52 protein-coding genes, 2 tRNA genes and 1 pseudogene (1 of these 55 running past the window's edge) are annotated in these 57,671 nt (G+C 66.8%); 15 read left to right on the top strand and 40 right to left on the bottom strand.

Features of this window, described 5'->3' with window-relative positions:
• The 7 genes from A5745_RS01190 to A5745_RS01160 form a co-directional block, all read left to right on the top strand.
• Positions 1 to 9, top strand: the 3' portion of a protein-coding gene (locus A5745_RS01190) for an acyl-CoA dehydrogenase family protein (RefSeq protein WP_076064405.1). Its footprint begins 1,149 nt before the window's first position; 9 of the gene's 1,158 nt are visible here — the last part of the coding sequence; its start codon lies off the left edge, out of view; its stop codon occupies positions 7 to 9.
• 7 nt (positions 10 to 16) lie between these two features.
• The gene (locus A5745_RS01185; RefSeq protein ID WP_076114821.1) at positions 17 to 1,123 is read left to right on the top strand and encodes an acyl-CoA dehydrogenase family protein; all 1,107 of its coding nucleotides are present in this window, start codon (positions 17 to 19) and stop codon (positions 1,121 to 1,123) included.
• Positions 1,124 to 1,127: 4 nt separating this feature from the next.
• Complete coding sequence (locus tag A5745_RS01180; RefSeq protein ID WP_076064418.1) at positions 1,128 to 1,559, top strand: PPOX class F420-dependent oxidoreductase; 432 nt, start codon at positions 1,128 to 1,130, stop codon at positions 1,557 to 1,559.
• Positions 1,560 to 1,600: 41 nt separating this feature from the next.
• Entirely contained in the window at positions 1,601 to 2,659 is a 1,059-nt protein-coding gene (locus tag A5745_RS01175) for a dihydrodipicolinate reductase (protein ID WP_076114828.1), read from the top strand.
• A gap of 204 nt (positions 2,660 to 2,863) precedes the next feature.
• Positions 2,864 to 3,283 carry an MmpS family transport accessory protein gene (locus tag A5745_RS01170; RefSeq protein WP_076064403.1) on the top strand — a complete coding sequence of 140 codons (420 nt, stop codon included), beginning with the start codon at positions 2,864 to 2,866 and terminating at the stop codon, positions 3,281 to 3,283.
• Positions 3,280 to 6,177 carry an RND family transporter gene (locus A5745_RS01165; protein ID WP_076114820.1) on the top strand — a complete coding sequence of 966 codons (2,898 nt, stop codon included), beginning with the start codon at positions 3,280 to 3,282 and terminating at the stop codon, positions 6,175 to 6,177. Before A5745_RS01170 ends, A5745_RS01165 begins: the two co-directional genes overlap by 4 nt.
• Positions 6,178 to 6,213: 36 nt before the next feature.
• Positions 6,214 to 7,101, top strand: a complete 888-nt coding sequence (locus tag A5745_RS01160) for a hypothetical protein (RefSeq protein ID WP_076114819.1) — start codon at positions 6,214 to 6,216, stop codon at positions 7,099 to 7,101.
• Here the strand turns inward: A5745_RS01160 and A5745_RS01155 are convergent.
• From A5745_RS01155 to A5745_RS01110, 10 genes are all read right to left on the bottom strand, one after another.
• Complete coding sequence (locus tag A5745_RS01155; protein WP_076114818.1) at positions 7,098 to 7,931, bottom strand: DegV family protein; 834 nt, start codon at positions 7,929 to 7,931, stop codon at positions 7,098 to 7,100. The two genes, A5745_RS01160 and A5745_RS01155, sit on opposite strands and share 4 nt — an antisense overlap.
• Before the next feature lie 4 nt (positions 7,932 to 7,935).
• Positions 7,936 to 8,754 (bottom strand): diglucosylglycerate octanoyltransferase, encoded by an 819-nt coding sequence (gene octT / locus A5745_RS01150; protein WP_076114817.1) that lies wholly within the window; start codon positions 8,752 to 8,754, stop codon positions 7,936 to 7,938.
• Positions 8,744 to 9,421, bottom strand: a complete 678-nt coding sequence (gene gpgP / locus A5745_RS01145; protein ID WP_076114816.1) for a glucosyl-3-phosphoglycerate phosphatase — start codon at positions 9,419 to 9,421, stop codon at positions 8,744 to 8,746. The genes octT and gpgP overlap by 11 nt, the downstream gene beginning before the upstream one ends.
• Positions 9,418 to 9,804 (bottom strand): ribosome silencing factor, encoded by a 387-nt coding sequence (gene rsfS / locus A5745_RS01140; RefSeq protein ID WP_076064397.1) that lies wholly within the window; start codon positions 9,802 to 9,804, stop codon positions 9,418 to 9,420. The genes gpgP and rsfS overlap by 4 nt, the downstream gene beginning before the upstream one ends.
• A complete protein-coding gene (gene nadD / locus A5745_RS01135) occupies positions 9,801 to 10,421 on the bottom strand; it encodes a nicotinate-nucleotide adenylyltransferase (RefSeq protein WP_371336766.1) in 621 nt (206 codons plus the stop codon). Before nadD ends, rsfS begins: the two co-directional genes overlap by 4 nt.
• 82 nt (positions 10,422 to 10,503) lie before the next feature.
• Entirely contained in the window at positions 10,504 to 11,952 is a 1,449-nt protein-coding gene (locus A5745_RS01130) for a VWA domain-containing protein (protein WP_076114815.1), read from the bottom strand.
• A 9-nt stretch (positions 11,953 to 11,961) separates the two neighbouring features.
• A complete protein-coding gene (locus tag A5745_RS01125) occupies positions 11,962 to 12,837 on the bottom strand; it encodes a MoxR family ATPase (RefSeq protein ID WP_076064394.1) in 876 nt (291 codons plus the stop codon).
• Positions 12,838 to 12,870: 33 nt separating this feature from the next.
• Positions 12,871 to 14,118, bottom strand: a complete 1,248-nt coding sequence (locus A5745_RS01120; RefSeq protein ID WP_076114814.1) for a glutamate-5-semialdehyde dehydrogenase — start codon at positions 14,116 to 14,118, stop codon at positions 12,871 to 12,873.
• Between the two features lie 68 nt (positions 14,119 to 14,186).
• Positions 14,187 to 15,590, bottom strand: a complete 1,404-nt coding sequence (locus tag A5745_RS01115; protein ID WP_076064392.1) for a mechanosensitive ion channel family protein — start codon at positions 15,588 to 15,590, stop codon at positions 14,187 to 14,189.
• On the bottom strand, positions 15,590 to 17,809 hold the full coding sequence (locus A5745_RS01110) for an adenylate/guanylate cyclase domain-containing protein (protein WP_076114813.1): 2,220 nt from the start codon (positions 17,807 to 17,809) through the stop codon (positions 15,590 to 15,592). The genes A5745_RS01115 and A5745_RS01110 overlap by 1 nt, the downstream gene beginning before the upstream one ends.
• Before the next feature lie 126 nt (positions 17,810 to 17,935).
• On the opposite strand from A5745_RS01110, the gene A5745_RS01105 reads away from it, so the two are divergent.
• Positions 17,936 to 18,802 (top strand): ribokinase, encoded by an 867-nt coding sequence (locus A5745_RS01105; protein WP_076114812.1) that lies wholly within the window; start codon positions 17,936 to 17,938, stop codon positions 18,800 to 18,802.
• Positions 18,803 to 18,812: 10 nt separating this feature from the next.
• Here A5745_RS01105 and A5745_RS01100 read toward each other — a convergent pair whose 3' ends face one another.
• A complete protein-coding gene (locus A5745_RS01100) occupies positions 18,813 to 20,855 on the bottom strand; it encodes an NAD(+) synthase (RefSeq protein ID WP_076114811.1) in 2,043 nt (680 codons plus the stop codon).
• Positions 20,856 to 20,913: 58 nt separating this feature from the next.
• Here A5745_RS01100 and A5745_RS01095 point away from each other — a divergent pair, with 58 nt between their 5' ends.
• Positions 20,914 to 21,453 (top strand): cysteine hydrolase family protein, encoded by a 540-nt coding sequence (locus A5745_RS01095; RefSeq protein WP_076064388.1) that lies wholly within the window; start codon positions 20,914 to 20,916, stop codon positions 21,451 to 21,453.
• Between the two features lie 35 nt (positions 21,454 to 21,488).
• On the opposite strand, the gene A5745_RS01090 is transcribed toward A5745_RS01095, so the two are convergent.
• Positions 21,489 to 22,994 carry an NAD(P)/FAD-dependent oxidoreductase gene (locus A5745_RS01090; RefSeq protein ID WP_076114827.1) on the bottom strand — a complete coding sequence of 502 codons (1,506 nt, stop codon included), beginning with the start codon at positions 22,992 to 22,994 and terminating at the stop codon, positions 21,489 to 21,491.
• A 155-nt stretch (positions 22,995 to 23,149) separates the two neighbouring features.
• On the opposite strand from A5745_RS01090, the gene A5745_RS01085 reads away from it, so the two are divergent.
• Positions 23,150 to 24,004: an NAD-dependent deacetylase gene (locus tag A5745_RS01085; RefSeq protein WP_076114810.1), complete on the top strand. Its 855-nt coding sequence runs from the start codon at positions 23,150 to 23,152 to the stop codon at positions 24,002 to 24,004.
• A gap of 77 nt (positions 24,005 to 24,081) precedes the next feature.
• Here A5745_RS01085 and A5745_RS01080 read toward each other — a convergent pair whose 3' ends face one another.
• Positions 24,082 to 25,341, bottom strand: a complete 1,260-nt coding sequence (locus A5745_RS01080; protein WP_076114809.1) for a cytochrome P450 — start codon at positions 25,339 to 25,341, stop codon at positions 24,082 to 24,084.
• Between the two features lie 92 nt (positions 25,342 to 25,433).
• Between A5745_RS01080 and A5745_RS01075 the strand changes: the two genes are divergently transcribed.
• Entirely contained in the window at positions 25,434 to 26,084 is a 651-nt protein-coding gene (locus A5745_RS01075) for a TetR/AcrR family transcriptional regulator (RefSeq protein WP_076064384.1), read from the top strand.
• Position 26,085: 1 nt separating this feature from the next.
• Here the strand turns inward: A5745_RS01075 and proB are convergent, their stop codons facing one another.
• The 15 genes from proB to clpX form a co-directional block, all read right to left on the bottom strand.
• On the bottom strand, positions 26,086 to 27,189 hold the full coding sequence (proB, locus tag A5745_RS01070) for a glutamate 5-kinase (protein ID WP_076114808.1): 1,104 nt from the start codon (positions 27,187 to 27,189) through the stop codon (positions 26,086 to 26,088).
• Entirely contained in the window at positions 27,186 to 28,640 is a 1,455-nt protein-coding gene (gene obgE, locus A5745_RS01065) for a GTPase ObgE (RefSeq protein ID WP_076114807.1), read from the bottom strand. Before obgE ends, proB begins: the two co-directional genes overlap by 4 nt.
• A 42-nt stretch (positions 28,641 to 28,682) precedes the next feature.
• The gene (gene rpmA, locus A5745_RS01060) at positions 28,683 to 28,949 is read right to left on the bottom strand and encodes a 50S ribosomal protein L27 (protein WP_076064381.1); all 267 of its coding nucleotides are present in this window, start codon (positions 28,947 to 28,949) and stop codon (positions 28,683 to 28,685) included.
• A 14-nt stretch (positions 28,950 to 28,963) separates the two neighbouring features.
• Positions 28,964 to 29,275 carry a 50S ribosomal protein L21 gene (rplU, locus tag A5745_RS01055; protein WP_076064380.1) on the bottom strand — a complete coding sequence of 104 codons (312 nt, stop codon included), beginning with the start codon at positions 29,273 to 29,275 and terminating at the stop codon, positions 28,964 to 28,966.
• 188 nt (positions 29,276 to 29,463) lie between these two features.
• On the bottom strand, positions 29,464 to 32,253 hold the full coding sequence (locus A5745_RS01050; protein ID WP_076114806.1) for an Rne/Rng family ribonuclease: 2,790 nt from the start codon (positions 32,251 to 32,253) through the stop codon (positions 29,464 to 29,466).
• Positions 32,254 to 32,594: 341 nt separating this feature from the next.
• Positions 32,595 to 33,005 carry a nucleoside-diphosphate kinase gene (ndk, locus tag A5745_RS01045; protein WP_076114805.1) on the bottom strand — a complete coding sequence of 137 codons (411 nt, stop codon included), beginning with the start codon at positions 33,003 to 33,005 and terminating at the stop codon, positions 32,595 to 32,597.
• 29 nt (positions 33,006 to 33,034) lie between these two features.
• Positions 33,035 to 33,436, bottom strand: a complete 402-nt coding sequence (locus A5745_RS01040; RefSeq protein WP_076114804.1) for a DUF4233 domain-containing protein — start codon at positions 33,434 to 33,436, stop codon at positions 33,035 to 33,037.
• The gene (locus A5745_RS01035; protein WP_076114803.1) at positions 33,433 to 34,881 is read right to left on the bottom strand and encodes a folylpolyglutamate synthase/dihydrofolate synthase family protein; all 1,449 of its coding nucleotides are present in this window, start codon (positions 34,879 to 34,881) and stop codon (positions 33,433 to 33,435) included. Before A5745_RS01035 ends, A5745_RS01040 begins: the two co-directional genes overlap by 4 nt.
• Positions 34,878 to 37,511 (bottom strand): valine--tRNA ligase, encoded by a 2,634-nt coding sequence (locus tag A5745_RS01030; RefSeq protein WP_076114802.1) that lies wholly within the window; start codon positions 37,509 to 37,511, stop codon positions 34,878 to 34,880. The genes A5745_RS01035 and A5745_RS01030 overlap by 4 nt, the downstream gene beginning before the upstream one ends.
• A gap of 26 nt (positions 37,512 to 37,537) precedes the next feature.
• Positions 37,538 to 38,797 carry a trans-acting enoyl reductase family protein gene (locus A5745_RS01025; protein ID WP_076114801.1) on the bottom strand — a complete coding sequence of 420 codons (1,260 nt, stop codon included), beginning with the start codon at positions 38,795 to 38,797 and terminating at the stop codon, positions 37,538 to 37,540.
• A gap of 92 nt (positions 38,798 to 38,889) precedes the next feature.
• The gene (locus A5745_RS01020; RefSeq protein WP_076057747.1) at positions 38,890 to 39,528 is read right to left on the bottom strand and encodes a transglycosylase family protein; all 639 of its coding nucleotides are present in this window, start codon (positions 39,526 to 39,528) and stop codon (positions 38,890 to 38,892) included.
• 1,093 nt (positions 39,529 to 40,621) lie between these two features.
• Positions 40,622 to 41,239 carry a molybdenum cofactor guanylyltransferase gene (gene mobA, locus A5745_RS01015; protein WP_076057748.1) on the bottom strand — a complete coding sequence of 206 codons (618 nt, stop codon included), beginning with the start codon at positions 41,237 to 41,239 and terminating at the stop codon, positions 40,622 to 40,624.
• A 1-nt stretch (position 41,240) separates the two neighbouring features.
• Entirely contained in the window at positions 41,241 to 42,323 is a 1,083-nt protein-coding gene (locus A5745_RS01010; protein WP_076057749.1) for a 2-oxoacid:ferredoxin oxidoreductase subunit beta, read from the bottom strand.
• Positions 42,320 to 44,281, bottom strand: a complete 1,962-nt coding sequence (locus tag A5745_RS01005) for a 2-oxoacid:acceptor oxidoreductase subunit alpha (RefSeq protein WP_139329384.1) — start codon at positions 44,279 to 44,281, stop codon at positions 42,320 to 42,322. The genes A5745_RS01010 and A5745_RS01005 overlap by 4 nt, the downstream gene beginning before the upstream one ends.
• A gap of 300 nt (positions 44,282 to 44,581) precedes the next feature.
• Complete coding sequence (gene clpX, locus A5745_RS01000) at positions 44,582 to 45,862, bottom strand: ATP-dependent Clp protease ATP-binding subunit ClpX (RefSeq protein ID WP_076057751.1); 1,281 nt, start codon at positions 45,860 to 45,862, stop codon at positions 44,582 to 44,584.
• A 292-nt stretch (positions 45,863 to 46,154) separates the two neighbouring features.
• Between clpX and mmuM the strand changes: the two genes are divergently transcribed.
• On the top strand, positions 46,155 to 47,045 hold the full coding sequence (gene mmuM / locus A5745_RS00995) for a homocysteine S-methyltransferase (RefSeq protein ID WP_076114800.1): 891 nt from the start codon (positions 46,155 to 46,157) through the stop codon (positions 47,043 to 47,045).
• Here mmuM and clpP2 read toward each other — a convergent pair.
• The 4 genes from clpP2 to A5745_RS00975 form a co-directional block, all read right to left on the bottom strand.
• A complete protein-coding gene (gene clpP2 / locus A5745_RS00990; protein WP_076057753.1) occupies positions 47,042 to 47,677 on the bottom strand; it encodes an ATP-dependent CLP protease proteolytic subunit ClpP2 in 636 nt (211 codons plus the stop codon). The two genes, mmuM and clpP2, sit on opposite strands and share 4 nt — an antisense overlap.
• Complete coding sequence (locus A5745_RS00985) at positions 47,674 to 48,264, bottom strand: ATP-dependent Clp protease proteolytic subunit (RefSeq protein WP_076057754.1); 591 nt, start codon at positions 48,262 to 48,264, stop codon at positions 47,674 to 47,676. The genes clpP2 and A5745_RS00985 overlap by 4 nt, the downstream gene beginning before the upstream one ends.
• Positions 48,265 to 48,380: 116 nt before the next feature.
• Positions 48,381 to 49,775: a trigger factor gene (gene tig, locus A5745_RS00980; protein ID WP_076114799.1), complete on the bottom strand. Its 1,395-nt coding sequence runs from the start codon at positions 49,773 to 49,775 to the stop codon at positions 48,381 to 48,383.
• A gap of 31 nt (positions 49,776 to 49,806) precedes the next feature.
• Positions 49,807 to 49,883: transfer RNA gene (locus tag A5745_RS00975), tRNA-Pro, on the bottom strand.
• Positions 49,884 to 50,016: 133 nt separating this feature from the next.
• On the opposite strand from A5745_RS00975, the gene A5745_RS00970 reads away from it, so the two are divergent.
• Positions 50,017 to 50,087, top strand: a tRNA-Gly gene (locus A5745_RS00970).
• A gap of 31 nt (positions 50,088 to 50,118) precedes the next feature.
• Complete coding sequence (locus tag A5745_RS00965; protein ID WP_076114798.1) at positions 50,119 to 51,303, top strand: serine hydrolase domain-containing protein; 1,185 nt, start codon at positions 50,119 to 50,121, stop codon at positions 51,301 to 51,303.
• A gap of 54 nt (positions 51,304 to 51,357) precedes the next feature.
• Here A5745_RS00965 and A5745_RS00960 read toward each other — a convergent pair whose 3' ends face one another.
• From A5745_RS00960 to A5745_RS00945, 4 genes are read right to left on the bottom strand one after another with little or no spacing between them, the layout of a single operon-like run.
• Entirely contained in the window at positions 51,358 to 51,612 is a 255-nt protein-coding gene (locus A5745_RS00960) for a hypothetical protein (protein WP_254848473.1), read from the bottom strand.
• A gap of 52 nt (positions 51,613 to 51,664) precedes the next feature.
• Positions 51,665 to 52,471, bottom strand: a complete 807-nt coding sequence (locus tag A5745_RS00955) for an Fpg/Nei family DNA glycosylase (protein ID WP_076114796.1) — start codon at positions 52,469 to 52,471, stop codon at positions 51,665 to 51,667.
• A 9-nt stretch (positions 52,472 to 52,480) separates the two neighbouring features.
• Positions 52,481 to 52,960 carry a ribose-5-phosphate isomerase gene (locus A5745_RS00950; RefSeq protein ID WP_076114795.1) on the bottom strand — a complete coding sequence of 160 codons (480 nt, stop codon included), beginning with the start codon at positions 52,958 to 52,960 and terminating at the stop codon, positions 52,481 to 52,483.
• Between the two features lie 32 nt (positions 52,961 to 52,992).
• Positions 52,993 to 53,616, bottom strand: a complete 624-nt coding sequence (locus A5745_RS00945; protein ID WP_076057759.1) for an Rv2466c family mycothiol-dependent reductase — start codon at positions 53,614 to 53,616, stop codon at positions 52,993 to 52,995.
• Between the two features lie 107 nt (positions 53,617 to 53,723).
• Between A5745_RS00945 and pepN the strand changes: the two genes are divergently transcribed.
• Entirely contained in the window at positions 53,724 to 56,315 is a 2,592-nt protein-coding gene (pepN, locus tag A5745_RS00940; RefSeq protein ID WP_076114794.1) for an aminopeptidase N, read from the top strand.
• A gap of 6 nt (positions 56,316 to 56,321) precedes the next feature.
• Here pepN and A5745_RS00935 read toward each other — a convergent pair whose 3' ends face one another.
• From A5745_RS00935 to A5745_RS24145, 4 genes and pseudogenes are all read right to left on the bottom strand, one after another.
• Positions 56,322 to 56,789: a DUF5130 domain-containing protein gene (locus A5745_RS00935; protein ID WP_076057761.1), complete on the bottom strand. Its 468-nt coding sequence runs from the start codon at positions 56,787 to 56,789 to the stop codon at positions 56,322 to 56,324.
• Positions 56,776 to 57,003, bottom strand: coding sequence for a hypothetical protein (locus tag A5745_RS00930; RefSeq protein WP_076057762.1), 228 nt, complete (start codon positions 57,001 to 57,003; stop codon positions 56,776 to 56,778). Before A5745_RS00930 ends, A5745_RS00935 begins: the two co-directional genes overlap by 14 nt.
• Positions 57,004 to 57,068: 65 nt before the next feature.
• A complete protein-coding gene (locus A5745_RS00925) occupies positions 57,069 to 57,626 on the bottom strand; it encodes an HNH endonuclease (protein ID WP_139329383.1) in 558 nt (185 codons plus the stop codon).
• Positions 57,604 to 57,671, bottom strand: a pseudogene (locus A5745_RS24145) (globin); the annotation flags it as partial. The pseudogene A5745_RS24145 and the gene A5745_RS00925, both read right to left, overlap by 23 nt.

The raw sequence follows: 57,671 nt of genomic DNA, 5'->3' as shown, positions 1-57,671 counted from the left end.
GGATTGTGAGGCAGCCATGGACTTTCAGCTGAGCGACGAGCAGGCCCTGCTCCGCGACACCACCCGCGACCTCCTGTCGCGCACCTACGATCCCGAGAGCCGCAACAAGATCATCGAGAGCGAGCTCGGCTGGAGCCGCGACGTCTGGAGCCAGCTCGCCGACACCGGAATTCTGGGCCTCGGGTTCGAGCCGGACGAGGCGGGCCAGATCGAGATCATGGTGGTGCTCACCGAGATCGGGCGGCGGCTGGCGCCCGAGCCCGTCGTGCACGCCGCCCTGGCACCCGGCGCACTGATCGCCGAACGCGGCAGCGACGCGCAAAAGCAACTGCTGGACGAGGTTGCGGCGGGCCAAACGTTGCTCGCGTTCGCCCATCTGGAGACGGGCCACCGGAAACCGACCGCGACCGTGTCCACGCAGGCTGCGCGGCAAGGCGATTCGTGGACCCTGACCGGAACGAAGAACCCGGTCCCGGCCGGCGACTGCGCCGACACTCTGGTGGTCAGCGCCGCATTGCCCGACGGCGGAACGGGATTGTTCCTGGTCGACGGCGATGCGGTCACCCGGCACCCCTACCCGACCTTTGACGGCCAGCGCGGCGCCCAGATCGACCTGGAGGCCGCGCCCGCCGAGCCCCTCGGCGACGCAGTGGACGCCTCGCCCGCCATCCTCGACGCGCTTGTCCGCATCCAGTCGGCGTTGTGCTGCGAAGCCGTCGGTGCGATGGAGGAAGCGCTGCGTCTGACCACCGATTACCTCAAGAGCCGCAAGCAATTCGGCGTCACGCTCAATAAATTTCAGGCGCTCACCCAGCGCGCCGCGGACATGTATGTGTCGCTGGAGTTGGCCCGCAGCATGAGCTTCTACGCCGCGATGTCGATCGCCGACGGCAACCTCGACCCCGTGATCGCCTCGCGCGCCAAGCTGCAGATCGGCCGGTCCGCACGGCACATCGCGCAGGAGTCCATCCAGTTGCACGGCGGCATCGGCATGACCGCCGAGTATCCGGTCGCCCACTACGCGGCCCGGCTCACCGCGATCGAGCACACGCTGGGCTCCTCGCAGGACCACCTGCAGGTGCTCATCGACCACATCGCCGACTACGACCTGGCCCGGCTCTAGCGTGATGGCCGAAAAGCCGGAGCTGTCAGACCGGGTCGTCGAGTTCCTGTCGGCCGGCACCCGCACTGGGATGCTGGGTTACGTTGCGGCCGACGGCAGGCCGCTGGTCGCGCCGGTCTGGTTTGTCGTCGACGGCGGCGAATTGGTGTTCACCACCGGCCGTGACACGTCGAAAGGCCGTGCCCTGGCGCGTGATTCGCGAGTCGCCATCTGCGTCGACGACCCCCACCCGCCCTATTCGTTCGTACAGGTGCAGGGTGTGGCGACGACGACCGACGATCCCGGGGACGTGCTGGAGTTCACGACCAGGACCGGCGCGCGGTACATGGGCGCCGACCGCGCCGACGAATTCGGCCGCCGCAACGCCGTTCCCGGCGAACTCGTGGTGCGTGTGCGCCCGACCAAGGTCGTCGCCGGATTCGATATCAGCGACTGAATGCGACTGAGCGCGAAGCGCCTATGGCGAAGGAGCACCCGATGAGCACCACCGGCGAACACCGCCCGTTGCGCGTGATCCAGTGGACGACCGGCAACATCGGGCGGCGATCGCTGCACGCCATCATCGGCAGGCCCGACATGGAGCTGGTCGGCGTCTACGCGCATGGGCCGGACAAGGTCGGTGTCGATGCCGCCAAACTGGCCGGCTGGCCGGAGCCGACCGGGGTGCATGCGACCAACGACGTCGACGCGCTGCTCGCGCTGAAGCCCGACGCGTGTTGCTATAACCCGTTGTGGCCCAACATCGACGAACTGGTCCGCCTACTGGAATCGGGCGTCAATGTGTGCACCAGCGCGGCGTGGATCACCGGCGGCAAGCAGACGCCGCAGGACCGCAAACGCATCGAGGACGCCTGCCGGAAAGGCAACTCGACGATTTTCGGCAGCGGCGCGCACCCCGGGATGACGAACATGGTCGGCATGGTGCTGTCGGCCTCCTGCGAGCGCGTCGACGAGATCCGGATCACCGAATCGGTGGATTGCTCGACCTACGAGTCGGCGGAAACCCAGACGGCGATGGGGTTCTCGCAAGACCCCGACACCCCCGGGCTGGCCGACAGCGTTCGCCGGGAAAGCGAGGTCTTCGCGGAGTCGGCGGCGATGATGGCCGACGCGATCGGCGCGAAGCTGGACAAGATGACCTTCGACGTCACCTTCACCGCGGCCACCGCCGATTCCGATCTGGGCTTCATGAAGATCCCTGCGGGGACGGTCGGCAGCGTGTATGGCTACCACCGCGGCTGGGAAGGCGACCGCAACGTTGTCAGCGTCGGATTCAACTGGGTCATGGGCAGCCATGTGGTGCCGCCCAAGCCGCTCGAACACGGCCACGTCATCCAGGTTTTCGGGCTGCCCAATATGCGCACCGTCCTGCACTGCCTGCCACCGAAGGATTGGACCGAGCCCGGGTTCATGGGTCTGGGAATGATCTACACCGCGATGCCGGTTACCAATGCAGTCCCGGCGGTGGTGGCCGCTAAGCCCGGCATCGCGACGTTGGCGGACTTGCCGCCGGTGACGGGACGGGTTGCGCGCTAGACCGGTATCACACCGGGCACACCCGGAGGAACGCTTCCGTCCTCTAAGGTTTAGCATACTTAGCCGAGCAAAGGTTCCTGGCGACAATGGACGTCGTCGAAGACGGTGGTGAGCTTTCGGGCGGGACGGCAGGCCCGCCAGCGGTGAGCGGAAGGCGGTCAGGTGATGACTAGTCCAGGTTCAACGACCGGTGCGCTGACCCGCATGTTGAAACGAGCCTGGATACCGCTGCTCCTGGTCGCCGTTCTCGCCGTCTCGGGCCTGGTCGTCATGCGCCTGCACAAGATCTTCGGCTCGCAGGACCTCAACGCGAACGCCGGCGCCGGCATCGAGATCGTGCAGTTCAACCCCAAGGTCGTCGTCTACGAGGTGTCGGGCCCCCCGGGCGCCACGGCCAACATCAACTACTGGGACGAGAACGCCAACACGCACCAGGTCAACGCCGCGCCGCTGCCGTGGTCCACCACGATTTCGACGACACTGCCCGCGGTCAGCGCCAACATCATGGCGCAGAGCGACGGCAGCAACATCAGCTGCAAAATCACCGTGGACGGCGTCGTGCGCGAGCAGCAGAACTCCGACGGCCACAACGCCCAGACCTTCTGCCTGGTGAAGTCCGCATGAGCGACCTCAACAACAAGAGCCAGATGACAGCCGCGGACGCGGACACGGGCCCGATCCGCACCCAGAGCCCCGCCGAGCCCGCGCGCGGCCACCGGCCGGCCCTCCCCCACACAATCCGCATCTTCGCGGTGCCCATCATCCTGGGCTGGGTCTTCGTGACGGTGCTGGTGAACGTCATCGTCCCGCGTTTGGAAGTCGTCGGCGAAGCGCACTCGGCGCCGATGACGCCACTGGACGCCCCGTCCATGAAGGCGATGATGCTGCTGGGCCACAACTTCCACGAATTCGATTCCAACAGCACCGTGATGATCGTGCTGGAAGGTCAGAAACCCCTTGGCGACGACGCGCATCGCTACTACGACAACCTGATTCGCCAACTGCGCCAGGATCCCCAACACATCCAGCACATCCAGGACTTCTGGGGAGACCGGCTCACCGCGGCGGGGGCGCAGAGCGCCGACGCCAAGGGCGCCTACGTCATGTTGAACCTCGCCGGCAACCAAGGCACGACGCAGGCGAACGAATCGGTGGACGCCGTCCGCAAGGTGATCGATCGCAATCAGGCGCCGCCCGGGGTGAAGGCCTACGTCACCGGTCCCGCCGCACTGTCCGATGACATGCACCTCATCGGTAACGCGAGCCTGGCCAAGATCACCCTGTTCACCCTGGGCGCGATCGCGATCATGCTGCTGCTGGTCTATCGCTCCATCGTCACCACGCTGGTCCAGCTGTTCATGACGTTCGTTGCGTTGGCGTGTTCGCGGGGAGTCGTCGCGGTTCTGGCCTATCACAACGCATTCGGGCTGACCACGTTCGCCGCCAACATCCTGACCATGTTGGCGATCGCGGCTGGCACGGACTACGGGATCTTCCTCGTCGGCCGCTATCAAGAGGCGCTGCGTGCCGGTGAGGACCGAGAAACCGCGTACTACACCACATTTCGCGGGGTGGCTCCGGTGGTCCTGGGGTCGGGCCTGACGATCGCCGGGGCGACGTACTGCCTGAGTTTTGCCCGCCTGCCCTGGTTCAACACCATGGGCGCACCCGTCGCGATCGGCATGCTCGTCGTGGTGCTGGCCGGCCTCACGCTGGGACCCGCGGTCGTGTTCGTGGGCAGTCGCTTCCATTTCTTCGAGTCCAAGCGGGCGGTCAAGCGGGGTCGGCTGTGGCGGCGAGTGGGCACCGCGGTAGTGCGTTGGCCCGCACCGGTTCTGGCCATCAGCGCCGCGGTCGTGCTGGTCGGCATGGTCGCACTGCCCAGTTACGTCACGAGTTACAACGACCGGTACTACCTGCCGACCTCCGCCCCGTCGAATCTCGGGCAAGCGGCGGCGGACCGGCATTTCTCGCAGGCCCGGATGAACCCCGACATGTTGATGGTCGAGGCCGATCACGACATGCGAAATCCGGCCGACATGCTGGTGTTGGACCGGGTGGCCAAGAACGTCATGCGCACGGTGGGCATCGCCATGGTCCAGGACATCACCAGGCCGCTGGGCATTCCGATCCAGCACAGCTCGATTCCGTTCCAGAACAGCATGCAGAGTCAGACGACGATGCAAAACATGGCGTTCCTCAAGGACCGCATGGCTGACATCCTCAAGATGGCCGACCTGCTGCAGGACCAAATCAACGTCACGCAGCGCCAGTACGAAGTGTCGCAAGATCTTTCCAAGGCCGCCGACGACAGCGCAAGGACCACGGCGGAAACGTCGGAAATCACCGATACGTTGCGCAACCACATCGCGGATTTCGACGACTTCTGGCGGCCGATGCGCAGTTACTTCTACTGGGAGAAGCACTGCTACGACATTCCCCTTTGCTGGTCGACTCGGTCCCTCTTCGACTCGCTGGACGGCTTCGACCAGCTTGCCGAGAAGTTTCACGACCTCACGGCCGACATCCAGCACACCGCCTCGGCGACACACGACTTGATGGCGCTGTTCCCCATGCTGATTGCCACCCTGAAGACGACCCGGGGCATCACGCTGACGCTGTACCAGACGTTCAAGGCGATGATCGATCAGATGGAGGCGATGAGCGATACCGCGATCGTGATGGGGCAAAGCTTCGACGCCTCCAAGAACGACGACTTCTTCTACCTGCCGCCGGAGGCCTTCCAGAACCCGGACTTCCAGACGGGCCTGCGAATGTTCTTGTCGCCAGACGGCAAGTCGGCGCGGTTCTTCATCACCCACCAGGGCGATCCGATGACCCCGGAGGGGATCTCGCGCGTCGCCTCGGAACGCACCGCCGCGCAGGAGGCACTGAAACAATCCTCGCTGTCGGACGCCAAGGTCTATCTCGGCGGCACCGCCGCGACCTTCAAGGACATGCACGACGGCGCGAAATTCGACCTGATGATCGCGGTGGTGTCGGCCCTCACGCTGATCTTCATGATCATGCTGCTGCTCACCAGGAGCGTGGTCGCGGCGCTGGTGATCGTGGGCACCGCGGCCAGCTCCATCGCGGCGTCATTCGGCCTGTCCGTGCTGATTTGGCAGGATTTGTTCGGCATCAAGATCCACTGGATCGTCGCGGCGCTATCGGTCATCATCCTGCTGGCCGTCGGGTCCGACTACAACCTGCTACTGGTCTCCCGGTTCAGGGAGGAGATCCATGGCGGGCTCAAGACCGGAATCATCCGGTCGATGGCCGGGACCGGCGGGGTGGTGACCGCGGCGGGCCTGGTGTTCGCCTTCACCATGGCGTCCATGCTGGGCAGCGACCTGCGGGTGTTGGGCCAGTTCGGATCCACCGTCTGCATCGGTTTGTTGCTCGACACGCTGATCGTGCGCACCCTGTTGATGCCGTCGATCGCAACCCTGCTGGGACGTTGGTTCTGGTGGCCGCAAGTTGTCCATCCGCGCGGTGACAACGCCCGACGAACTTGACGCACTGGGCCGTTCGGTGCGGCTATTATCCCGACAATGGCCACGGTGCACCTCGCTGACTCCTGCTTCCTGTGGACTGGCTTCGACATATCGATCGTGGCCAGGAGCTACGCGCAGTTAACCGGCATCCTCGCCGGTTTTGCCTTTGTCGTCGTGAATCTCGTGATCGACCGCGCCTATCGGCGTCGCTCCGACGCGCGTTCGCTGGAGCCGCGCGAGGTGGAACACGAGACCCAAGTGGGAATCGCGCTGGTGTGTGCGTTTCTCGGCCTGTTGCTGACGACCCTGCGCTATAGCTTGCTTGCCGGTGAGAACGGCTGCGCGCTGATCTCCGGCCGGGCCGCGTCCGCGGAGGTGCTGACCGCCGTTTCGTTCGCGGCGTCCATCTATATGCTGCTTTACGCTGTCGTGCAGTTCTTTTCGGGCACCGCCGGCGTGCTGGCCAAGCACTGCGTGTTCATCCTGGCGATCTTCGTTCCCCCGATTACCGTGTTCTTCGTCGAAGACACGCTCACGCATCTCGCGCTCTCGCTGGGTGATCCGGAAACGCGCCGGCCCCTTCAAACGCTGTGGGACTGGGCCAACCGGCTTGCGATTCCTATCCCGCTGGGGATCCTGGTCGTGTGCGCCGCGGTGTGGGTCGCCGGAATTGGGCGACGGCGTTCGCAGTCGCCCCCCGGACGTGTTGCGCTACTTGTCCGAACGGTCGTCCCGTACATCACCGTCGGCGTCGTCGCCGCCGCTTTGGTGCGCTCCATCGTGGGGCTGCGCTATACGAGTCCGTCCGTGCATATCGCTCCGGCGGAAGCCTGGCTGTGGCTTGCCCTGCTCAGTGCCGCGCTGATCGTCCAAAGCGGGGCGTTGTCATTCCAAAAAGGCGTGGAAGTCCCCTTTGCCGGCGCGCCAGTTTCGACCGGGACCTAGCTCTCCGGAAGTTCCAGACACACCGCGACGGCTCCCGCGCCGACGTGCAGCGCGAGCACCGGCCCGAGCGGTGTGACGATCGCCGGCTCGCACGCCGGCAGCCGCCGCGCCAGTGTCGCCGCCACCTCGCTCGCGCCGTCGGGGTTGGCGACGTGGTGCACCGCCAACGCGGCACGGCCATCGCCGACGATCCCGCAGACCCGATCGATCATCGTCGCGGTCGCGCTGCTGACCGTGCGCACCCGTTGGGCCAGAACGAGTTTGCCGTCGTCGACGCGCAGCAATGGCTTGAGCGACAACGCGGTGCCAAGCCATGCGGTGGCGCCACCGATCCGGCCGCTGCGCCGCAGGTTGTCCAGGCGATGCACCACGATGAACGCGTGGCCGCGGCCCACGGCCGAAGTCGCTGCGGCCGCGACGGTCTCCAGCTCGCCACCGGCTGCCGCGGCCCGTGCGGCGGCCAGCACCGCAAAACCGGTGCCCATCGCGGCTGACCTCGAATCGATCACCCGTATCGCCGGATCAAGATCGGCCGCGGTCCGTTCCGCGTTGCCGTAGGTGCCCGAGAGGGCCGACGAAATGTGCACCGCCACTACGCCGTCGCCGTCGCTGTCGGCAAGCGCCTCCTGGTAGACGTTCGCCAGCTCGGCCGGCGTCGCTGCCGCGGTCGTGGCGTGCAGCTTGTAGATGTCGTCGGGGATCTCGTCGACGCCGTCGCGCAGGTCGTCGCCGTCGAGCAAGACGTGCAGCGGAACCACTCGTATCGACCACTTTTCGAGCAACTCGGCCGGGAGCCGCGACGACGCATCGGTTACCACCACGACGGACATAGCGCTACCCGCGTGGTTTCTCGGTCGATATCCCGGCCTGATTGCGCGGCTCCTCCTCATCGCGCTGCGCGTCCCCCGCAAGCGGGAGGTGCCCCCACTGCATCGTCGCCACGCCGGCTTCGGCCAGCGCCTTGAGCATCAGCTCCGCGACCGCCTGGTGTGCCTCGAAATTCCAGTGAATTCCGTCGGGGTTGCCGCGTCCGCTCATAATGTGCTCGGCCACAGCGGCTTTGAGATCGACCAGGGGAACGTCGTGGCTTTGCGCCCATTCGGTGATCGCCGCGGCGGTGCCCGCTCGACCGTGGTGGGCCTTGCCGTAGGTCTGCGCGATGTGCACCGACGGCAGCGACGCCACGATCGGGATACCGGGCCGGTTGAAATCGATTGCGCCGCGGGTTTGTTCGAGGTATTCGGCGCTCAAGTGCGGCGGCAACGCGGACCTGGCCACCGGCGAAAGCCTGGGCTGCAGCCAGCCATAGCCGTCGCGGACCCAGCGCCGCAGCCACGGCGGCCGCACGTAGCGGATCAGCTCGCGCAGCGCGGTAGGCAGCACCGAGGGTAGTGAATCCATCCCCCCGGTGGCGAATATCACCGCCCCGGCCCTGGGCAGCGCCGCCCAGGCGCGGGGATCCTGGGTCGCCGCCCACCAGATGTCGCGGCATGTCCAGCCGATGCGCCCAATCAGTTCCACATCCCAACTCAGTTGTGAGGCAACGATATTGGGCCAGATGCGGGCATCGTCGGAGGGCAAGCCGCCGGTGGGACCGTAGTAGGCCAGCGAGTCCGCGAAGACCAGCAGCACCGGTCGCGTATTAGAGGACATCGTTGGACACCTGAGCCGAGGCGTTCCACACGTCGAGGCGCCAGCGGATGCTCTCGAGGTCGGTAACGCCGGAGTCGTCGGAATGGCCGGACAGCTGCACCCAACTCGCATTGCCCATGCCGCCCAAAACGGGCCAGTTCGAGACGGGAAGCTTCAGCAGCGCGGCCGACAGCGCGGCGATCAGCCCGCCGTGGGCGACCAGCACCACCGGCCGGCCCGGCTCGCCGGCCCCACCCCATTCCGGTTCTCCGGCTACCAGTTCGGCGATCAATGGCACACTGCGCGCGGCGACGTCGACCCTGCTTTCCCCGCCGTGCGGCGCCCACGACGCGTCCTCGCGCCACGCCAGGCGGGCTCCCGGGGCGTCGGCATCGATCTGGGCGTGAGTCAGGCCCTGCCAGTCGCCGAGGTGGGTCTCCCGTAGCCGCCGATCCACGCGGACCTGCTGCCCGGTCCGTTCGCCCAGCTTGACCGCCGTGTCGAAGGCGCGATGGAGGTCCGACGACACGATCAGCAGCGGCTGCAGCTTGCCCAGCACCTCGGCGGCGGCAACCGCCTGCGCGCGGCCCAGGTCCGTCAGCGCGGAGTCCAGTTGCCCCTGCATGCGGCTACCGGCGTTGAAGTCGGTTTGCCCGTGCCGCAACATCACCAGGCGACGCATCCTCATCGCGCGCTCGCCGAGTCGTCGTTCTCACCCAAATCCACCGGCACCACGGGGCAGTCGCTCCAGAGGCGGTCCAGCGCATAGAAGTTGCGGTCATCCTGATGCTGGATGTGCACGACGATGTCGCGGTAATCCAGCAGCGTCCAACGGCCTTCGCGGGCACCCTCGCGGCGCGCTGGACGGTAGCCCGCCTTGCGCATTTTCTCCTCGACCTCGTCGACGATCGCGTTGACCTGCCGCTCGTTGGACGCCGAGGCGATGACGAAGCAATCCGTGATCACCAATTGGCCGGAGACGTCGATGACCACGACATCCTCGGCGAGCTTGGCCGCGGCCGCGCCGGCCGCCACCGTCGCCATGTCGATGGCTTCCGGGGTCGCGCTCATGCCGACCCCTCGGCGCCAGGCTTGCTGTAAAGCCCGCGCTTCGAGACGTACTGCACGACACCGTCGGGCATCAGATACCACAGCGGGCGGTGCTGTTCGGCGCGCTGACGACAGTCGGTCGACGAAATCGCCAGTGCCGGAATCTCGACCAGGGTCAGTGCGTCCTCGGCCAGTTCGCCCACGACACCGGTGATGTGATCACGGCGCAGCTCGTACCCGGGCCGGCTGACCCCGACGAAGCGCGCCAGCTCGAAGAGCTCGTCCCAGCCCTGCCACGACAGAATGGAGGCCAGCGCGTCGGCGCCGGTGATGAAGTACAGCTCGGAATCCGGGTTCAGGGCGTGCAGATCGCGCAACGTGTCGCGGGTGTAGGTGGGCCCGGCGCGGTCGATGTCGACCCGGCTCACGGAGAATCGCGGATTGGAGGCGGTGGCGATCACCGTCATCAGGTAGCGGTCCTCGGCGGCCGACACCTGCCGGTCCTTCTGCCACGGCTGGCCACTGGGCACGAACACCACTTCGTCGAGATCGAACAGGTCGGCGACCTCGCTTGCAGCAACCAGGTGACCGTAATGGATGGGATCGAACGTCCCGCCCATCACGCCGAGCCTGCGCAGCTGCTTTTGCACGGTTTGCCAGCTTACTTGAGCGCGCGACCAGGGCCGATTCCGCAGCTCGCGGCCACGCTCCCCCACCAAGTCAGACGGGAAGCAGCTGGTCGATCACCGCGGCCAGCTGCTTGGCTGACCGGCACTCGTGCATCGTGATCACCTCTTGGTAGCGCGGCACCGCCGAGTCGCCGCTACCCCACAGGTGTTTGGGCTCGGGGTTGAGCCAGTGCGCGTGCCGGCTGGCGGTCACCATGTCGGTCAGCACGTCGATGGCCGGGTCGCGGTAGTTGGTGCGGCCGTCCCCGAGCACCAGCAGGGAACTGCGCGGCGAGAGCACATTCGGATGCGCCTGCAGAAAAGAAACGAAAGCGTTGCCGTAGTCGGAATGACCGTCGCGGCTGTAGACGCCCGCCTCCCGGGTGATCCGCTGGATCGCGACAGCCAGGTCGGCTTCCGGCCCGAACATGTGGGTCACCTCGTCGGTGGTGTCGATGAAGGCAAATACCCGGACGCGCGAAAACTGTTGGCGCAACGCGTGTACCAGCAACAGGGTGAAGTGGCTGAACCCGGCGACCGAACCCGACACGTCGCACAGCACGACCAATTCCGGGCGGGCCGGTCGCGGTTTGGCCAACACCACGTCGATCGGCACGCCGCCTGTGGACATCGACTTGCGCAGCGTTTTACGCAGATCGATCGACCCGGCGCGGGCGCGGCGCCTGCGGGCCGCGAGCCGGGTCGCGAGGGTGCGGGCGAGCGGAGCCACCACCCGCTGCATCTGGCGTAGCTGATCGCCGGAGGCGCGCAGGAACTCGACGTTCTCGGAAAGCTGTGGAATGCCGTACATCTGGACGTGGTCGCGGCCGAGTTGCTCGGCGGTGCGCCGCTTGGTCTCGGCGTCGACCAGCTTGCGCAGCTGGGTGATCCGCTGCGCGGCAAGCGCTTTGGCGATCTGCTCCTGGGTGGGCGTGGGCTCGTCGCCGTAGGGGGCGAGAAGTCCGGCCAGCAGCCTGCCTTCCAGCTCGTCCAGCGCCATCGCCTTGAGCGCCTGGTACGACGAGAACGACGGGCCGCGGCTGGAACTGTATTTGCCGTAGGCCTCGACGATCCGCGCGATCATCGCGACCAGGCGCTCGTCCATGTCGCCGAGCTCGGGATTCTCGGTGAGCAGGTCCAGCAGCATCTGGCGCATCGCCTCAACATCGTCGGGCGGCAGGGAGTCGTCGGCCGTTGCGTCGCCGGCCTCGTCCTCGGTGACCACCGCGCGCGCCCCCAACGCCGGGGGAAACCACAGGTCGAACATGGCATCATAGGTTTCGCGGTGATCGGGGCGGCGCAACACCGCGCAGGCGATACCTTCGCGCAGCACCTCGCGATCACCCAGCCCAAGGGTGGCCATCACCCGGCCCGCGTCCACCGTCTCCGACGGGCCCACCGAAATTCCCTGTCCGCGAAGCGCTTCCACGAAGCCGACCAGATGGCCGGGTAGCCCGTGCGGGGCGAGCGGTCTGGTAGGGCGGATGCGGCGGACGGCCATCGGTGTTTCCTAGTTCAGCCGCAACTCGCCACTGGCGCGTTGTTGGTCGGATTGGTGCTTGAGGACCACGCCGAGCGTTTGGGCGACTACCGCGTCGTCGATGGTGTCCAGGCCCAGCGCGAGCAGCGTGCGGCCCCAGTCGATGGTTTCGGCGATGGACGGCACTTTCTTGAGCTGCATCCCGCGCAGCACACCGATGATGCGCACCAATTCCTCGGCGAGGTGCGCGGGCAACTCGGGGACTCGGGACAACAAGATGCGCCGTTCCAGGTCGGGGCTGGGAAAGTCGATGTGCAAGAACAGGCAGCGGCGCTTGAGCGCTTCCGACAGTTCGCGCGTGGCGTTGGAGGTGAGCAACACGAACGGCGCCCGCTCGGCCGTCAGTGTGCCCAGTTCCGGCACGGTCACCGCGAAGTCGGATAGCACCTCCAACAGCAGGCCCTCGATCTCGATGTCGGCCTTGTCGGTCTCGTCGATCAGCAACACAGTCGGTTCGGTGCGCCGAATGGCGGTCAGCAGCGGCCGGGACAGCAGGAACTCCTCGCTGAACACGTCGCTCTTGGTCGCATCCCAGTCTCCGGAGCCGGCCTGAATCCGCAGAATCTGCTTGGCGTGGTTCCACTCGTACAGCGCCCGCGCCTCGTCGACGCCCTCGTAGCACTGCAGCCGAACCAAACCCGACCCGGTGGCCTGGGCGACGGCGCGGGCCAGCTCGGTCTTTCCCACTCCGGCTGGGCCTTCCACCAGAAGCGGCTTGCCGAGTCGATCGGCCAGGAACACGGCCGTGGCGGTGGCCGTGTCCGGTAGATAACCGGTTTCGGCCAGCCGTCGCGATACGTCGTTGATGTCCGCGAACAGCGGCACGGGCCGGGCGGGCACACTCACAATGTCAGTTCTCCTAAAAGCATTCGCGGGCCGTCAGGCCGGACGGACGTGGCCGTCTCCCCACGCGATCCATTTGGTCGAGGTCAATTCCGGCAATCCCATCGGCCCGCGGGCATGCAGCTTCTGAGTGGAGATGCCGATTTCGGCGCCGAAACCGAACTGCTCGCCGTCGGTGAACGCCGTCGACGCGTTGACCATCACCGCCGCCGAATCGACGCCATCCGTAAACCGTTGTGCGGCAGCCATATTGCTGGTCACGATGGCCTCGGTGTGTCCGGTTCCGTATTCGTTGATGTGAGCGATCGCGGCGTCGACGCCGTCGACCACTGCAACCGCGATGTCCATCGAGAGGTATTCGCGCCGCAGGTTCTCCTCGTCGGGGTCGAGGTGCACCGTGACCCCGGCGTCTTGCAGCACGGCGACCAGCCTCGGCACGGCCTCCGCGGCGATCGCGGCGTCCACCAGCAGCGTCTCGGCGGCATTGCAGACACTGGGCCGCCGGGTCTTGGAGTTCAGCAAGATCCGTTCCGCCACCTCCAGGTCGGCGCCTTCATGCACGTAGACGTGACAGTTGCCGACACCGGTCTCGATGGTGGGCACCTGTGCGTCGCGGACCACGGCGTCGATCAGGCCGGCTCCCCCGCGCGGAATCACCACGTCGACCAGGCCGCGGGCCTGAATCAGGTGCGTCACGGTGGACCGGTCCGTGGCCGAAAGCAGCTGAACCGAGTCGGCGGGCAGATCCTCGCTGACCAGCGAAGCCCGCAGCACCTCGACAAGGACCTGGTTCGACCTTGCCGCGGACGAGCTTCCGCGCAGCAACACGGCGTTGCCGGACTTGAGCCCCAAACCGAAAGCGTCGACGGTGACGTTAGGCCGGCCCTCGTAGATCATGCCGACGACGCCGAGCGGAACCCGCTGCTGGCGCAGCTGGAGCCCATTGGGCAGGGTGTAGCCGCGCAGCACCTCGCCCACCGGGTCCGGCAGCCCCGCGACCTGGCGCAGGCCCGCGGCAATCCCGTCGACACGCTTGGGGTCCAACGCCAGCCGGTCGAGCATCGCGGACGGTGTGCCCGCGGCCCGGGCGGCCTCGATATCCTCGGCGTTGGCGGCGAGGATCAGATCGACGTGGGAGGTTATCGCGTCGGCGGCGGACTGCAGCGCCTGGTCCTTGGCCACCGTCGGCAACAACGCCAGGACGCGCGAAGCAACCCGGGCGCGGCGGGCGGCATCATGGACTTCTCGGCGCAAGTCGGGAAGCGAGGGTGCTTGCAGACTCATTTAACAAGGGTATCGGTCGTTACCTGGCCAAGTTTGGCTGCCCCACGTCAGCGCCCGGCGGCGCTAGCTCACGCTACGCGCTCACCGCGCCGGGCCTGCCGCACCTTGCTTTGACGTTCTTCGAGGATGTGGCCAAAGTTCTGTAGCAGCAACGGTTCACGCATGACGAGATGCTCGAGGTGTTCCCGATCGATCTCCAATGCGGTCACTTCGTCGAGCGCATACGCGCTCGCGGTGTTCGGTTGCCGAGTCAGCGCCGTCAACCCGAGGAACGAGCCCTCGACCAGCGTGCTGATCGGCACCACCGACCCGTCGTCGGCTGTCGCGATGAGCTGAACGCGCCCCGCGACCACGAACGTCATCCCGTCGGGTACCTGGCCGACGTACTCCACGGTTTCGTCGGCGCCGTATCGGACGAGCCTGGCGGAGGAATACAGCGATCGCTGCTCGTCGGTGTTGAGCCGCAACGCCGGTGCCACCACGGTGCGCACCGCTTTCTCGACACGCTCGATGGTCGAGTAGTCGTCGTCGCAGTTGTCCAGGTGCAGCTCTTCCCGCCGTGCCGCGTACCAGATCCAGCGCAGAAACGTCGTTCGCGCGGCGCCATCGTCGGCCGGTGAGCCCAACCGGATGGTGGTTCGGTATTCGCCGCCGCCGATCGGCACCGAGCGCGGCACGCCGTCGCTCATGAGCTGCGGTAGCCCCAGGGCCACCCGCGACAGCATCGCGCAAACGCGGTCGGGCGGGTCGGCCACCGAAAATGTGGTCGTGATCGCCAATTTGTGCGAGCCCGGCGGGCGGCTGAGGTTGGTGAACGCCGTCGTGGCGAGCACCGAGTTCGGCGTGATCCGCATCCCGCTGCCGGTGTCGATGTGCACGGCCCGCCAGTTCACTTCGATGACACGCCCCCGCACCGTCCCGGTGTCCAGCCAGTCGTTGATCCGGAAGGGCTGCTCGAACAGCATGAACAAGCCCGAGACGATCTGGCCGACGGAGTTCTGCAGCATCAGGCCGATGACGACCGACGTCACGCCGAGCGCGGTGAACAAGCCGCCGACGCGGACGCCCCAGATGTAGGACAGGATCAGAACCAGGCCCACACCGATCAGGGCGAAGCGCGCGACGTCGAGGAAGATCGCGGGCAGCCGTTTGCGCCAGCTCTCTTCGGGCGCGTTCGCAAACACGGTGGCGTTGAACCCGGACAGCAGCAGCACCAGCACCAGGAAGCCGAACAGCGTGGTGAGCATCCGCACGGGGACATCTCGGGCCGGGATCTCCGAGGCCTTGACGAGCAACAGCAGCAGTGCGCCCAGCGGCAGCAGGTAGTTGCGCAGCAGGCTTACCTGCCTGGCCAGGTGGCTATGCCGGCGGGCGAGCGTTTGCTGCAGCTCGGTCAGGATGATCAGCCCGACCGGAAACCCGACCGCGATACCGATCGACCAGTAGAACCACGAGGAGTGAAACGTGTTCATCATCGCTCCGAGAGGCGGTACATCGGTTGGTCGGTTCCGCCGACCGAAATCGTTCCGGCGGGTGTGAACTGGCGCACGTCTCGCATCGCTTCGTAGACCTGGGAGCTGACATAGATGCCGGGTTGCGGTGCGCCCCTGTGCATTTGGTATGCCAGGCTTACTGCGGCCCCCCACATGTCGTAGACCAGGCTCGAGCCTCCGACCAGTCCGCTGATCACGTTGCCGGTGTTGATGCCAACCCGAAGGCCAAGCTCGTGACCGGTCTGGCTGTTGAAGCGATCGATGATGCGACGCATTTCGACCGCGAAGTCCACGCTTCGGTGAATGCTGTCCAGGCGCGGGGTGATCACTCCGCAGGTGGCCAGGTAGCTGTTGTGGAACGTGCGGATCCGTTCCACGCCAAGCGTTTCGGCCGCGGAATCAAACTGGCGGAACAAGTCTTCGACGATGCCGACCAATTCATGGCCCGCAAGATCGTTGGACAGCTCGTCGAGCCCGACAATGTCGGCGAAGATGATGGCGACGTCCTGATGTTTCTGCGCGATGGTCGCCTCACCGTCGCGATAGCGCTGGACAACCGACTCGGGCATCAACGTCAGCAGCAGGCGATTGTTTTCGTTGCGTTGCTCGTTGAGCAGTTCTTCCTTGATCGCGAGATTGCGGCTCATTTCATTGAAAGCCGCAGTGAGCTCGCTGATTTCGTCGTGTCCCCGTGCCGGAATGTTGATGTCGTAGTCGCCGGAGCTGATTTTTCGCGTGCCCTCCTCGAGGCGCCGGACCGGTCGCACCGCCGCCTGGGCGATGAACATCGACGCCACGCAGATGACGAAAACCAGTGTGGTGACCGCAATGACGAGGGTCTTGCTGAAGTGGCCCAGCCGCGCGAAGGCGTCGGAGTCGTCGCGCGTCGCCAGGATCGACCAGTGCAGGTCGGAGTTGGCAATGTTCAGCGGAGCGTAGGCTTCCAATTCCCTGTTACCGGTGTAATCGGTGCCGGTGACGACTCCAGTTTCCCCGCGCTGGGCGGCGCGCAGACCGGCGCTTGCGACCGGCTGCACCAGCGTCGTGCCGCCCAACCGGATCGCCCGGTCCACGACGTCGGGCGGGGTGCCGGCTGCGATGGCCTCGCGCCGGTACTCTTGCGGGTCCTCCAGGAAAAGCCGTGAATCGGAACGCATCAAGTTGTCGGGGCCGGCCAGATACGTCTCCGTCGAGGGGCCCATGCCGGCGGCTTGCCACTGCTTGTTGGCGGTCATGATCCGGTTGATCTTGGAGATCGGCAGCGGCAGCGCCATCACGCCGTCGACCTTGCCGTTCATGCCCACCGGAGACACCACCCACGCCGTCGGCGCGTCGAGCTGCGGCTGATACGGCTGGAAGTCGGTGATCCAGACGAACTCGACGTCGTTGGAGCGCAACGCTTTTTCGTACGCTTCGCGCAGGTTTGATTCGCGATACGGGCCGGTCAGGATATTGGTACCGAGGTCGGGCCCTTTCATGACGCTGTAGACGACGTTGCCCTGCAGGTCGATCAGCAGCGCGTCCTTGTATTCGAAGCGGGTGACGATGTCTCGGAGGTAGAAGTCGAAGCGGGCATTGGCCGCCGTCCATGCGCTGCCGTCACCGGCATCCGCGACGGGCAATGCGTCGGCGGCCGGCCGGGGCGGTGCGGTGTAGTGCGCCTGAAGGTATTTCTGCGAGGGCGAACTCGGCAGCACCGCGTTGACGTCGATCATGTCGCCGGTCGTGCGCTTGATCGGCTGAATCATTTGAGTGTCGTAGTAATTGACGAGTTCCTGCTGCTGCGCGGGTGTGATCGTGGCGTTGGCCAATTGGTTAAAGCCCGCCGTAAGCGCCGCCGTTGCCTCGTTGATGCTGAATCCGCTGCTGTAGACGACCAGCGAATTCGTCACTTCCCGGAACAGCGCCTCCATCTGCCGCCGCTGCGACTCGCGCAATTCGATCAGCCGCTCGGACTCGACCTGCCGCAACGCGCCGCGGCCGGTCAAGGCCCCGATGAGACCGATCACCGCGACGCCGAGGATGCCCGCGAGCAGCATCGCCACCAAGATCTTGGACTGGATGCCGAACCGGAAACGGCGCCACACAAATGGCCGCCGTGCGCCCCAGGGGGTCTTTTGGCCGGGGGCGGATTCCGGCGCGGTTTCCGTCGCCGTATCGGGGGCCGGCTCGGTGTCTTTTAGCTCGCTCGACGTCAATGCCTTCCGCCTTTCTGGATTCGGCATCGCTAACGCAGCAGACTAGCGCGCGGAACTCAAGAAATTGGCGTTTGCACTAAGCGTTCAACGTCGAAACGCGGGACGGACGCGACTAACGTCGGTGGAATGGCACGCGTTTGTGTCGTCGGCAGCGTGAACATGGACCTGACGTTCGACGTCAATGCCCTGCCCCGGCCTGGCGAGACGGTGTTGGCGTCGTCGCTGACCTACGCGCCCGGCGGCAAGGGCGGCAACCAAGCGGTCGCCGCCGCTCGCGCCGGCGCAAGCGTGCAATTCGTCGGCGCCCTCGGCGACGATCCGGCCGCCGAGCAGTTACGGACGCACCTCTCGGTCAACGGGGTTGGGCTCGACGGCACCATCGCGGTACCCGGACCGAGCGGAACGGCGATCATCGTCGTCGACGCCGCCGCGGAGAACACCATCGTGGTGGCACCGGGCGCTAACGGGCGATTGATGTTGGCCGGTGCCGCGCGCTCGGTGATCACCGGTTGCGAGGTGTTGTTGACCCAGTTGGAAATTCCGGTTCCGACGGCGGTGGCCGGCGCTCGTGCGGCGCGATCCGCGGGAGCCGTCGTCATGGTCAATGCCTCACCGGCCGGCCAGGACCAAAGCTCGCTGGCCGAGCTGGCCTCCGTTGCGGACGTGGTGATCGCCAACGAAGCCGAAGCCGACGAATGGCCTTGGCGCCCAACCTACTTGGTGACCACCTTGGGTGCGCGCGGAGCGAGCTGCATCAGCGCCGACGACGAGTTCTGGGTGCCCGCCCCGGCCGTCAAAGCGGTGGACACCACCGGTGCCGGCGACGTCTTCGCCGGAGTGCTGGCCGCGAACTGGCCACGCAATCCGGGGGTGCGAGCCGAGCGGCTGCGGGCGCTGCAGTGCGCCTGCGCCGCGGCGGCGCTGTCGACACTGGTGCCGGGTGCCGGCGACTGCGCACCGGACGCCGCCGCGATCGAGGCCGTGCTGCGCTAGTGAGCGTTCCCTAGTCCTCGGGCACTTCGCGATCGATCTCGTCGAGCCAGATGCGCGCGGACATGTCGGACGGCGCACGCCAATCCCCGCGCGGTGATAGCGCACCGCCGTGAGACACCTTGGGCCCGTTGGGCAATGCCGAGCGCTTGAACTGGCTGAACGCGTAGAACCGCTGCACGAAGATGCCCAGCCAGTGCCGGATCTCCTTGAGCGAATAGGACGGTCGCTTGTCCTCGGGGAATCCGGAAGGCCAGGTGCCACGCTCGGGATCGCTCCACGCATGCCAGGCCAGAAACGCGATCTTCGACGGCCGGAATCCGAAGCGCAGGACGTGGAACAGCGAAAAGTCTTGCAGGGCAAACGGCCCGACCTTCGCCTCGCTGCTCTGCAGCTCCTCCTCTTCACCGCTGGGGACGAGTTCCGGGGTGATCTCGGTGTCGAGCACCGACTGCAGCACCTCGCACACGTCAGATTCGAATTGCCCCGACGAGATGACCCAGCGGATCAGGTGCTGGATGAGGGTCTTGGGGACGCCAGCATTGACGTTGTAGTGCGACATCTGGTCGCCGACACCGTATGTCGACCAGCCCAGCCCGAGCTCGGAGAGATCACCGGTGCCCAGCACGATGCCGCCGCGCTGGTTGGCCAGCCGGAACAGGTAGTCGGTGCGCAATCCGGCCTGGACGTTCTCGAATGTGACGTCGTAGACCTTTTCGCCACGCGAGAACGGGTGACCGATCTCCTTGAGCATCAGTGCCGCGGTGTCGCGGATATCGATCTCGGAGAAGGTGACACCGAGCGCGCGGCACAGCTCGATCGCATTGCGCTTGGTGCGGTCTCCGGTGGCGAAGCCGGGCAGCGTGAAGGCCAGGATGTCGCTGCGCGGCCGTTCTTCGCGGTCCATCGCGCGCGCCGCGACGATCAGCGCGTGCGTCGAATCCAGCCCGCCGGAAATGCCGATGACGACCTTCGGGTAGTCCAGGGCACGCAGCCGCTGTTCCAGCCCGGCGACCTGGATGTTGTACGCCTCGTAGCAATCCTGTTGCAGCCGTTGCGGATCGGCGGGAACGAACGGAAAGCGCTCGACCACGCGCCGCAGCCCGATGTCGCCGGCCGGCGGGTCCAGCCCGAACTCGATGCGGCGGAACGACTCCGCCGACGCGCGATGGTGACGGCGGTTGTCGTCGAACGTCCCCATCCGCAACCGCTCGGAGCGCAACAGTCCGAGGTCGACGTCGGCGACCGACCGCCGCTCCCCTTTGGGGAAGCGCTCGGACGAGGCCAGCTGCACGCCGTTCTCCCAGATCATCGTCTGGCCGTCCCAGGCCAGGTCGGTGGTGGATTCGCCCTCGCCCGCTGCGGCGTAGACGTAGGCGGCCAGGCACCGGGACGATGCCGAGCGGGCCAGCAGGCAGCGGTCCTCGGCGCGACCGATCGTGATCGGGCTGCCGGACAAGTTCGCCAGCACCGTGGCACCCGCCAAGGCCGCCTCCGCGCTGGGCGGGATCGGCACGAACATGTCCTCGCAGATTTCGACGTGCAGCACGAAGTCGGGCAGATCGGCCGCCGCGAACAGCAGATCGGGACCGAACGGAGCCTCGATATCGCCGAACCGGATGACGCCGCGCTCGTCGTCCCCTGGCGAGATCTGTCGGCGCTCGTAGAACTCGCGGTAGGTCGGCAGGTACGACTTGGGCGCCACCCCCAGCACCACACCCCGGTGGATGACGACGGCGGTGTTGTAGATGCGCTGCCCGTAGCGCAGCGGGGCGCCGACCACCAGCACCGGCAACAGATCGGCCGAGGCGGCGACGATGTCGGAAACGGCGGCTTCGACGTCGTCGAGCAACAGGTCTTGCAGCACGATGTCTTCGATCGAGTAACCGGACAGCGTCAGCTCCGGGAAGACGGCCAGGGCTACGCCGTCGTCGTGGCACTCGCGCGCCAACCGCAGGACCGACTCGGCATTGGCCGCCGGATCGCCGATCGTGGTGTGGTGCGTGCACGCGGCGACCCGGACAAAGCCCTGGCTGTAGCAGTTGTAAAAGTCCATCGCCCTTCCATTGTCGCCTGGCCAGTGTCAATAAGCACGCGCCGGGTATCCACAACAGATGAGCGACACCGCCGTCGTCGTGATCGACATGATGAACACCTATCAGCATCCCGATGCTGAAGATCTAATACCCAATGTCGGCAAGATCATCGATCCGCTAGCCGATTTGGTCCGGCGCGCACGCGAATCCGGCGGCGTCGACCTGGTGTACGTCAACGACAACTACGGCGATTTCACCGCCCAGTTCTCCGACATCGTTCGCTCCGCCCTCGACGGCGCGCGGCCCGATCTGGTGAAACCGATCGTGCCGTCCGGGGATTGCCGCGTCATGACCAAGGTCCGGCACAGCGCCTTCTACGCCACGGCGCTGGCTTATCTGCTCGCCCGCCTCGAGACCAAGCGGTTGATCCTGACCGGCCAGGTCACCGAGCAGTGCATCCTGTACACGGCGCTCGATGCCTACGTGCGCCACTTCCAGGTGGTGATTCCCACCGACGGAGTCGCCCACATCGACGCCGACCTGGGCGCGGCGGCGCTGAAGATGATGGAGCAGAACATGTCCGCCGAACTCACCACCGCGGCCGACTGCCTCGGCTGAGCGCGACGCCGGAACGGTCTATCACCCGTCGAGACTCATCCACTGGCCGAGCGTGGCGCGCCGAGCGGCTCCCGGCGTTCAGCCGGGGCACGGCCGAAGACCATTGAGTCCTCGATGCGCTCGAAGCGCCTGCTGAGCACGTCACTCAAAAAGTTGTGGCTCACCTTCCACGGCCGACGCGTGCCGGATTTCGGGTGCACATGTCGACCACGCTTCACGTAACCCGATTCCAGATGGAACGTCGGCTGCTCAGGCATCTCCGTTTCGCCCAGATGCGGATATGCGTGGGTGTAGCCGCGAGAGTTCATGTACTCCAATAGTTTTGCGACGGACCGTGCAGTCAGGTCGGCGCCCAATGTCCAGGACGCGTTGATGTAGCCGAAGCTCCAGGCCATGTTCGGAACATCTTCGAGCATGTGTCGCCTGTACAGGAAGTGCTCGTGGGGATCGATCTTCTCGCCGTCGATGCTGACGGTGACGCCGCCCAGCGCCTGCAACCGCAGCCCGGTCGCCGTGATAACGATGTCGGCTTCGATGCGCCGCCCCGACTTCAGCGCGATGCCGGTGGCGTCGAAGTGATCGATGTGGTCGGTCACCACCTCGACCTTGCCGTCACTGATCGCCTTGTACAGGTCACCCTCCACGATGAAGCACAAGCGCTGATCCCACGGGTCGTACGGCGGCGTGAAGTGGGTGTCGATCGGATAGTCTTCGGGCAGATTGCGTTCCGCGATGCGGCGCAGCGCCCGCTTGCTGAATTCTGGCGTCTTGCGCGCGACAACCCACATCAGCTGAGCGACGAATGCGTTGCGCCACCGAACGATCCAGTGAGCGACCCGCAGCGGCAACGCTTTCCGCAGCGCAATCGCCGTCGGCTCCTTTTTCACCGCAGAGATCATGTAGGACGGCGTGCGTTGCAGCATCGTCACGTGCGCCGCTTTTTCGGCTAACGACGGGATCAGGCTGACCGCCGTGGCGCCGCTGCCGATGACCACGATCCGCTTGCCGGCGTACTCGAATGACTCTGGCCAGTGTTGCGGGTGGACCACCTCTCCGGCGAAATCCGCAATACCTGGGAACGTCGGGTTGTACGGATTGTCATAGTCGTAATAGCCGGTCCCGAAGAACAGGAATCGGCATCGGTACGTCTTTTCGGCGCCGTCCCGCCCGGTCTGCACCGTCCAGGTGTCAGTATCGGAGCTCCAGTCCGCCGAACGCACGTACGTGTCGAATCGGATGTGCTCGTCGATGCGATGCTTGCGCGCCGTCTCGTCCAGATACTCCCAGATATGGTCACCGTCGACGATCATCTCGGGCCGCGTCCAGGGCTCCCACGGAAAGCAGAGCGTGTAGATATCGCTGTCGGAACGCACGCCCGGATAGCGGAACAGGTCCCACGTTCCGCCGACTCGCGCACGCCGTTCGAGTACCGCATAACTCAGCTGCGGATTGCGCTCGTGTATGCGGTGGGCAGCACCGATGCCCGAGAATCCGGCGCCGATGATCAGCACGTCGAAATACTCGGCGACATTCGGAGCCATGTCACCCACCATAAGCCGAGGTCAGTATCGACGCCATCATCCCGTCTCGGCTAACGCACCGGGGCGAGCGTGCGCAGAATGCCGGCACTGGCGGTGTGTCGGTGTGCAGACAAGCGCGCTCGCGCAGGCATCGCAGCAGTGGCTAGCCTTGAGCCGTGGACGCTCCGGAGTTGGTCGCGCTGTTGGCGGGGCGCCGGGTCGCGGTGCTCACGGGCGCGGGGATTTCCACCGACTCGGGCATTCCCGACTATCGTGGCCCCGATTCGCCGCCCAGCAACCCCATGACCATCGGCCAGTTCACGTCGGATCCGGTGTTCCGGCAGCGATACTGGGCCCGCAACCATGTCGGCTGGCGGCACATGGATGACACGCAGCCCAACGCCGGGCACCGCGCGTTGGCCGCGCTGGGGCGCGCCGGCGTGGTGACCGGAATCATCACCCAGAACGTCGACCTGCTGCACACCAAGGCCGGCAGCGCGAACGTGGTCAACTTGCACGGCACCTACGCCCAGGTGATCTGCCTGAGCTGCGGCTACACCATGAGCCGTGCCGCGCTAGCCGAACGACTCGAGGCGCTCAACCCCGGATTCATCGAGCGCGCCGAAGCCATCGGCGGGTTGGCGGTGGCGCCCGACGCCGACGCTGTTGTCGCCGATACCGCGTCGTTTCGCTACCTCGACTGCCCGCGCTGCGCCGGCATGCTCAAGCCCGACATCGTCTACTTTGGCGAGAGCGTGCCCAAAGATACTGTGGCCCACGCTTACTCAGTGGTCGATCATGCCGAGGCGCTGCTGGTCGCGGGCTCGTCGCTGACGGTGTTCTCCGGCTACCGGTTCGTGCGTCACGCCGACACACTGGGCATACCGATCGCGATCGTCAACCGCGGCCCCACCCGCGGCGACGACCTAGCCACCGTCAAGGTCGACGGCGGGTGCTCGGAACTGCTGACGCTGTTGGCCTCCGAACTAGGGCGGGAACTGGGAGGGACGCTGTTAGCGCCGAGCCTGTAAATCTGCAGAAGAAGTTCGAGTGAGGGTCTGCAGATTTACAGGCTCGGCGTGGGGCCTCGACGAACTCTTGCAAACAATCAGAAGGTGCAGGGCATGCTGCGCACGGCGTGGATGAAATTGCCCGCCACGTAGGTCGGATCGCCCGCCTGGATGTCCGGCAGCTGCCGGAGCAGCTCGCCGAAGATGGCGCGCAGCTGCGCGCGGGCCACGTGAGCCCCGAGGCAAAAGTGCAGTCCGCCGCCGCCAAAGCCGACGTGCGGGTTGGGGCTGCGGCTCAAGTCCAACCGCTCCGGATGGTCGAAGACCTCGGTGTCCCAGTTGCCGGACGAATAGAACATGACCACCTTCTCCCCCGCCAGGATGGTCTGGCCGCCCAGCTCGAAATCCGTTGCGGCCGTGCGGCGGAAGGTCATCACCGGCGAGGCCCAGCGGACGAATTCCTCGACCGCGGTGCCGATCCTGTTGTCGAAATCCTCGAGCAGCCATGCCCTTTGGTCTCCGAAGTCGGTGAGCGCCTTCATCGCATGACTCGTGGTCTGGCGGGTGGTGTCGTTGGCCGCCACGGAAAGCAGCACGAAGAATGCGGCCACGTCGGCATCGGACAGCCGGTCGCCGTCCACCTCGGCGTTCACCAGGCCGCTGATCAGATCGTCGCCCGGGTGAGCGCGGCGCTCCGCGGCGAGCGCGCCGGCCACCTGATGCACGTAGATCTGGTTCTCGAACAGCACCTCCATCGGGTTGCGGCCGTCGAGGAAGTCCGGGTCGGCCCACGACACCATGGCATCGGTGGCGCGCGCCATGTGCTCACGCTCGGATTCCGGGATCCCGACCATGTCCGACAGGGTGCGAATGGGCAGTTCCTTGGCGCAGAGGTCGACGAAATCCGCGCCGCTGCCGGCCGCCCGCAGCTCGTCGACGATGGTCTTGGCGTTCGCCTGGATCGAATCCTCGATGCGGCGCACTTGGCGCGGGGTGAACGCGGCGCTGACAAGCTTGCGCAGCTTGGTATGCCGTGGCGGATCCATCGCAAGGAACGACTGCGACGCTTCGAGCAGCTCGACCGGGATGCTCTCGAACATCACGCCCTGGCCGGACAGAAACACCTCATTGTTGCGGCTGACCGCGACGATGTCCGTCCGTCTGGTGACGGCCCAATAGCCGGGATCGTCGGGATCGGGCATCAGGGCGTCCTCTACCGGCGGATGCCAGCTCACCGGGCGCTCGGCCCGCAGCACGGCGAACGCACGCTCCCGGTCCGCCGCGGTGGTGGACCAAAACGCGCGCGAGGACAAATCGATGGTGTCGTAGGCGCGGGCAGTGGCGGGCGTAGCCGTCATGGGATCCTCCAACGAACCGAAAGCCGTTCACCGACGATATGCCTAGACACTCTGTCTAGTCAATATGTTGAACTGTCGGTTATGCTCGGAAAATGCCGTCGGTCACCCGGAAGCCGCAGGCCAGGCGCGAGCAGACGCGCCAGCAGCGGCGCGAACAGATGGAGCGCCGGCTGCTCGACGCCACCGAGCGGCTGATGCGTGACGGCGCCAGCTTCACCGAGCTCAGCGTGGACCGGCTGTCCACCGAGGCCGGCATTTCGCGGGCAAGCTTCTACATCTACTTCGAGGACAAGGGCCACCTGCTGCGCTGCCTCGCGGTCCAGGTATTCGGTGATCTTGTCGCCGGCGCCGAGCGCTGGTGGGGGGTTGCGCGGCGACGCGATCCAGACGCCGTGCGCGCCGCGATGACCGGCATCGTCGAAACCTATCGGCGTCACCAAGCGGTGCTAGTTGCCCTCAACGAGATGGCGGCCTACGACCCGGAAACGGGGCAGACGTACCGCGATCTGCTGACCGCCATCACCGCGCGCATGACTCGTGTCATTGAAGACGGCCAGGCCGACGGCGCAATCCGTCGCGAACTACCTGCCGCCACCACTGCTAGCGCACTGGTGTGGATGGTTGAGCGGGCGTGTCATCAGAACCTTCCGGTCAATCCGCGCGACTACGACGCAGAGCTGGCAGAGACACTGGCCGAGATCGCTTGGGGCGCACTGTATCTCAAGCCCATGCCAGCAAAATGAGCTAGACGGTCACCAAATCGTCGGCGTGCACCGCGGGACGGCGCAGCTCGCCGGGTAGCTCGGACGTGGACCGGCCCATCATGGTGGCGAGCTCGGCCGCGTCGTAGGCAACCACACCGCGTGCCACCACGGTCGTGTCCGGTCCGCGCAATTCGACGACATCTCCGGCGTAGAACCGGCCCGACACTGCGGTGATGCCCGCGGCCAGCAGCGAACGGCGTTGGTGCACCACCGCGCGCACCGCCCCCTCGTCGAGCGAGAGCGTGCCGGTCGATTCCGCGGCATAGCGCACCCAGAATCGGCGGGCCGACATCCGGGCGGGACGCGCGGCGAACACGGTTCCCGTCGCGGCGTCGGTGAGCGCCGTCGCGGCGTCGGTCGCGGCGGCCAGCAGCACCGGAACCCCGGCGTCGGCGGCCAGCAGCGCCGACGACACCTTCGACGCCATCCCCCCGGTGCCCAGGTGGCTGCCCGGGCCGGCAACCACGCCGTCCAGGTCCGCCGCCCCCGCCACCTCGGGAATGAAGCGCGCCGCCGGCACCTTCCGGGGATCGGAGTCGTAGAGGCCGTCGATGTCGGAGAGCAACACCAAGGCCTCGGCGCCGACCAGGTGAGCCACCAGCGCCGAGAGCCGATCGTTGTCGCCGAACCGGATCTCGTTGGTGGCCACCGTGTCGTTTTCGTTGACGATCGCCACCGCATGCAGCGCGCGCAACCGATCCAGGGTGCGCTGCGCGTTGGTGTGTGAGGCCCGCAGCGAAATATCGTGTGCGGTCAGCAGCACCTGCCCGACCGTGCGGCCATAGCGCGCAAACGCCGCGCTCCAAGAATTCACCAGCGCGACCTGGCCGACGCTGGCGGCCGCCTGTTTGGTCGCCAAATCCTTTGGGCGACGGGCCAATCCGAGCGGATCGATGCCGGCGGCGATGGCGCCGGAGGACACGATGACGACGTCGGTGCCCGCTTTCATGCGCGCCTCGATCGCGTCGGCCAGTCCGGCCAACCGCCCGGCGTCGAACACCCCCTCTTGCGTGGTCAGGGCGTTCGTCCCTACCTTGACGACCAGACTGCGCGCGGTCCGGATGGCTTCTCGCTGCACGCTCATGAGGCCCCACCGATTTCGGGACCGTGCTCGCGCCGCTGACGCCGCGCGGCCTTGCGCTCCGCGGCGCCGACCCGCTCGGTGCGTTCCAGCCGCGCGTCGGTGCCGCGGCCCGACAGCGCGACCTGGTGGCCGGCGGGGGTTTGCGGCTCCCAGTCGAACGTCATCTCGCCGATGGTCACCGCGCATCCCGGTTGCGCGCCCAGCCGCAGCAGCTCCTCCTCGACACCGAGGCGCGCCAGCCGGTCCGCGAGATAGCCGACTGCCTCGTCGTTGTCGAAATTCGTTTGGCCCACCCAACGCTCGGGGCGCGCGCCGGTGACGGTGAAACCGCCGTGCCCGTCGGGCTCGACGGTGAAGCCGCTGTCGTCCACCGGCACCGGCCGGATCACCGGGCGCCGCACCACTGGCGCCGGTCGCGATGCGTTGTACTCCGAAATCATCGCCCAGAGCCCAAAGATCAACGGCTGCAACCCTTCCCGGGTTGCCGTTGATACCAGGAAAACCGGCCAGCCACGCTCGGCGATGTCGTCGCGGACGAACTCGGCTAGCTCACGCGCTTCCGGCACGTCAATCTTGTTGAGTACCACCGCTCGCGGCCGCTCGGCCAGGTCGACCAGCGCCGGATCCCCCTGCAGCGTGGGCGTATACGCTGCGAGTTCGGTCTCCAGCGCGTCGATGTCGGAGACGGGGTCGCGGCCGGGTTCCGCGGTCGCGCAGTCGACGACGTGCACCAGCACGGCACAGCGCTCGATGTGCCGGAGGAAATCCAGGCCCAGGCCGCGGCCCTGCGACGCGCCCGGTATCAGGCCGGGAACGTCGGCCACGGTGAATGCGTGCTCGCCGGCGGAGACCACGCCAAGGTTGGGAACCAGCGTGGTGAACGGGTAGTCGGCCACCTTGGGCTTCGCCGCCGAGATCACCGACACCAGCGAGGACTTCCCGGCGGACGGGAATCCGACCAGGCCGACATCCGCGACGGTTTTGAGTTCGAGGGTGAGGTCGCGAGCCTGGCCCGGCTCGCCGAGCAGCGCGAAGCCCGGGGCCTTGCGGGCCCGCGAGGCGAGTGCGGCGTTGCCCAGCCCGCCGCGACCACCGGCGGCAGCCTCGAAGCGGGTGCCCGCCCCCACCAGGTCGGCGAGCAGCCGCCCGTTTTCGTCCAGCACGATGGTGCCGTCGGGCACCTTGACTTCCAGGTCCGCGCCGGCGGCGCCGTCGCGATTGTTGCCCATCCCCTGCTTGCCCGACGGCGCGGTGACGTGCGGATGGAAATGAAAGTCCAACAGCGTATGCACCTGCGGGTCGACGATCAGGATGATGCTGCCGCCGCGGCCGCCGTTGCCGCCGTCCGGTCCGCCCAGCGGCTTGAATTTCTCGCGATGGACCGACGCGCAGCCGTTACCGCCGGAACCCGCCCGCGCGTGGATGACGACTCGATCGACAAACCGAGGCATCGGGGGTCCTCTCAGCTACCCGCATGCACGGGCGCAGCGACCTCAGTCGGTGGTCTGCCCGGCGGCGACGATGTTGACGGTCTTGCGGCCACGCTTGACGCCGAACACGACCGCACCGGCCGCCGTTGCAAACAACGTGTCGTCACCGCCGCGGCCCACGTTGTTGCCGGGGTGAAACTTGGTGCCGCGCTGGCGGACGATGATTTCCCCGGCCTTGACGACCTGGCCACCGAACCGCTTGACGCCCAGCCGCTGCGCGGCCGAATCGCGCCCGTTGCGCGAGCTCGATGCGCCCTTCTTGTGTGCCATATCTGTCGCCTCCGCTACTTGATCCCGGTGACCTTCAGGACCGTCAGCTGCTGACGGTGTCCCTGGCGCTTGTGGTAGCCGGTCTTGTTCTTGAACTTGTGGATGCGGATCTTGGGGCCCTTGGTGTGCTCGAGCACCTCACCGGTCACCGCGACCTTGGCCAGCGCCGCGGCATCCGAGGTGACCTTGGCCCCGTCGACGACGAGCGCGACCGGCAGCGACACCTTGGCGCCCGGCTCGGAGTCGAGCTTCTCGACCTTGACCACGTCTCCGACGGCGACCTTGTACTGCTTGCCGCCGGTCTTGACGATTGCGTAGGTCGCCATCGTGGGTGCACCTCTGTTTACTCGTGGGCACGCGTCACCGGTTGCGTGCGCGTGGTGGGTCTGGGTCACGGGAGTCTAGGGCGCGGGCCTTATCTCTCCCGCTGTCGTCGGCCCGGCAGGCCTGACGACAACTGTCCAAGGGTACGTGACCAGCGGCTACAGGGTCAAACCGGCTCGCCTGACCGCGGTCAGTCCACGTGGATCGGCGGGCCGGCCGGCCTACCCGCCGCGCGGCGCCGGCGCGGACGTCCCGCAACCACCCCGGGTTCCGCCCCGCCCGTCTCGGCGTCGGAGTCGTCGTCGGAATCCTCGACGTCCAGGTCGTCGTCGTCGAGGTCGAGATCCTCGTCATCGTCGTCGAGGTCCTCGTCATCGAGGTCCTCGTCGTCGAGCTCGTCCTCATCGTCTTCGTCGTCGGAGTCCTCGTCGGCCTCGTCAGACTCGTCGACGTCCTCGTCAGTGTCCTCGACGTCCTCGTCGGAGTCCTCGAGGTCGGTCCGGTCGGCGTCCTCGAGGCCGGCGGGAACCTTTTCCTCGGTCCGCTCGTCGATATCGGTGGTGGTGTCCGTGTCCTCATCGGATTCGCCGGTTTCGCCGTCGCCACGACCGGCTGCCATCGCCTTGAACATCGGGTGCTCGCCGGGAGCGTGCGCGGGCACCTTGGCCACCGCGGGCTCATCGGATCGACTCTTCTTCGATCGCTTGCCTCGCCGACCGCCGGATTCGGACTTGCGCCCGGTCGCGGGGGCCGAATCGACCGGGTCGCCGTGCAGCAGGAGCCCGCGCCCAGCGCAGTTCGGACAGGGTGTGGTGAACGCCTCGATCAGTCCGGTTCCCAACCGCTTGCGGGTCAGTTGCACCAGGCCCAGCGAAGTCACCTCCGACACCTGGTGGCGGGTGCGGTCGCGGGCCAGCGACTCGGTGAGCCGGCGCAGCACCAGGTCGCGGTTGGACTCCAGCACCATGTCGATGAAGTCGATGACGACGATACCGCCGATGTCACGCAGCCGCAGCTGGCGGACGATCTCCTCGGCCGCCTCGAGGTTGTTCTTGGTGACCGTCTGCTCGAGGTTGCCGCCGGACCCGGTGAATTTCCCGGTGTTGACGTCGATCACCGTCATCGCCTCGGTCCGGTCGATGACCAGCGTGCCACCCGAGGGCAGCCACACCTTGCGGTCCAGCGCCTTGGCCAGTTGCTCGTCGATGCGGTGCACCGCGAACACATCCGGCCCGGCCGAATCGTCCGGCCCGGCGGCGGGCTCATACTTCGTGAGCTTCGAAACAAGTTCCGGGGCAACGGAATTCACGTACTCGTTGATCGTGTTCCACGCCTCATCACCGGAGACGATGAGGCCGGCGAAGTCCTCGTTGAACAGATCGCGGATGACCTTGACCAAGACATCGGGCTCTTCGTAGAGCGCCACCGCGGCGCCCGCTGCCTTCCCCTTGATCTCGGTCGCCTTGGCCTCGATCTGCTCCCAACGCTCCTGCAGGCGGGTGACGTCCTTGCGGATGTCCTCCTCCTTGACGCCCTCCGACGCGGTGCGGATGATCACGCCGGCGTTCGACGGCACCACCTCCCGCAAGATCTCCTTCAACCGCTGACGTTCGGTGTCGGGCAGCTTGCGGCTGATCCCGGTCGAGGATGCACCCGGCACGTAAACCAGGTAGCGACCCGCCAGCGACACCTGCGTGGTCAGCCGGGCGCCCTTGTGTCCGACGGGGTCCTTGCTGACCTGGACGACGACATAGTCGCCAGGCTTGAGTGCCTGCTCGATCTTGCGGTCGGCGCCACCCAGACCCGCGGCTTCCCAATTGACCTCGCCGGCGTAGAGCACGCCGTTGCGGCCGCGGCCGATGTCGACGAAGGCCGCCTCCATCGAGGGCAGCACGTTCTGCACGATGCCCAGGTAGATGTTGCCCACCAGGGACGCCGACGCGGCCGAGGTGACGAAATGCTCGACGACGATGCCGTCCTCGAGCACCGCGATCTGCGTGTATCGCGCGCCCGGGTGCGGCGGTTCGGTGCGAACCCGGTCGCGCACCACCATCATGCGTTCGACGGCCTCACGTCGCGCCAGGAATTCCGCCTCGGTCAGCACCGGCGGGCGACGGCGCCCGGCATCGCGGCCGTCGCGGCGTCGTTGGCGCTTGGCCTCGAGTCGAGTGGAGCCGTTGATGCCCTTGATCTCGGCGGCGGCCGAGCCGTTGGAGTCGTTGTCGTCGGCCTTGCCGGAGCGCGGGGCCCGCTCGTGCACGACGGTGTTGGGCGGATCGTCGGGTGACGGTCCGTCGTCGTTGTCGTCGCCCGAACCCGACTTGCGGCGTCGGCGGCGCCGCCGGCGCCGGTTGCCCGCCTCGGACGAGCCGTTCTCGTCGTCGCCGACGTTGTCGTCGTCGGAGTCGTCGGAGTCCTGGTCGTCGTCGTCCGAGTCGGCGTCGGCAGAGTCCCTGTCGGACTGGTTGTCGGACCCACCCTGTTCGCCTCGGCCGCGCCCACGGCCCCGGCGGCCGCGGCGGCGGCGCCGGTTGGCGGGCCGGTCGGCCTGATCGTCCTCGTCGTCGTCCGAGTCGGAGTCGTCGGAGTCGGCAGAGTCGTCGGCGCTCCTGTCGTCGTCGCCCCGCTCGATCGGTTGCGGCGCGACGAACAGCGGCATGTAGTGCGGCCGGTCCACGGGGTCTGGGCTCTGCAGCATCAGCCGGGATTCGGGCTCCTCGGCGGGTTCGCCAGCCGCGGCGGACGCCGTGGCCTCCGGTTGGGCGGCGGCGAGTAAATCGCGGACCCGGATCGCGTCGTCACGGTCCACGGTCGAATGTGCGCTGCGGACCCGTCCATCCAGCGCGTTCAGCGCGTCGAGCACCTGCTTGCTGGTGGTTCCGAGCGTTCGTGCCAGCGAATGGACTTTTAAGCTTTCCGGCAGTTCCTCGTGCTGGATCGGCTCGTGTGATGGGTCTGAAGGTGGTGCACCGTTTACCACGTAGTCTCCTCAAGCCCCCGGGCGCGTCCTTTCGACGCGGCCACGCGAGGGCTTCGCTATGGGCCCGGGTCCACTTCCCCCGGACTTGTGATGGTCTCGCCCCGAGCGGCTCAGGTAGAACTCACTCGGCGCCGTGCTGAATGTCGGCCTGACATGCCGCGCAACACCACGGGTTCGCGATGGTCGCGCTTGTCTAAGTCTTCATTCGGGTGTCCGACGCCGGTCCGGCGACGTTCACCCAACTATAAGTATCCCACATCACGGCCCGGGTCCAGCGGCACCCGACTTCGGCGCTCCGCAAACCCGCCCCGATCTCCGCGCGGCCCGCTATCGTCGCCTGGCTAAACGCCGGGAAACCACAGCGCGATCTCGCGCTTGGCCGAATCGGCCGAATCGGAGCCGTGCACCAGGTTGAACTGCGTTTCCAGCCCGAAGTCGCCGCGGATGGTGCCGGGCGTGGCCTGGTCGACCGGGTCGGTCCCCCCGGCAAGCTGGCGAACCGCCGCGATCGCTCGCGGGCCCTCCACGATTGCTGCCACCACCGGGCCCGAGGTGATGAACTGCAACAACGAGTCGAAGAAGGGTTTGCCCTCGTGCTCGGCGTAATGCTGGCCCGCCAGCTCTGCGTCGATGTGGCGGAGTTCCAGCGCGGCGATGGCGAGCCCTTTGCGCTCGATGCGGCCGATGATCTCGCCGACCAGCCGCCGCTCGACGCCATCCGGCTTGATCAGTACCAGAGTCCGTTCCGTCACGGCGGACAGCGTACAGAATGCGGCGGCGATCAGTCGGGTGGCGGCTGGCCCTGCGGCGGTCCATATTGCTGCCGCCGCCTGACCTCGGCACGCAGGTAGGCGATCAGCAGCCACACACCGGCGAACAGCAAACCGATGAAGCCGACGCCGGGGTAGATCAGAAACCCGGCGACAAGCACCGCCTGCACGCCCAGGTTCACCCAAATCGCCCACGGCCTGCGCTGCAGCCCGGTGAGCAGGATCAACAGTGCGGCCAGCCCGATCAGGTAGCCCAGCGACACCGGGTTCAGGCCGCCGCCGACGGCGCCGACCACCGGGATCGCCAGCAGAACCACGATCGCTTCCAGAAGCAGCGTCGCGGCCATCACCGCACCGAAGCTCTTCCACGGATCCGCGGGTGGCACGGGCCCCCGCGGGCTTGGCGCGGTCATTGCGGATCACGACCGAACAACGTGCGCGCGGCGCCGGCCGTGACGACCGATCCGGTGATGACAATCCCGGTGCCGGAGAACGCGCCTCCCTCGGCGTCCCCGAGCGCGGCCGCGTCGTCGACCAGGGCGGTCGCGACGTCGATCGCGTCACGCAGGTCCTCGGCCGTCGTCACGCGCTCCGGGCCGAACCGCGCCCGCGCCGCCACCGCCAGCGATTCGACGTCCAGCGCCCGCGGCGACCCGTTGTGGGTCACCACGACCGAGTCGAACACCGGCTCCAGCGCGGCCAGGATGCCGTCCACGTCCTTGCCCGTCAGCACGCTGAGCACGCCCACGACGAAACGGAATTCGAACTCGTCGGCGAGCGTCCGCGCCAGCGCGGCGGCCCCGGCCGGGTTGTGCGCCGAGTCGATGAATACCGTCGGCGCGCTGCGCATGCGTTCCAGCCGGCCGGGGCTGCTGACCGCGGCGAAGCCGGTCCGGACGGCGTCGATGTCGAGCTGACGCTGCGCGCCGGCGCCGAAGAACGCCTCGACCGCCGCCAGCGCCACCGCCGCATTGTGCGCCTGGTGTTCGCCGTGCAGCGGCAGGAAGACGTCGGAATACACCCCGCCAAGGCCCTGCAGCCGCAACACCTGCCCACCGATCGCCACCTGGCGATCCAACACCGCGAACTCGGAATCCTCCCGGGCGACCGCGGCGTCGGCGCGCACGGATTGGGCCAACAGCACTTCCATCGCCTCGGGCGGCTGCCGGGCGATGACCGCGACGGTGTCGGGCGCGCCGTCGGGCGCCTTGGTGATGATGCCCGCCTTTTCGCCGGCGATCCCGCGGATGTCGTCGCCCAGATAGTCGACGTGGTCGATGTCGATCGGGGTGATGACGGCCACGGGCGCGTCAATCACGTTGGTGGCGTCCCAGCGTCCGCCCATCCCCACCTCGACGACCGCGACCTCGACGGGTGCGTCGGCGAACGCCGCGAATGCCATGCCGGTCAGGACTTCGAACTTGCTCATCGCCGGCCCGCCGGCGGCCCGCGATTGCTCGTCGATCATCTGCACGAACGGCTCGATCTCCCGATACGTCGCCACGTAGCGCGCGGGGCTGATGGGTTCGCCGTCGATCGCGATACGTTCGACCGCCGACTGCAGGTGTGGGCTGGTGGTTCGACCGGTGCGCCGGTGCAGCGCGGTGAGCAGCGCATCGATCATCCGCACCACCGAGGTCTTGCCGTTGGTGCCCCCGACGTGGATCGACGGGTAGCCGCGCTGCGGCGAGCCGAGCAGATCCATCAGCGCGGTGATCCGGGTCAGGCTCGGCTCGATCTTGGTCTCGGGCCAGCGCTGGTCCAGCAGGTGCTCGACCTGCAGCAGTGACGCGATCTCGTCCGGTGTGGGTGCCATGGCGTCGGTTTCGAAGCGCCCTGGTCCCGGCGGCTCGGTCATTGCAGCCCGGCCAGCCTGGCGGTGATCCGTTCGGTTTCCTCTTGGGCTACCCGCTGACGGTCACGGATCTTGCCGACGACCTGTTCGGGGGCCTTGGCCAGAAAGTCGTCGTTGGCCAATTTGGCGGTGGTGGATGCCAGCTCCTTTTGCGCTGCGGCCAAATCCTTTTCGAGACGACGGCGCTCGGCCGCCACGTCGATGGTGCCCGACGTATCGAGTTCGAGCATGTCTGTGCCGGACCCTTGGCGGACCTCCAGCGACGCCGACGGGGTGAAGTCGGGGCCCGGTGCGGTCAGCGAGGTCAGGGCCATCACCTGGGCGCTCAGTTCTCCGCCGCCACTCAAGCGGGCCGACACCTTCTGCCGATCGGCCAGACCTTGATCGCTGCGGAACCGCCGGATCTCGGTGACGAGCTTCTGCATGTCGCTGATCCGTTGCGCGGCAACCGGATCCAGCGCGATACCCGACGGCTGCGGCCATTCGGCGATGACCAGCGACTCCTGATTGGTCAAGGCCTGCCATAGCGCCTCGGTGACGAATGGGATGACCGGGTGCAGCAACCGCAGCAATGTGTCGAGTACCGCGGCCAGCACGGCGGTCGTGTCTGCGAGCCCTTCGGAAAGCTGCGTCTTGGCCAATTCGACATACCAGTCGCAGAATTCGTCCCAGGTGAAGTGATACAGCGACTCGCAGGCCCGGCTGAACTCGTAGCCGTCGAACGCCGAATCGACTTCGGCGCGAACCTCTTCCAGCCTTCCCAGGATCCAGCGGTCGGCGTCGGTCAGGTCGGCGAGATCGGGCAGCGGCGCCGGGCTGGCGCCGTTGAGTAGCGCGAACCGGGTGGCGTTGAACAGTTTGGTGACGAAACTGCGCGAGGCCCGGACGTGATCCTCGCCGACGGCCAGGTCGCTGCCGGGGCTGGAACCGCGCGCGAGCGTAAACCGCAGCGCGTCCGCCCCGAACTTTTCTACCCAATCCAGGGGGTCGACGACGTTGCCGCGCGACTTGCTCATCTTGCGGCCGAACTCGTCACGGATCAGCCCGTGCAGGAACACATCGGTGAACGGCACCTGCGGGCCGCGGCTGCCGTCCACGGTGATCGCGTCGTCACCGCCGACGAATGTGCCGAACATCATCATCCGCGCCACCCAGAAGAACAGGATGTCGTAGCCCGTCACCAGAACGCTTGTCGGATAGAACTTTTCCAGTTCGGCGGTCTTTTCCGGCCACCCCAGCGTCGAGAACGGCCACAGCGCCGACGAAAACCAGGTGTCCAGCACGTCGGGGTCCTGCGCCCAGCCGTCCGGGGGTGTGTCGTCCGGGCCGACGCACACCTGTTCGCCGTTGGGCCCGTACCAGATGGGGATGCGGTGGCCCCACCACAGCTGCCGCGAGATACACCAGTCGTGCATGTCGTCGACCCAGCCGAACCAGCGCGGTTCCATGCTGGCCGGGTGAATCACGGTGTCCCCGTTGCGCACCGCGTCGCCGGCGGCCTTGGCCAACGATTCCACCCTGACCCACCACTGCAGCGACAGCCGCGGTTCGATGATTTCACCGCTGCGCTCCGAATGCCCGACGCTGTGCAGGTACGGCCGCTTCTCTTCGACGATGCGGCCCTGCGCGGCGAGCGCCTCCCGCACCGCGACCCGCGCCTCGAAGCGGTCCATGCCGTCGAACTCGGTTCCGGTGTCGACGATAAAGGCCTTGGTGTCCAAGATGTTTGGCATCGGCAGCTCGTGGCGCAGCCCGATTTCGAAGTCGTTGGGATCGTGCGCGGGCGTGACTTTGACCGCGCCGGTGCCGAATTCGGGATCGACGTGGTCGTCGGCGACGACGATGAGTTGCCGGTCGATGAACGGGTGCGGCAATGTCGTGCCCACCAGATGCCGGTAGCGCTTGTCCTCGGGGTGGACGGCGATCGCGGTGTCGCCGAGCATCGTCTCGACGCGGGTGGTGGCGACCACGATGTGTGGCTCGTCGTCGTCGAGTGACCCGTAACGGAACGAGACCAGCTCGCCCTCGACTTCGTCGTACACGACCTCGATGTCGGAGATCGCCGTCTGCAGGACCGGCGACCAGTTGACCAACCGCTCGGCCCGATAAATCAGCCCGGCGTCGTAGAGCCGCTTGAAGATGGTTCGCACCGCGCGGGACAGGCCGTCGTCCATGGTGAACCGATCGCGACCCCAATCCACCCCGTCACCGATGCGGCGCATCTGGCCGCCGATCGCGCCCCCCGACTCGCGCTTCCAATCCCAGACCTTGTCGATGAACAGCTCTCGACCGAAGTCCTCCTTGGTCTTTCCGTCCACCGCGAGCTGCTTTTCCACCACGCTCTGAGTCGCAATACCCGCGTGATCCATGCCCGGCTGCCACAACACCTCATAGCCCTGCATGCGCTTGCGTCGCGTCAGGGCGTCCATCATGGTGTGTTCCAGCGCGTGACCCATGTGCAGGCTGCCGGTCACGTTCGGCGGCGGCAGCACGATCGAGTACCCGGGTTTGGTGCTGGCCGAGTCCGCCGCGAAGTAGCCCGCGTCCAGCCACTTCTGGTAGATCGCGCTCTCCATTGCGCCCGGCTCCCACGACTTGGGCAGGTCGGCAGGGGAACTAGGACTGGCGGTCACCCGTCAATTCTAGGGATCGGCGCGGGTCACCCAGCCAGCCGGTCGACCCGCAACGACACACCGGCGGCCGGAAACCGCGCCAGCAGGGCATCGCCCATCGCGGCCGCCGGGGTCAGCACGCCCCGCAGGTCGGAGAGCTTGTCGCGATCGAACGCGAGCGCAAGTGCGCTCTCTCCCAATAACACCGAGGTCGCCTTGTAGCCGGGGTCCCCGCGCTGCTCCATTCTGGCCACATAGCGAGCGCCGCCGGTCGTTGTGGTGTACGTCTCAACCTTGTAGTAGCCGCGCTCCCGGGCCTCCGCGCTGGGACCGGTGCCCGGCTCGGGCAGGACCCGCTCCACCAGGCGACGCGGCAGCAGCCGGAAGTAGCGGCTGCCGACCGCGAACATCGCGTTGCCGACGCCGCCGAAGACGGCCGAAGCCACCGGCGCGACAGCCGACGACCCGAGGCTCATGTTCTCGTCATAGCGGAAACGCCGGCCGTAGGCCCAGTCCAGCAATGCGTTGCTGCGCCGCACGATCCGGGTGTTGGTGGGCGCCATCAAGAATCCCGCGGTCCACAGGCCGGCTAGTTCCGGCGCGAGATCCCGGCCGCGACGCGACGGCAGGTCGGGCTGCCGGCCGAGTTCGGGCTCCGCGCCGCGGTCGGTGCTCAACGTGTAGGGGTCGGCGAGCTGGCGGCGCGCGTCGGGGTCGCTGGAGGCGGTGTGCAGGACTTCAAGCAGCGACGCGTAGGTGCCGCCGGAGAATCCGCCCCGTAGGGAGCGCACGACGAAGTGGGTGTCGCCGAGCTCGCCGGTGCCGTCGGCCTGTGCGGCGAGGTGCAGCGCGTAAACGGTCAGATCCGACGGGACGGAATCGAAGCCGCAGGCGTGCACGATGCGGGCGCCGGTGTCGGCGGCCTGCTTGTGGTAGAGGTCGATGCTCTCTCGCATGAACGGCGGCTCGCCGGTCAGGTCCGCGTAATCGGTGCCGGCCGCGGCGCACGCGGCCACCAAGGGCAGCCCGTACCGGGTGTAGGGGCCGACCGTCGTGACGACGACTCGCGTCCGGGCGGCCATCTCCTCCAGCGACGACGGCGACGTGGCGTCGGCGCTCAGGGTCGGCCAGTCCCGCGCGGATGCGCCGAGGGTGTCCCGAACGGCGCGGAGCCGGTCGGGCGACCTGCCGGCCAGCGCGATCCGGGCCTCACCGCCGGCGCGGGCCAGATACTCGGCGGTCAGTTTCCCCACAAAGCCCGTCGCGCCGTACAGGACGATGTCGAATTCGCGCGGCGTTGCGGTCACCGCCCCGACGCTACCCCGACCCGAGATAAGTAATGCCGGGCCTCGGGCCCGGCATTACTTATACGTGTGACGGCGAGGCCGTCGGCCGTTGGTCAGCCGCGGCGGCCGCAGACCGGCCAAGCGCCGATGCCCTGCGAGTGCAGGACGTTCTCGGCCACTCGGATCTGCTCCTCACGGCTGGCGCTGTTCGGGGAGCCCGAGCCACCGTTGGCGTGCCACGTGCTCGACGTGAACTGCAGGCCACCGGAGAAGCCGTTACCGGTGCTGATGCCCCAGTTGCCACCCGACTCGCACTGCGCGATCGCGTCCCAGTTCACGCTGTAAGCCTTGTGAGCCGGAGGCGCGTCCGGAGCCGGAGGCGGGGGCGCGTCCGGAGCCGGAGGCGGCGGTGCGTCCGGTACCGGAGGCATCGGCGGGTTGCCCTCGAAGCCCGCCGGGGCGGGAGGCGGCGGAACCTCAGGTGCCGCAGGCGGCGGCGGAACGTTCGGGTCGAAGCCGGCCGGCGCGTCAACGGGCGCCAAGCCTTCCGGCACCGCGGGCGGCGGCGGAACGTTCGGGTTGAAGCCCACAGGGGCCGCGGCGTCGGGAGCCGGAGGCGGGGGCGCGTCGGGGCCCTGCCCGGCCGGGGGAACGTTCGGGTCAAAGCCCATCGGCTCCGCGTTGGCGGACGGCATCGTCACGAGCGAGCCTGTGATCGCGGCGAGGATGAGCGTCTTACGGACGTTCTTCAATATCGTTCCTTTCGCGGTGCGCGCGCGCCAAAGCAAACCCACAGCCGTGGGTTTGGGGGTGCAGTTGTCCAAGCGGAAAAGTGCTCTGGGACGTGCCGTCTCGTTCGGGCACGACAGCGGGGCTGGTCTGGCCAGCGGGCTAGGGCCCACCGACCGCGGGCCGGCTGTCGCCGCCCGCAGCCCCGCTCACACGCGGGTCCGTGGATTCAATTTTTCGGTACTTCCGTCACCCGTTTCGGGCTACCAGGACCGTACGAGAACCGATTGCATTCGTCATCTTGAGAAAACATGGATCTCAGTTTGGTAACGACGGGATGACGGCGCGATAGCGCAAATAATTTGGCAGGTCAGCAACCATTTATCCCGGCCCACCGGATCGCGATCGCTACCAGGTTTCCGTGAGCCGAATCACGTACATATTGTGAGCTGGAACACGGTTTGCGGCGATGCGCTGGCCCGCGTCGAGGGCACGTGCCGCGCAGGGTACATGGCGCCCGAGTCCAATTGGCGCCCGACACGCGCAACTTGACACAACGTGGACGTATGTAACTTCGAAAGCCGAAGTGTCTCAGCCCAATTGGTGGGCCTATGGTAACGCGGTGGGAGACCACGGGCAAGTGCGCGCACCGACGCCGCCCAATCCGCAGCATCGTCCGTATCGCACGACTTATCCACTGCCCCAACGTTTTTGGTCGCATCCGTCGATCCGGCCCCAGCCACGGCTACGGTCTGACGCCGACCGCCGAGAGTGCGCGTTTCGGGATCGACAATTTTGCGGTACGCGATTTGCCGCTCGAACTCGAGGCGACACACTCCGCGGCGAGCAGGGCCGAACCCGACCTGGTACGATGAACGTCGATGGTCATCCCAAATCGCAACTGCGCCAACGTATTACGGCAGCCTTTAGGAATGGCGCAGGGATATGCTTTTCGAAATGTTTGAGCGCTAACTAGAGGCAATAGTTTCTAACCGGGTCGATATTGCCGATTTCAGAATTCAATGCCATTTGTCAAACCCGAGTAAAGCAATTGTTTCGGCGAAATGAAATAAGCGGACCGATTACGTGGCGCAGTTTTCGAGCTGTCGGCTCGCGTCAGGCTCCGGACCGCGCCAGGGCACGCAGGTCGGCGTCGCTGTTGACATTGGTCAACGGGCGCGAATCCGATGTGACGATTCGCTGCGCGTCCGAAACGTCAACCAGGGCACGCATTTTGCGCTCGCCGGCGGCCACCAGCGCTTCTGCCCGGGCGGCGAGATCGGTCCGGTACACCGCGGCCAGGAAATGATCCCGGCCGTCCCACGGCAACACGACTTCCGCGTTGGTCTCCAGCGCGCGGCGGGCGAGGTCATCGATCAGTTCGGCGTCCAGCAGCGGCATGTCCACGGCGCAGATGAAAGCGAGGCGGGTGCCCGCGTCGGCGGCGGCGCGCAGTGCGCGGGCGGTCGCCGGCAACGGCCCCTGGCCACCCAACTCGTCGCGCATGACGCGGGCCTGCAGCGCGGGCAGCGGTTGTCCCTGCGCGGCCATCACCAAAACCGGCTCGCAGCGCTGCGCGAGGATGCCGACCACGTGCTCAACCATCGTGGTCGCACCGGCGCCCGACGAACCCGGGAAGGGCAGGGTTGCTTTGTCCCGGCCCATCCGCCGCGACTCGCCTCCAGCGAGTACTACCCCGGCCAGTGATACTGCGTCGGGCACGAGCTGGGCCACCTTAGTCGACGGTCCAGGTGTCGCGCCCGCGCAACAGCGACTGCAGCGCGGCGGTGTCGAACGGCTTTGACGACTGAGCGGCACGAACCTGGGAGCGGGCCGCGTCGTCGTACGTGGGCCTGTTGATGTTGCGGAAGATGCCCAGCACCGTGTGCTCGAGGTTCTGGTCCGACAACCGCGACAGCGCGTACCCGTAGGCGGAGTCGTCGGCCTGCGCGTCGTGCACGACGATCTCTTCGACGGCCACGTCGGCGGTCTTGGCCACCTCGAGGCTGAACCCGGACTTCACCACGCAGTATTCGCCGTTGGCGCCGAAGACAATCGGCTCGCCATGGCGCACGTTGATCACCCGCTCCTCGGCGCCCTCCTTGCGCAGCGCGTCGAACGAGCCGTCGTTGAAAATCGGGCAGTCCTGCAGGATTTCAACCACCGCGGCGCCACGATGCTGGGCCGCCGCCCGCAGGACCTCCGTCAGCCCGTTGCGGTCGGAGTCCAGTGCGCGACCGACGAAGGTCGCTTCGGCGCCCAGCGCCAACGACACCGGGTTGAACGGGTGATCCAGGGACCCCATCGGCGTGGACTTGGTGACCTTGCCGACCTCCGACGTCGGCGAGTACTGCCCCTTGGTCAGGCCGTAGATCCGGTTGTTGAACAGCAGAATCGTGATGTTGACGTTGCGGCGCAGCGCGTGGATCAGGTGATTACCACCGATCGACAGGGCGTCGCCGTCGCCGGTGACCACCCATACCGACAGGTCCTCGCGGGCCAGCGCGAGCCCGGTCGCGATGGCCGGGGCCCGGCCGTGGATGGAGTGGAACCCGTAGGTCTCCAGGTAGTACGGGAACCGGCTGGAGCAGCCGATACCGCTGACGAAGACGATGTTCTCCCGACGCAGCCCCAGCTCGGGCAGGAAATTGCGGATGGTGTTGAGGATGACGTAGTCGCCGCAGCCCGGACACCAGCGGACCTCTTGGTCGCTCGTGAAGTCCTTGCCCTTCTGCGGCTGATCCGTCGTGGGCACGCCGTCGTTCTTCGTCAACCTCGGCGTCAACCCGAGGTCTGTGCCCGCTAGGTCGCTCGTCATTCGATAGCTCCCGCTCCAACTGTTGCTGCCGCCATTCTGGCGACCATCGTCTTGTCGTGCTCGATTTCGGCCAATGTTCCGCCCAGCGCCGCGCGGATGACGCGCCCGATCTCGTCGGCCAGGAACGACACGCCCTGGACCTTGGTGACCGATTGCACGTCGACCAGATACTTGCCGCGCAGGATCAGCGCCAGCTGGCCCAGGTTCATTTCCGGCGCGACCACCTTCGGGTAGCGCCGCAGCACCTCGCCGAGGTTCGCGGGGAACGGGCTGAGGTGGCGCAGGTGGGCATGCGCGACCTTGATGCCCTTGCGCCGCGCGCGACGGCACGCTTCGCCGATCGGGCCGTAGGAGCTGCCCCAACCGATCAGCAGCAGCTCGGCGTCGCCGGTCGGGTCGTCGACTTCCAAGTCGGGAACGGAGATGCCGTCGATCTTGGCCTGGCGCAACCGGACCATGAGGTCGTGGTTGATCGGCTCGTAGGAGATGTTGCCGCTGCCGTTCGCCGCTTCCAAACCGCCGATGCGGTGTTCCAGTCCCGGTGTGCCCGGAACGGCGAACTGGCGCGCCAGGGTCTCCGGGTCGCGGTTGTACGGCTGGAAGGGTTCGTCCGGCTTGGCGAAGATGTGCTTGATCGGCTCCAGCGACCCGACATCCGGAATCCGCCACGGCTCAGAGCCGTTCGCGATCGAGCCGTCGGACAACAGGATCACCGGGGTGTGATACGACACCGCGATGCGCACCGCCTCGAGGGCGGTCTCGAAACAGTCGGACGGCGAGCGCGGCGCCAGCACCGCCACCGGCGACTCCCCGTTACGGCCGTACAACGCCTGCAGCAGGTCGGCCTGTTCGGTCTTGGTGGGCAGCCCGGTCGACGGTCCGCCTCGCTGCACATCGATGACCAGCAATGGCAATTCGGTCATCACACCCAGCCCCAGCGCTTCGGACTTCAGCGAAATCCCCGGTCCCGATGTGCTGGTGACGCCCAGCGCCCCGCCGTAGGAGGCGCCGATCGCCGCGCAGATGCCACCGATCTCGTCTTCGGCCTGGAAGGTGATCACGTTGAAGTTCTTGTGCTTGGACAGCTCGTGCAGGATGTCCGATGCCGGCGTGATCGGATAGCTGCCGAGCACCACCGGGATGCCCGCCAGCTGCCCGGCCGCCACGATGCCGTAGGCGAGCGCGGTGTTGCCCGAGATCTGCCGGTATTCACCGGCCGGCAAGGTCGCGCGGGAGACCTCGTAGGTGGTGCCGAACGCCTCGGTCGTTTCGCCGTAGTTCCAGCCCGCCTTGAGGGCGAGCACGTTGGCCTCCGCGACGTCGGGCTTGCGGGCGAACTTCTCCCGGATGAATTTCTCGCTGGCCTCGATCGGGCGCCCGTACATCCACGACAAAAGGCCAAGGGCGAACATGTTTTTCGCGCGTTGGCCGTCCTTCTTCGACGCCCCGATCGTCTCGACGGCCCCGAGGGTCAGGTTGGTCATCGCAACGGAGTGCACGACGTAGTCGTCGAGCTCGTCGGACTCCAGCGGGTTGGTTACGTAGCCCACTTTCGTCAGGTTGCGCTTGGTGAATTCGTCGGAATTCGCGATCACCATTCCGCCGCGCGGCAGGTCGCCGATGTTGGCCTTCAGCGCCGCGGGGTTCATGGCGACGAGCACGTCCGGTCGGTCGCCGGCGGTCAAGATGTCGTAATCGGCGATCTGAATCTGGAACGACGAGACGCCGGGCAGCGTGCCTGCGGGGGCGCGGATCTCCGCGGGGTAGTTCGGCTGAGTCGCCAAGTCGTTTCCGAAAAGCGCTGCCTCCGACGTGAACCGGTCGCCGGTCAGCTGCATACCGTCGCCGGAGTCTCCGGCGAAGCGGATGACAACTTGTTCCAGCCGCTGACGGTCGGACCCGTTATGACGGATCTCGCTATGAGAATCTGATCCGGCTCCGCTGCCGTTCGGATCCACGTCTCCGCCCTCCATTTGTCAATCGGATAGGCACTCCACTGGAGCTTTAGGGTACGCGCCGGTGGAGTGACTCCCGTGCCCTGAAGCTTGTGTGTCACTGGTAGTACCAATTATGGCACCGGTTTTCGGCGAGGATGACCGTCTCATATCCCTCGCACGCAGGGGGTTTGGGGCCAATGCCGAAGTCAGCGGGGTGCTACTGATGGGTACGACACAAACTGTGTTGTTCGTCACGTCGGTGGGGTTCCGCGAAGCCATGACCGGCAAACCGCCGGGCGCCATGAATGTTGAACTGGTGGCCTACGCGCTCTTGTCGCGACGCTCGGCGCGCGAAGCCTTTCGCGGCACGATCGTCGGCAACACGTTGTCCTGCACGGTTTCCTTGGTGACGACAACCTTGGCGACGTCGTCGCGGCTCGGGATGTCGTACATCACCGGCAGCAGGACCTCTTCCATGATCGCCCGCAGGCCGCGGGCGCCCGTGCCGCGGTGGATGGCCTGATCGGCGATTGCCTCCAGCGCGTCGTCGGTGAACTCCAGCTCGACGCCGTCCATCTCGAAGAGCCGGGTGTACTGCTTGACCAAGGCGTTCTTCGGTTCGGACAGGATCTTCACCAACGACTCCATGTCCAGGTTGGTGACCGAGGCGACCACCGGGAGCCGGCCGATGAATTCGGGGATCAGACCGAACTTGATCAGGTCCTCGGGCATCACGTCGGCGAAGTGGTCGGTGGTGTCGATCTCGGCCTTGGAGCGGACCTCGGCACCGAAGCCCAGTCCGCGCTTGCCGACCCGCTCGTAGATGATCTTCTCCAGGCCGGCGAACGCACCCGCGACGATGAACAGCACGTTGGTGGTGTCGATCTGGATGAACTCTTGGTGCGGGTGCTTGCGGCCGCCCTGCGGGGGAACCGACGCCTGCGTGCCCTCGAGGATTTTCAGCAGCGCCTGCTGCACGCCCTCCCCGGAGACGTCGCGGGTGATCGACGGGTTCTCGCTCTTGCGCGCGATCTTGTCGACCTCGTCGATGTAGATGATCCCGGTCTCGGCGCGCTTGACGTCGTAGTCGGCGGCCTGGATCAGTTTCAGCAAGATGTTTTCGACATCCTCACCGACATAGCCGGCCTCGGTCAGCGCTGTGGCGTCGGCGATGGCGAACGGCACGTTCAGCATCTTGGCCAGCGTCTGGGCCAGGTAGGTCTTGCCGCACCCGGTGGGTCCGAGCATCAGGATGTTGGACTTGGTCAGCTCGACCGGCTCGTACCGGGAGTCACGACCCTTCTCGCCCGCCTGGATCCGCTTGTAGTGGTTGTAGACCGCGACCGCCAGCGTTCGCTTGGCGGTGTCCTGCCCGATGACGTATCCCTCCAGGAATTCCCGGATCTCGGCGGGCTTGGGCAGTTCGTCGAGCTTGACGTCGTCGGCGTCGGCGAGTTCCTCTTCGATGATCTCGTTACAGAGATCGATGCACTCATCGCAGATGTACACACCGGGGCCAGCAATGAGCTTCTTGACTTGCTTTTGGCTCTTCCCGCAGAACGAGCACTTCAGCAGGTCACCGCCGTCTCCGATGCGCGCCATGGTGCTTAGGTGCCTACTTCCTGTTCGCCGTTCGTCGTCCTGTGCCGCATGTAATCCCCGACGCTACCCGCTTGCTCGGGCCCCTCGCGACCGTTAGCGCCGAATCGCGTCGGTGGTATTCAATGCCTGTCCGTCTGAATGAAACATATAGCCCGATGACGCCGGTCACTCGTCAAAGACGCGCATAGCGTGTCTTTGGCGTGTCGCGGTCGTTACCCGACCGAGGCTTGTGCGCCCCCGAACCCGGTGGTTTTCTGGCTGACCACCAGGCAACCCACCCTACAGTGGCGGTGTGGGTTTGGCTGTGGGATTTACCTGGCCCAGCGAATCCGTGCTGATCAGTGATGGCGGCTTAGCCACCGAGCTGGAGGCGCGCGGTCACGACCTGTCCGACCCGCTGTGGTCGGCGCGGCTGCTGGCCGATGACCCGGGGCAGATCGCCGCGGTACACGCGGCGTACTTTCGCGCCGGCGCCTCGATCGCGACGACCGCCAGCTACCAGGCTTCGTTCGACGGTTTCGCGGCCCGCGGGGTCGCCCGCGGCGAGGCCGTCGCGCTGTTGCGCCGCAGCGTCGATCTCGCCAAGGCCGCGCGTGACGCGGCCGGTGCCGAGAACCTTTGCGTCGCCGCCTCGGTCGGACCGTACGGCGCGGCGCTGGCCGACGGGTCGGAATATCGCGGCCGCTACGGAATGTCGGTCGCGGCGCTGATGCGCTGGCATCGTCCCCGGCTGGAGGTCCTGGCCGGCGCCGGGGCCGACGTGCTCGCGTGCGAGACGGTGCCCGACATCGACGAGGCCGAGGCACTGGTGAACCTGGTGCGCTCGGTCGGCGTGCCGGCCTGGCTCAGCTACACCATCGACGGGACGAAGACCCGCGCCGGACAACCGCTCGCCGACGCGTTCGCGGTGGCCGCCGGCGTCGACGAGATCGTCGCGGTCGGCGTGAATTGCTGTGCGCCCGACGATGTTCTCGCCGCCATCGCGATCGCCGACATCGGCAAGCCGATCATCGTGTACCCGAACAGCGGCGAGCGTTGGGACGGCAAGGGTTGGACCGGGCCGCGCAGCTTTTCCGCGCAATGCGCCGCGCAGTGGGCGGCGGGGGGCGCGCGCATCATCGGCGGATGCTGCCGGGTTAGGCCAGCCGATATCGCGGAGTTGGCGACCGTGCTCGACCGCTAGGCCGTTTGAGCCGAGAGCTTCCGGTACTCCAGAACGGTGTCGATGATCCCGTAGTCCTTGGCCTCTTCCGCGGTCAGGATCTTGTCCCGGTCGGTGTCCTTACGAATCACCGAGGCGTCCTTGCCGGTGTGGCGGGCCAGCGTCGTCTCCATCAGCGTGCGCATCCGCTCGATCTCGGCGGCCTGGATCTCCAGATCGGAGAACTGGCCCTGGATGACACCCTGAAGAGACGGCTGATGGATCAGCACCCGTGCATTCGGCAGCGCCATCCGCTTACCCGGCGTCCCGGCCGCCAGCAGCACCGCCGCCGCCGAAGCGGCCTGACCCAGACACACCGTCTGGATGTCGGCCCGCACGTACTGCATGGTGTCGTAAATCGCCATCAGCGAGGTGAACCCCCCACCCGGGGAGTTGATGTACATGGTGATGTCGCGATCGGGATCCAATGACTCCAGCACCAGCAGCTGCGCCATGATGTCGTTCGCCGACGCGTCATCGACCTGGACGCCGAGGAAGATGATGCGTTCCTCGAAGAGCTTGTTGTACGGGTTGGATTCCTTGACGCCGAAGCTGGAGTGCTCGATGAACGACGGCAGGATGTACCGCGCCTGGGGCTGGATCTGGGGATTCATTGGGCTTCTCCGTTGGTGAGGTGTGCGGCGCGGGTGATGATGTGGTCGACGAAGCCGTACTCGAGGGCTTCGGCGGCGGTGAACCACCGGTCGCGATCGGAGTCGGTCACGATGCGCTCGACCGGCTGGCCGGTGAACTCGGCGATCAGCCGAAACATTTCCTGCTTGATCAGCGTGAACTGCTCGGCCTGGATGGCGATGTCGGCCGCGCTGCCGGTCACCCCGCCCAGCGGCTGGTGCATCAGGATCCTGGCGTGCGGCAGGGCGTAGCGCTTGCCCTTGGTGCCCGCGGCGAGCAGGAACTGTCCCATCGAAGCGGCCATGCCCATCGCGTAGGTGGCGATGTCGCACGGAGCCAGGACCATGGTGTCGTAGATCGCCATCCCGGCACTGATCGATCCGCCGGGTGAATTGATGTACAGCGAAATGTCTTTGGTGGAGTCTTCGGCCGCGAGCAACAGAATCTGCGCGCACAGCCGATTGGCGATTTCGTCGTTCACCTCCGAACCCAGGAAGATGATGCGCTCGGTGAGCAAGCGCTCATAGACCGAGTCCGTGAGGTTGAGACCCTGCGAGTTCGAACGCATGTCAGTCACGACTGGGTTACCTGCTTTCTCGAAATCCGTATGCACCGACACTAACCAACGGGGCCCGCTGCGCGCTGGCCACGCACCCCTTGAAACGGGCGCGTTCGCTCACAGCGTCATTCCTCGGCTTCGTCCGAGGCCTCGGGCGCGTCGTCGGCGCCCTCATCCGTGGCCTTTTCGGTGGCCTGGCCGCGCTTGCCAAAGAACTCGCTGGTGTCGATCGCGTTGCCCTCGGTATCGGTGACCGTCGCCGCCTCGACCGCCGCGGCGATGGCCAGGCCGCGCCGCACATCGGCGAACATGGCCGGCAGCTGGTTGTTCTCCTGGAGGTAGGCGAACAGCTGCTGCGGCTCGATGCCGTATTGCCGAGACGTCATCACCAGTCGCTCGGTCAGGTCGTCCTGCCCGACCTGGACCTCCAAGTCGTCGGCCAGCGCATCCAGCAGCAGCTGCTTGCGCAGCTCGGTTTCCGCGGCGTCGCGCGTCTCGGTCTCGAACTCCTCACGCGACTTGCCCTGAGCGGCGAGCACCTCGTCCAACTTGGTTTGGTCGTGATCCAGACCGTGCAGCGCGCCGTGCATCGCGTTGTCGAACTGGGCCTGGACGACCGCCTCCGGCAGGGGCACGTCAACCTGGTCGAGCAGTGCGTCCAGCGTGGCGTTGCGGATCTGGTCGGCCTGCTGGGCGCGCTTGAGCTGGGCCACCTGGTCGCGGAGGTTGGACCGCAGCTCCTCGATGGTGTCGAATTCGCTTGCCAATTGGGCAAACTCGTCGTCGGGCTCCGGCAGTTCGCGTTCCTTGACGGACTTGACGGTGACGGTGACCTGCGCGTCCTTTCCGGCATGCTCGCCGGTTGCCAGCTGCGCGGTGAACTCCTTGGACTCGTCGACGGACAAACCGACCAGTGCCTCGTCGAGGCCCGCGATGAGCCGGCCGGAGCCGACCTCGTGCGATAGTCCCTGCGCGGCGGCGCCCGGAACGTCCTTGCCGTCGACGGTCGCCGACAAGTCGATCGAAACGAAGTCGCCGTCGGCCACCGGCCGGTCCACCCCTTTCAGGGTGCCGAACCTGGCACGCAGCGACTGGAGTTCGGCATCGACGTCGTCGTCGCTGACCTCGATCGGATCCACCGAGACCTGCAGCGCGCTCAGGTCCGGAAGGGTGATCTCGGGACGGATGTCGACCTCGGCGGTGAACGCCAGCTCCTGGCCGTACTCCTTCTTGGTCACCTCGATGTCGGGCTGGCCCAGGGGATGGACTTCCGACTCCGCGACGGCCTGCCCGTAGCGGGCGGGCAGCGCCTCGTTGACGACCTGGTCGAGCATCGCCTCCCGGCCGAAACGGGCCTCCAGCAACTTCGCGGGCGCCTTACCGGGCCGGAAACCCGGTAGCCGCACCTGCCTGGCCAGCTCCTTGTAAGCCCGCTGGAAATCGGGCTCGAGCTCGGTGAACGGCACTTCGACATTGATGCGCACCCGGGTGGGGCTCAACTGCTCGACACTGCTCTTCACGGGGTGTGCTCCTCGGTGGTCGTTTGCGGTCTGGTCGGGGTGACAGGATTTGAACCTGCGGCCTTCCGCTCCCAAAGCGGATGCGCTACCAAGCTGCGCTACACCCCGCGCTGACCTCGCGATCCTACGGCCCGGCGGCGCCGGCTTCGCAGCGACCTCACGACCTCACGGTGCGATAACAGACCCGCTTCGATTAGATTTGATGTTCGTCGCCAGATACAGTCTCGCTCGACTTATATATGCGGGCGTAGCTCAATGGTAGAGCCCTAGTCTTCCAAACTAGCTACGCGGGTTCGATTCCCGTCGCCCGCTCTGCTGGGCAAATGCTCGACAGAAAGGCGCCATGAGCGACGTCGATATCAAGGGCTCATGCGCGCCGGACTTCGTCGGCGTACGCGATGCGTTTGCGCGCAACTTCGCGATGCGCCTCGAGGTCGGCGCGGCCGTTGCCGTCTGGGTCGACGGCGACCTCGTTGTCAACCTCTGGGGCGGCTCGGCCGACGCGGCGGGCACCCGCCCGTGGCGGCAGGACACCCTGACCACCGTGCTCTCGGGCACCAAGGGCCTTTCGTCCACGTGCGTCCATCAGCTTGCCGACCGCGGCGAGCTGGACCTGCACGCGCCGATAGCCCGCTACTGGCCCGAGTTCGCGCAGGCGGGCAAGCAGGACATCACCCTGGCCATGGTGATGGGCCACCGGTCCGGCGTGATCGGGCCGCGCACCCGAATGCTTTGGGAGCAGGTCGCCGACTGGGACTTTGTCTGCGAGCAGTTGGCCGCCGCGGAACCGTGGTGGGAGCCGGGCACCGCCCAGGGCTACCACATGACCACCTTCGGTTTCATCGTCGGCGAGGTGTTCCGCCGGATCACCGGTCGCACGATCGGTCAGTACCTGCGCACCGAGATCGCCGAACCGCTCGGCGCCGACGTCCACATCGGCCTGTCCCCCGGCGAACAACGCCGCTGCGCCGAGCGGGTCAACAAGCCCCACGCCCGCGGCCTGTTGGCCGACGTGCAGGCCCCCGGCTACCCGACCAGCCTGGCCGAACATCCCAAGGCGGGATTGTCGATCTCGATGGGTTTCGCGCCCGACGACGAACTCGGCTCCCACGACCTGCAGCTGTGGCGCCAGCTCGAGTTCCCCGGCACCAACGGTCAGGTGTCGGCGCTGGGACTGGCCACGTTCTACAATGCGCTGGCCCAGGAGAAGCTGCTCAGCAGGGAGCACATGGACCTGGTCCGCGTGTGCCAGGGCGGCTACGAGACCGATCTGGTGCTCGGACCACGCGTCGCCGATCACGGGTGGGGCCTGGGGTACATGCTCAATCAACGCGGCGTAAACGGCCCGAACCGCCGGATCTTCGGCCACGGAGGGCTGGGGGGCTCGTTCGGCTTCGTCGATCTGGAGCACCGCATCGGCTACGCGTATGTGGCGAATCGCTTCGACGCCACCAAGTCCAATGCGGACCCGCGCAGCCTCGCGCTCAGCAACGAGGTCTACGCGGCGCTGGGAGTCACCGCGGACTGACGCGCCAACGACAAACGCGCCCCGCCGTATCGGCAGGGCGCGTTTTGGTGGATCTCAGGGGTGCCAGGCGGGTGGCGGTGGCGGCGGCGGTGGCACCTCCCAAGGACGGTCGGGTGGCGCCGCGCGCCAGTCATGGCAATTGTTCCAGTCCCAGTTGTTGCCCCAGCCCGGGTCCCAGAATTCACCCGGGCACCATTGCGGGAAGGGTCCCGATTGCGCCTGAACGTCGGTCGCGGCGCCCACTCCGGCCAGCCCGAGGCCGACGATCATCGCGAAAAGCGTTGCAGTTGTCCGCGGAGTTGTCTTCACGCCGCCACCCTTACCCTTTCGAGAGGAAGTCCAACCAGTAGACGCCGGCCGGTCATGTTTGACAAGTGGGGCACCAGAACACGTTTCGGCCCTCCAGCACTGCGGTGCGGATCGGGTCCCCGCTCACTCGGCAGGGTTCACCGGCGCGCCGGTACACGTATGTCCGCGGCCGCCCTTGCCGGTAGGACGGCGGGCCGTGGTCGTGTTCGGGCCGCACCACGATGATCTTGCCGCGGCGCAGGCCGACCTTCATCAGGGCCACCAAATCGGTCCACGCAGCCCCGAATTCGGCCTCGCCGAGCTTCTGGCCGGGCCGGAATGGGTCGATGCGGTGGCGGAACAGCAACTCGCTGCGGTAGACGTTGCCGACGCCGGCGATAACCGTCTGGTCCATCAATAGCGCGCCAATGGGCCTGCGGGACTTCGTAATTCGGGTCCATGCCCAGGACGGGTCGGCGTCGGCGCGCAGCGGGTCGGGACCGAGCTTGGCGACCACATCCGCGACCTGTGCTTCGTCGATCAGCTCGCACACCGTCGGGCCGCGCAAGTCGGTGCCGTAGTCGGCGCCGACCATCCGCATCCGCACCTGCCCCACGGCTTCCGGGAGCGTGCCGTCGGCGGGGCGCTCCCATTCGGTGAAGGTGCCATAGAGACCAAGGTGCACGTGCACGATTGGGCCGTCGGCGTAGTGATGGAACAGGTGCTTGCCCCAGGCGCTGGCGCGGCGCAGCACCCGGCCGTCGACGACGGCCGCCGAATCGGCGAATCGGCCCTGCGGGCTGGACACCGCCACGGGTGCGCCGCGGAATCGACGCTGATGCAGCCGCGCCAACCGGTGCAGGGTATGCCCTTCGGGCACCGGACTCCCTCAGCCCTGGGCGCCGGGCACCGGCGGCGCTTGGTGAGTGCGTTCGTATTCGGCGAGAATGTCGATACGTCGTTGGTGGCGTTCGGCTTTCGACCACGGCGTGTTCAGGAAGGCGTCCACGATGGCCAACGCCTCGGCAACGGTGTGCATGCGGCCACCGATGCCGATCAACTGCGCGTTGTTGTGTTCCCGGGCCAGCGTCGCGGTCTCGACGCTCCACGCCAGGGCGCAGCGTGCGCCGGGGACCTTGTTGGCCGCGATCTGCTCGCCGTTGCCCGATCCGCCCAGCACGATGCCGAGGCTGTCGGGGTCCGCCACCGTGCGCGTCGCGGCGGCGATGCAAAACGCGGGGTAGTCGTCGTCCGCGTCGTAGCTGAAGGCACCGCAGTCGATCGGCTCGTGCCCGGACTTCTCGAGGTGCTCGACGATCTGTTGTTTGAGCTCGAATCCCGCGTGATCAGAGCCGAGGTAAACGCGCATGCCCGCAATCCTTACACAGGCCCGCGCGGGGGTCAGTCGAACTGGGGCGGCTCGGTGCGGGTCCGCTTGAGCTCAAAGAAGTGTGGGTAGGACGCGAAGGTCACCGAGGCGTCCCACAGCTTGCCGGCCTCCTCGCCGCGCGGGATCTTCGACAGGACCGGCCCGAAGAACGCCACACCGTTGACGTGGATCGTCGGCGTCCCGACATCGTCACCGACCGCGTCCATCCCGGCATGGTGACTCTTGCGCAGCGCGTCGTCGTAGGCGTCGCTCTGCGCGGCCTTGGCAAGCTCGGCGGGCAGATCGGCGTCAGCAAGCGACAACTTGATGACCTCTTCGAGGTCTTTGTTGTCCTCGTTGTGAATCCGAGTACCCATCGCCGTGTACAGCCGGCCCAACGCGTCCGCCCCGTGGGCCTGCTCGGCGGCGATCGCCACGCGCACCGGGCCCCAGGCATGCTTCATCATTTCGCGATATTTGTCGGGCAGGCCTTCGCGGTTTTCGTTGAGTATCGCCAGGCTCATGACGTGGAAGTTCACCTCGATGTCGCGAACCTTCTCCACCTCGAGGATCCAGCGCGACGTGATCCAGCACCACGGACACAGCGGATCGAACCAGAAATCGGCTTGGTTTTTCTCGGCGGCCTTCTCGGGCATTGCGCAATCCTCTCGTCAACGGTTAGAACACCGTCCAGCACAACCGTAGTCGGCACTCGCCTGTTCCCGCTCTGCGGCGCCGGGCCCGCACGCTTTAAGTTGGACGCGTGGCCCTACCTAACCTCACCCGGGACCAGGCCGTCGAGCGCGCCGCCCTGATCACGGTCGACAGCTATCAGATCAACGTCGATCTCACCGACGGTTCCGGCGCCCCCGGCGAAGGTACGTTCCGGTCCACCACCACCGTGGTATTCGACGCGCTCGCCGGCGCCGACACGGTCATCGACATCGCCGCCGAGGTCATCCACAGCGCCACCCTCAACGGCCGCGAACTGGACGTGTCGGGCTATGACGAATCGACCGGCATCGCGTTGAACGGACTGGCCGACCGCAATGTCGTCGTCGTCGACGCCGATTTCCGCTACTCCAACACCGGCGAGGGGCTGCATCGCTTCGTCGACCCGGTGGACGACGAGACGTATCTGTACTCGCAATTCGAAACCGCCGACGCCAAGCGCGTGTTCGCCTGCTTCGACCAGCCCGACCTCAAGGCGACGTTCGCGTTGCAAGTGACCGCGCCGAAGCATTGGAAGGTGATCTCCAACGGCGCGACCACCGGCGTTGCCGACGGCGTGCACACCTTCGCCACCACTCCGCGGATGAGCACCTATCTGGTCGCGTTGATCGCCGGGCCGTATGCCGAGTGGAAGGACGCCTACGCCGACGAACACGGCGAGATCCCGCTGGGCATCTACTGCCGGGCCTCGCTGGCGCCATACATGGACGCCGAGCGGTTGTTCACCCAGACCAAGCAGGGCTTCGGCTTCTACCACAGGAACTTCGGCCTGCCGTATGCGTTCGGCAAGTACGACCAGCTGTTCGTGCCCGAATTCAACGCCGGCGCAATGGAAAACGCCGGCGCGGTGACGTTCCTCGAGGACTATGTCTTTCGCAGCAAGGTCACCCGCGCATCCTACGAGCGGCGCGCCGAGACGGTGCTGCACGAGATGGCGCACATGTGGTTCGGGGATCTGGTCACCATGACATGGTGGGACGACCTGTGGCTGAACGAGTCGTTCGCGACGTTCGCGTCGGTGTTGTGTCAAAGCGAGGCCACCGAATTCACCGAGGCCTGGACGACTTTCGCCACCGTCGAGAAATCCTGGGCGTACCGCCAGGACCAGCTGCCCTCGACACACCCGATCGCCGCGGACATCCCCGACCTGGCCGCGGTCGAGGTGAACTTCGACGGAATCACCTACGCCAAGGGCGCTTCGGTGCTCAAGCAGCTGGTGGCCTACGTCGGGCTGGAGCAGTTCCTGGCCGGGCTGCGCGACTATTTCCGCACCCATGCCTACGGCAATGCCACGTTCGGGGATCTGATCGCCGCGCTGGAGAAGGCCTCCGGCCGCGACCTGTCGACGTGGGGCCAGCAGTGGCTGAAAACCACCGGCCTGAACACGCTGCGCGCGGATTTCGACTTGGACGGCCCGGGCCCTAAGGGCAGGTTCACCCGGTTCGTGGTGCAGCAGGGTGGCGCCGCGCCGGGCGCTGGCGAGACGCGGGTGCACCGGCTGGCGGTCGGCATTTACGACGACGACGGGGCCGGCAAGCTGGTGCGGATACACCGGGAGGAACTCGACGTCGACGGCCCTGACACGGAAGTTCCTGCGCTGGTTGGTGTTTCGCGCGGCAAGCTGATTCTGGTCAACGACGACGACCTGACCTACTGCTCGCTGCGACTGGACCCGCAGTCGCTGCGGACCGCGCTGGAACGCATCGCCGACATCACCGAGCCGCTGCCGCGCTCGCTGGTGTGGTCGGCGGCGTGGGAGATGACCCGCGAGGCCGAGCTGCGGGCCCGTGACTTCGTGGCGCTGGTATCGCGCGGCGTGCACGCCGAAACGGAGGTCGCGGTGTTGCAGCGGCTGCTGATGCAGGCGCAGACGGCGCTGACCTCCTACGCCGACCCGGCCTGGGCCCACGCGGACGGCTGGGCGCAGTTCGCCGACCGGCTGCTGGAGTTGGCGCGGGCCGCGGAGCCCGGATCGGATCAACAGCTCGCGTTCCTCAACGCGCTGTGCACGTCGGTGCTGTCCCCCCGGCATGTCGAGGCGCTGGCCGATCTGCTCGACCGCGACCCCGCCGAACTCGGGTTGGCCGGCCTGCAGATCGACACCGACCTGCGTTGGCGCATCGTGATCGCGTTGGCCACCGCCGGCAAGATCGATGCCGACGGGCCGGCGACGCCGTTCATCGACGCCGAGGTTCAGCGCGACCCCACCGCGGCCGGCAAACGCCACGGCGCCCAGGCCGCCGCCGCCCGGCCTCAACCGCAGGTCAAGGAGCAGGCGTGGACCACGGTGGTCGAGGACGACACCATGGCCAACATCACGGCCCGCTCGATCATCGCGGGCATCGCGCCGCCGGGCCAGCACGCGCTGCTCAAGCCGTTCACCGAGCGCTACTTCGACGCGATTCCCGGAGTTTGGACGCGACGTTCCAGCGAGGTCGCCCAAACCGTGGTGATCGGGCTGTACCCGCACTGGGATATCAGCGAGGAGGGTGTTGCGGCCGCCGACCGGTTCCTGCAAGTCTCCGACGTGCCGCCGGCACTGCGCCGGCTGGTGCTGGAGGGCCAGGCGGGGATCAAGCGGTCGCTGCGGGCCCGCCGCTTCGACAGTTCCGCGGGCGAGTAGCGAGCGTCAGGCCGGCGATATCCCGGCGCTGAGCACGCGGATCGCGCTGACGAGCCCGTCGACCAGGTTCCCCTGCTTGAACGCCGACGCCGCGGCGGCCACTCCCAGCGGTGCGGCCGACTCGGCACCGCGCCCGCGGACCTGGGCGCCGTAGACGACCTCGATGACGGACTGGTCTGGCGAGACCGCGAGCAAGACCGCGTTGTTGGGCGTGGGCACCTTGGCCAGAATTTCGCGGGCCCGCGCGGCGGTGTCGCTGCCCAGGTCGCCGAGATAGATGGCGAACCGCGCCATCGAGGACCGCGACGCGTATTTCAGCGCGTCGTCGATGGCGACGAGGTCTTTGATCGGGAACGGGTAGTGCACCGACACCGTCCCGGGCTCGATCACCCCCGAGATGCGTCCGCTGGTGGTGATCACCGAGCCCTTGGGCAGCTCCGCGGGCTCGATCGTCGCTACCTCACCACGTGCCACTGGCGCCACCCCCAACCGAGAACTCCGACGTGCCATGCCCGCCGTGCTCGCCGCCGACGGCTTCGTCGGTGGCGGCCCACAGGATGGGCGGATGTGTCCACGGCTCCGACATCTTGTACGTCGCCGGGTGCGGGCCCTTGTGCCTCCAGATCAGCCCGACGAGCACGATCACCAGCGACAACGGGATCCCGATGAACAACAGATGGATCTGCATAACGCTCACGACGCAAACCGTATCCCACGGCGCGACGAACCCGCGCATTCAGGACCCAAGTTGGGTCAGGCGGCGCCTTCCCCGAGGTATCGAGCCCAGGCGGGATCCAATTCCTTGACGGTGGACAGCAATCGCCAGTGCTGTCCCGTGGGCGGCACCGGCGCGCGTCGCAGCGCCCAGCCGAGTTCGGTGAGCAGCTTGTCGCCCTTGCGGTGGTTGCACGTCGAGCAGCACGCGACGCAGTTCTCCCAGGAGTGGTCGCCGCCGCGGCTGCGTGGCACCACGTGATCGACGGTGTCGGCCTTCGCCCCGCAGTAGGCGCAGCAGAAACGGTCGCGGTGCATCAGCGCGGCGCGGGTCATCGGGACGCGGGCGCGGTACGGCACCCGGACGTAGGTGCGCAACTGGATGACCGACGGCACCACGATTGACCTGGTCGCCGAGTGGATCACCGGTCCGGCGGGATCGTGGTGCACGACATCGGCCTTGCCGCAGATCACCATGACGATCGCCCGGCGCATCGGCAGCGCGGTCAACGGCTCGTAGGTGGAATTCAGCAGCAGGACCCGCCGACGACTCCAGATCGACGCGCTCTCGTGGCGAGTGGGCTGCCATTTCCAGATAGTCGAGCAACTCCCGGCGGTGCTCGTCGTCGAGGGTCTGCGAGT

The sequence above is a fragment of the Mycobacterium sp. IS-2888 genome (assembly GCF_001954215.1).
In the GTDB taxonomy this organism is placed as follows: Bacteria; Actinomycetota; Actinomycetes; order Mycobacteriales; family Mycobacteriaceae; genus Mycobacterium.
The sequence above is the reverse complement of the archived record's forward strand: the minus strand, read 5'-3'. Positions and strand labels throughout refer to the sequence as shown.

Coding starts and splice junctions, on each gene's coding strand:
- A5745_RS01185 (WP_076114821.1), top strand. CDS start 17: ATGGACTTTCAGCTGAGCGACGAGCAGGCCCTGCTCCGCGACACCACC.
- A5745_RS01180 (WP_076064418.1), top strand. CDS start 1,128: ATGGCCGAAAAGCCGGAGCTGTCAGACCGGGTCGTCGAGTTCCTGTCG.
- A5745_RS01175 (WP_076114828.1), top strand. CDS start 1,601: ATGAGCACCACCGGCGAACACCGCCCGTTGCGCGTGATCCAGTGGACG.
- A5745_RS01170 (WP_076064403.1), top strand. CDS start 2,864: ATGTTGAAACGAGCCTGGATACCGCTGCTCCTGGTCGCCGTTCTCGCC.
- A5745_RS01165 (WP_076114820.1), top strand. CDS start 3,280: ATGAGCGACCTCAACAACAAGAGCCAGATGACAGCCGCGGACGCGGAC.
- A5745_RS01160 (WP_076114819.1), top strand. CDS start 6,214: ATGGCCACGGTGCACCTCGCTGACTCCTGCTTCCTGTGGACTGGCTTC.
- A5745_RS01155 (WP_076114818.1), bottom strand. CDS start 7,931: ATGTCCGTCGTGGTGGTAACCGATGCGTCGTCGCGGCTCCCGGCCGAG.
- octT (WP_076114817.1), bottom strand. CDS start 8,754: ATGTCCTCTAATACGCGACCGGTGCTGCTGGTCTTCGCGGACTCGCTG.
- gpgP (WP_076114816.1), bottom strand. CDS start 9,421: ATGAGGATGCGTCGCCTGGTGATGTTGCGGCACGGGCAAACCGACTTC.
- rsfS (WP_076064397.1), bottom strand. CDS start 9,804: ATGAGCGCGACCCCGGAAGCCATCGACATGGCGACGGTGGCGGCCGGC.
- A5745_RS01130 (WP_076114815.1), bottom strand. CDS start 11,952: ATGGCCGTCCGCCGCATCCGCCCTACCAGACCGCTCGCCCCGCACGGG.
- A5745_RS01120 (WP_076114814.1), bottom strand. CDS start 14,118: ATGAGTCTGCAAGCACCCTCGCTTCCCGACTTGCGCCGAGAAGTCCAT.
- A5745_RS01115 (WP_076064392.1), bottom strand. CDS start 15,590: ATGAACACGTTTCACTCCTCGTGGTTCTACTGGTCGATCGGTATCGCG.
- A5745_RS01105 (WP_076114812.1), top strand. CDS start 17,936: ATGGCACGCGTTTGTGTCGTCGGCAGCGTGAACATGGACCTGACGTTC.
- A5745_RS01100 (WP_076114811.1), bottom strand. CDS start 20,855: ATGGACTTTTACAACTGCTACAGCCAGGGCTTTGTCCGGGTCGCCGCG.
- A5745_RS01095 (WP_076064388.1), top strand. CDS start 20,914: ATGAGCGACACCGCCGTCGTCGTGATCGACATGATGAACACCTATCAG.
- A5745_RS01090 (WP_076114827.1), bottom strand. CDS start 22,994: ATGGCTCCGAATGTCGCCGAGTATTTCGACGTGCTGATCATCGGCGCC.
- A5745_RS01080 (WP_076114809.1), bottom strand. CDS start 25,341: ATGACGGCTACGCCCGCCACTGCCCGCGCCTACGACACCATCGATTTG.
- A5745_RS01075 (WP_076064384.1), top strand. CDS start 25,434: ATGCCGTCGGTCACCCGGAAGCCGCAGGCCAGGCGCGAGCAGACGCGC.
- proB (WP_076114808.1), bottom strand. CDS start 27,189: ATGAGCGTGCAGCGAGAAGCCATCCGGACCGCGCGCAGTCTGGTCGTC.
- obgE (WP_076114807.1), bottom strand. CDS start 28,640: ATGCCTCGGTTTGTCGATCGAGTCGTCATCCACGCGCGGGCGGGTTCC.
- rpmA (WP_076064381.1), bottom strand. CDS start 28,949: ATGGCACACAAGAAGGGCGCATCGAGCTCGCGCAACGGGCGCGATTCG.
- rplU (WP_076064380.1), bottom strand. CDS start 29,275: ATGGCGACCTACGCAATCGTCAAGACCGGCGGCAAGCAGTACAAGGTC.
- A5745_RS01040 (WP_076114804.1), bottom strand. CDS start 33,436: ATGACCGCGCCAAGCCCGCGGGGGCCCGTGCCACCCGCGGATCCGTGG.
- A5745_RS01035 (WP_076114803.1), bottom strand. CDS start 34,881: ATGACCGAGCCGCCGGGACCAGGGCGCTTCGAAACCGACGCCATGGCA.
- A5745_RS01010 (WP_076057749.1), bottom strand. CDS start 42,323: ATGACGAGCGACCTAGCGGGCACAGACCTCGGGTTGACGCCGAGGTTG.
- clpX (WP_076057751.1), bottom strand. CDS start 45,862: ATGGCGCGCATCGGAGACGGCGGTGACCTGCTGAAGTGCTCGTTCTGC.
- clpP2 (WP_076057753.1), bottom strand. CDS start 47,677: ATGAATCCCCAGATCCAGCCCCAGGCGCGGTACATCCTGCCGTCGTTC.
- A5745_RS00985 (WP_076057754.1), bottom strand. CDS start 48,264: ATGCGTTCGAACTCGCAGGGTCTCAACCTCACGGACTCGGTCTATGAG.
- A5745_RS00965 (WP_076114798.1), top strand. CDS start 50,119: ATGAGCGACGTCGATATCAAGGGCTCATGCGCGCCGGACTTCGTCGGC.
- A5745_RS00950 (WP_076114795.1), bottom strand. CDS start 52,960: ATGCGCGTTTACCTCGGCTCTGATCACGCGGGATTCGAGCTCAAACAA.
- A5745_RS00945 (WP_076057759.1), bottom strand. CDS start 53,616: ATGCCCGAGAAGGCCGCCGAGAAAAACCAAGCCGATTTCTGGTTCGAT.
- A5745_RS00930 (WP_076057762.1), bottom strand. CDS start 57,003: ATGCAGATCCATCTGTTGTTCATCGGGATCCCGTTGTCGCTGGTGATC.